The following is a 57671-nucleotide window of genomic DNA, read 5'->3' on the forward strand; positions in this document are numbered from 1 at the left end:
AACGTTAGGCCGATAAGGCATACGTCGCGCCAGTTTTTCTCCGCCAGGCTGCCGCTGAGCAATGCGGCCATCTGGTTTGCCTGTTCCAGCCGTACTTGCGAAATGGCGAAGTTGACGAATGCCATGCAAAGCGCACCGACGGCAATACCTGAAATAACAATTTTTCCCGAATGAGATAGGTTGTTAATGCTGCCTGCATAGACCAATGCGACGGCGCAACAGGCACCGAGGAAGGCACCTACGGGGACAGGAATGACGCCCGGCCAGAGCAACAGGGTGGCCACTACGCCCGCGGAGGCACCGGCGGTAATGCCAATAATATCCGGGCTGCCTAATGCGTTACGGGTAGTGGTCTGGAAAATGGCGCCAGAAATTGCCAATGCGGCTCCGGCTCCTAATGCGACTAAAGCGCGGGGAAGCCGCAATTGCAGCAAAATAAAATGTTCAAATTGACTGCCTTGCCCGGAAAGGACATTGAGCGTTTTTTCCCATTCAAACCCGTTAGGGCTCAATACCATGGCGATAAGCAGGCCTAACAATAGAGTCGGTAACATCAATAGTAGATAACGCTGTGTAGTGGGAACCGGAGCCAAAAACACCCAAGATCCCAGCGTTAGCGTTTTACAGGAATTAGTGGGAGGCATCGGCAAATCCTTTTTTACGATTGGCGACCGCATAAAGCAATGGGCCACCCACGGCGGCGGTAATCACGCCGACCATCACTTCGCCTGGAGCAATAATCACTCTGGCGATGATATCGGCAGTTAACAGTAGAATTGGCCCGACCAACAGGCTGTAGGGCAACAGCCAACGGAAATCGCTGCCAATCATGGCACGAACCAAATGAGGTGCGGCCAGACCGATAAAGGCGATTGGACCTGCCAGTGCCGTTGCCGCTGCGGCCAGCATGGTCGCGCCAATTAAGGCCAGTAGCCGGATTTGGACCGTATTGGCACCCAGCGCGGTGGCGATATTTTCACCGAAAACCATGATGTTAAGGGACGGCGCAATAGCGAGAACGAGGGCTAATCCGCCGATAAAATAGGGCACCACCGGCAACATCGCCATCATCGACATACCCGACAGCGAGCCAAGCACCCAGAAGCGATAGTTCTCTAACACGGCGGGATGGAGTAGTACCACACCTTGCACATAGGCGAACAGGCAGGCATTGATCGCCGCACCAATCAGTACCAGACGGGTTGGATTACTATTAGGTTTGCCGCCGCTTAACAGATAAAACAGCAGGGTTGCCAGCGCGGCACCGATCAATGCAGGCCAAAAGCGAGAAATAGCAGCCAGCGCAGGAAAAAAGGCAAAGCTGACGATGATAGCCGATGCACCCGCGTTGACGCCCAATAAACCGGGATCGCCGAGTGGATTACGTAGCAGTCCTTGCGTCACGGCTCCGGACAACGCCAGCGCCGCGCCGGCCATCAGACCTATTAAGGTTCGAGGCAATCGGGCCTCTATGACCAAATCGTGATAGTTACGGTCATCGGCGCTGAAATAGTGCCAGACCGCGCTGAGAGGTAAGGGTTTGGCTCCTAACGTCAGGCTGGCAACAATACAGAGTAGGGTGAGCAGCAAGAGTCCCACCCAGCCCCAAACGCGGCATGCTCGCTGCCGCCGATGAATCTGCTGAGTCATGGCGGAGTCTCCGAAACGGTAGCCAAATGGCGCGCTTTCTCTGCGACCAGCGGCATAAAGCGTTGCAATCCCCAATCGACGCTTAAAGGCGTGCCGTAGGACATTGCCATCACGATGGCCTGATCGGTCATTGGGATGTAGCCACCGTGGCGCACTGCCGCAATGGCATTAAATAATGGCTGCTGTTCTACTCGCTGGCGCTCCTGCTCGCTGTTGTACCAGGTCACTAGAATATCCACATCATTCAGTCGGTCAGCATTTTCCAGCCCAAGATTTGCGGCGAAACTGCCTCGGGACGCGGTCAGGTTTTTAATCGAGGGAGCCAATTGCAAGCCGGTTGCAGAGAGTGTATCTACGCGAGGATCGCCCGCGACATATATCGATAGATTGGCATTATTAGCCGCCGCTTTAATGTAAGCGAAGCGCAGTCTCGCTATGCCCGGTACCGTTTTGCCCGCGTCGGCCAGAGTGCTTTCTAATTGCAGTAGTAAATCTTGAGCCTGAGCTTCTTTACCCAAAGTATGGCCGATCAATTCAATCTGCTGGCGGGTAGACGTCAGCCAGGGCAAGCCGGGATAGGCGACCACCGGCGCGAAGCGCGACAGCTGATCGTACAGGCTTTGGCTAATACCCGACTGAGTGGCAATAATCACATCGGGCTTCAGGTTGATTAGCTGCTCGATATCCAGTTCGGGATACATGTGCAGAATTGTCGGTAGAGTTTGTCCTTGCTGTTCCAGCGCCTGACGAAACCAGGGCAGATAGCCTTGCTCGTCGCCGCCCCAGCGATGGGATTCAATGCCAATCGGAACCTGCCCCAGCGCCAGCACAATATCCTCCGATCCGGCTCCCAAAGTCACAATGCGTAGCGGCGGACGCTCAATGACCGCAGTACCGAGAGCAGTCACTACCTGCCGTGGGAAGCCTTTTTCACGAGCCGCTGTTACGCCGTCTGGCGCAGAAGCGTTATCGCAGCCGGAAAGCAAAAAAACCAGCGCCAACAGGCCGGTTAATACAGTCACTATTGTCCCCGTGCGATGACGGGCGAATCCATAGGGGCTTAGGGAATTATTTATCAATAACATTTGGGTCGAGAGTTTTTCCTTAGTGTTATCACAAGCAGCCACGGAGCCGAAAAACGCGCTCCGTGGTGTTGGCGGTATTAACAATAATCAGAAGGTGTAACGCACAGTGGCATCCACATTACGCGGCTTGCCCACTAGGTATTGGCTGTACTGACCAATTTGCGAGTAATAATGCTGATTGAATAGGTTATCCAGATTCACCGTAAGCGACAGCTGCGGAGTGAACTGATAGCGGCTCATCAGGCTGTAAACCGCAAAACTATCCTGACCCACGCGCTGCACGCCGGTCGGGCTGGTTACATCACTGTAGGTCTTGCCTTGCCAGTTGACACCGCCGCCGAGAGTCAGGTCTTTCATCGACCCTGGCAGGGTATAGGTGGTGAAAACTTTCAGGACTTTTTGCGGCGTGATCGGAGTGAAAGTTTGCCCGTTTGGCACTTGCACATGATATTGGGTATAACCGGCGAACAGGTTCCAGTTTTCAGTGACTTTCCCGCTGATTTCCGCTTCAAAACCACGGGTTTTAGTCCCGTCTACGGCATAGTAAGGGCGGCTGTTATCTGGCAGACGCGGCGCGGTGGTATCCGCCACTGGCATGTTGTCCTGACGAATTTCAAACACCGCTAACGAATAATCAATGCTGTTGTCGAAGGCGACGCCTTTCATTCCCACTTCGTAGTTTTGCCCACTGATCGGGTCCAACAGTTGGTTATCACGATTGCGGCGACTTTCCGGATTGAAGATTTCGGTGTAGCTGGTATAAACCGACAAATCGCTGTTGATGTCGTAAATCAGGCCGCTGTAGGGCACGAACTGATTTTTATATTTGGCATTTTGCGGCGTGCCGAAGTTATCGCCTCGGGTTTCCCATGTGGTTAAACGGCCACCGAGAATCAACGTTAGCGGATCGGCCAGAGAAAGCTGAGTCACCGCATATTGCGCGGTTTGATCGTTACGCCCTTTAGAACCGTAGGCGCGAGTAGTGCTCCAGATCGGTTTAGGATACTGCCAGCCCGGCTGAGTAAAATCCCCCAGTTCGGGGCAAGTACTGCGGGTGCTGCAATTGGCGGGATTGTAATAGTCGTTATCAAAATTCTGGCGTTGGTGGTTCCAGCCAAAGCCAAGCTGATGTTGACGCCCAAACAGACTGTAATGACCGTTAACCTGAATATCATAGTTTTGCTGACGGCGAGTTCCGTCAATAAGCGACATACTCCCTGGGCGCATGCCGATATTGGTCGTACGATCCGGATAACCATCTGCCCACATCACGTTTTGCAGCAGTTTGTCATTATCAAAAGTAAAGGTACCCTTGATGTTCCAGCCGTTGTCGAACTGGTGTTGCAGGCTGCTAAACAACGACTGGGTTCGGGTTTCGGAAGAAGTCCAGTCAGGCGCGGTGCTGGCCGAACGACCGTAATGAGTTCGGCCACTGTCGCTGTAAAACAGCGGCAACCCGCCAAACATGCCCCCTTGGGTCATATTGCGTTGAGTATCGGCGCCGATGGTCAGCAGGGTGTCTGGCGTCAGATCCACTTCCAGAATGCCGTAAAATGGATTGCTGCTTTGTTTGTATCGGTCAACGAAAGAATGGGTATCCTGATACGCCGTGACAAAACGCCCGCGGACGCTGCCATCGCTATTCAGCGGACCAGAAAGATCCAGCGTAGTACGCCATTTATCCCATGAGCCAACGCCGGCAGAAACGCTGCCGCGAAAATCCTGAGTCGGACGTTTACGTACCAGATTAATCACAGCCGATGGGTTTCCCGGCCCGGTCATTAAACCCGCCGCACCACGTACCACTTCAATCCGATCGAACATATCGGTATCCAGCGTGTTATCGCCGTAATTAAAGCGGGTATCGTAAAAAGTGGCTACGCCGTCGCGCATAATATTATTCACGCTCATGCCGCGTGAAGTAAAACCGAAGCGATCGCTATCGAACTGACGAACGTTCAGGCCGGTAATATTATTGACCGCGCTTTCTACGCTGGTCAGGTTTTGATCGCGCATACGCTGTTTCGTCAGAATACTGACCGACTGTGGCGTTTCGCGAGCAGAAATATTCAGACCGGTGGCCGTAGACATTGAAGAGGTATTATAACTGCCGCTGTCTTCCGTTACACCTGGGTGGTTTAGCGGCGAGGCAATCACGGTCATGGTGGTTTCTTCAGCGCTGTTTTTCGGTGATGACTTCGCGCTGTCATTATGATTATCGCTGGCGGCATAGGCGCTCCCCAATAGCGATAAATTAGCGGCAAGAGCCCATGCCACGGGTTTAACTCTGTGTGAAGGTTGCAGGCGAATCGGGTTCTTGCCGTCACTTCTTTTCATTATTCTTTTCACCAAATATCAGGTTGTGCCACTGGGGTGGGCAGCGACCCACGCCGCTGCCGTCATTAATTAACCTGCCGTTTTAAAGGCATGAATCGGGTTTGCTAAGGTGCCAGCAAATTTGAGATTCTTCTCCCGATCGTCGAGATCGATCATTTGCTGGTTATTGGCCATTTGCAGGCGATTCAGACAGGTGCGAACAAAATCGGCTTTAAACAGGTCGAATTGGTTATATTTATCGGCCAGTGCCGGATGCTGAGCCTGATAGGCATAAATGCAGTCCGCGACTAATTTCCAGAATTGGCGTTCGGGCAGTCCCAGATCTTTTTGTAGAATTGGCGTGAGATAACGGAAGAAACAGTCAAAAATATCCAGGAAAATATAATTGATCTTCATATCGTCTTCGATAGTGACATGCAGATCTTTAATCTCCTCGGGCAGTGTTATATCGCCGTTAAGAATGGCAATTTCTTCTCCGATATCTTTCATTAACACATGTACCGGAACGTTATTCTCCAGAACCAACATCAGGTTTTCCCCGTGAGGCATAAAGACCAGATCGTAGGTGAAGAAGGCGTGCAATAACGGAGAAAGATAGGCATCCAGATAATGTGCAATCCATTTATCTGCGTCTAAACCAGAAGAATGAACTAATGCGGCCACGACCGAATGACCGGTATTATCCCGGTGCAAGAGAGAGGCCATGGTCATTAAACGCTGATGGCTGGCGAGTAAGGGGATTGGGCTTTCTCGCCATAGCGCTGAAAGCATTTTCTTATGCGGATTGTCTTTAATCAGCGCGGTTTCGAAATAATCATTGAAATAGCCCATTGCTGCGCGTTCCCGCAGGAGGGTAAATTTTTTCTGTTGAAAGAATGGATCTTGGGAAACCAACGTTGCCAGCCATTCATTCACTAGCGGCGTGGTGGCCATACTGTGCGGGGAAAGCCCGCGCATAAAGCCCATATTCAGAATCGACAGCGCCGTTTTAACGTAATTCTTTTGCGGATTAGCGATATTAAAAAATGTGCGAATTGACTGTTGGGCTAGGTAGCTATCCTGCCCTTGGCCCAGATAAACAATGTCATTGCGTGCTATATCGGCGGCAAAGCTAGTGGCAATTCTTTCGTACCATTGCCACGGATGTAATGGCATAAAGAAATAGTCGTTAGCGTTCAGGCCACGGGAGGTTAACTGACGGAGGAAATCTTCTGTCTGGTCATTCCCCAGTTCTTCCTGCATTAACTGCTGATAACTGAGACCAGTTAAACTGGCAAAAACGGTTTTATTTTGGTGTACCGCAATCCAGATAAGTTTGATCGAATGAGCACTTTCCGGCGCAAAGTGAGCATAATCTGCAATATCAAACCCAATGCGACCATTATTAGCAATAAAAACCGGATGCCCTTCGCTCATCGCTGTTTCTACACTTTGGTAGTCTGCCTGAGTTAACTGTGTCGAACTCAGATTATTATGGTGATATTTAAATGCGTGACCATAAAGAGTGCTGGAGATCTCATCTAAATAGACTGGCAGCATTTTTTCGGAAATACAAAGCAGGCTATTTAATTCAATGATAAGTTGTAACGCATCCAGTGGCTGCGGTTTACCCTCCACGGTTTTGGTTAATGTATCGGTTTCAATATCCAGATGATCTAGTTGGTAAGGGTAGGCACTGAAGCGATATTCTATTTTGTTGTGATTGGAACTAACGCTGTCGGGACAAAAACTATAGCGACAAAGGCCATTCGCCTGCGTTTCCAGACGGGTTGGTGCGATTAATTTCTCATGGCTAAGTTCACGCAGTATTTTCCCAACTAAATGGGTATTCGCTCGAGACCAGTTCTCGCCATTAAGATGTTGGATATAGTTATCATTGAATTTCCGCGTTGAAGCCATCTCTATAGTGTCCCTATTGAAGAGTAGAATTTCAGGGAATAATAAGCCCAGACATACCTGAGGGATTGATATCCATGCTCAAGGTGTTCCTATTTGTCATTTGGCTAACGTTAAGAGAAAACGATTATTATTCCGTTCAAAGCGGGATATATATAGCATTATAAATTTTTTGATGCAAATAATTATCATTTCGATATTGATAATTGCATTTGTCGGTTTTTAACTGACTATATCATTGAATATTATGTGTTTTATTTTATCAGGTTGTTACGTATCAAACTGACTTAAGAACTGTTTTAGCATGTTTCCAGTAAAATCTGACCAGCCGTTTTCCAGATATATATCCAGTTAAAATGTCATGATATTAGTTTTGCTTTTCCCTCTAAAATAATAAGGTTAATCGACGGGGAAGGAACCTGAAAATCAGAATTTAATGAATTCAAGATGGATTTATTATTGGTTTAATTTTGGTTTTGTTATCCGCTTTTATTACGGCGTTCTTTATTCATATGCCTATTTTTCATTTATTATAACTTTATTGCATGATAAGTGGTTTTGAGGCGTAATTATAATTGGTTAATTTTAATCCTAGGTCGACAATGAAATGGATACATGTCACCAATATTAATTCACTATGCCAATGATTATCTATGAAATGATTATATATACATCTATTTTTATAAAAATAATTCAATAATTATTACAATATAACTCCATGTTTTAATTAAATTTTTAAATTTTTTCCATAAAGGGATAAAAATAAATTCCAATATTCTTGCGTTTTATAATAACCGTCTATAATTAATTTTGTATAACTACTTAGGCAGTTATCAATCATCTTTTTATATTTTTTTAGTCATACTGCTGCATGATCGCGGCAGCTGGAAGCCTGTGTCTTTAATTTATTATTAGATTAATTCATTGGCTATATTCGGTTAAATTGCACTTAAGCCAAATTACTTGGAACTTTATCTATGAAAGCAAGTAGTAATAAAACTGTCGATCAGTTTGATGCTGCTGTAGCGCGTAATGGCTATAATGCGGTAAATGAGTTATTACAGTATCACGCGCGTGGTGATGACCTGATAAGAAATGGCAAACCGTCTTACTCTACTGAAGACGCGGGGTTACAGATTACCCGTACCGGGCAAACCTGGAATGGTAAAAATGTTTTTGATCAGCCAGTAAAGCTGACCTATTCATTTTTAAACAGTGTTAGCAAAATTCCGAGTGGCGATAAGGGTTTTGTCAAATTCAATCCTGCGCAAATCGAAACGGCTAAGTTGTCATTACAGTCGTGGGCGGATGCCGCCAATATTACTTTCACAGAAATCGCGTCCAGCCAGAAAGCCAATATTACTTTTGGTAATTATACGCTTTCCCACGACGGTTCTCCGGCCGATTCCCAGGCTTATGCGTATTTACCGGGTAGCGGGAGTCCGTCCGGTTCGACCTGGTATAACTACAATGTCGATAATATTCGTAGCCCAAATACCATGGAATACGGCCGCCAGACTATAACTCATGAGATTGGACATGCACTGGGGCTTAGCCATCCGGGTAATTATAATGCGGGTCAAGGTTATCCGTCTTATAAGGATGTAACCTACGCGGAAGACACTCGTCAGTTCAGTATTATGAGTTACTGGGGTGAGAAAAATACCGGTGGCGATAACAAAGGCCATTACGCCGCCGCACCTCTTTTAGATGATATTTCCGCGGTCCAACATTTGTACGGTGCAAATATGACGACCCGCGCCGGCGATACTATTTACGGTTTCAATTCAAACACCGATCGTGATTATTACACCGCGACCGATAGCAGCAAGGCGTTGATATTCTCCGTATGGGATGCCGATGGCAACGATACTTTCGACTTCTCCGGCTATAGCAATAATCAGCGTATTAATCTGAACGAAAAATCTTTCTCTGACGTGGGCGGGCTGAAAGGCAACGTATCTATTGCCGCAGGCGTAACCATCGAAAATGCCATTGGCGGTTCCGGTAATGATGTCATCGTGGGTAATGATGCGCGCAATACCTTAATAGGTGGCGATGGCGACGATGTGTTATTCGGCGGCGGCGGGGCGGACGTGCTGTGGGGTGGCGCGGGTAAAGATATTTTTGTCTTTGCTCAAGTAAGCGACTCCACACCGAAAGCTACCGACTGGATCATGGATTTCGAAAGAGGTATCGATAAGATCGATCTTTCGGCCTTTAATCTGGGTAAAAGCGGTGGCCTGCATTTTGTCGATAACTTCAGCGGTAAAGCAGGTGAAGCCATGCTGACTTATGACGCAGGAAGCAACGTAAGCGATTTAGCATTAAATATCGCTGGCGACCGGTCATTCGCAGATTTCCTAGTGAAGATTGTTGGGCAACCGGCTCAGGCGACAGATTTTATTGTTTGATAGCTTAGATTCTTGAAATAAAAACAACGTCTAATGATTTTTATTAGACGTTGTTAATGACTTAAATCAGAAACTCCGGAATAAGCTAATAGGATTTTTCTGGGAAAATAACGCGTAAATTTAATGGTTGTAATTAGGATTTATCTTTTTTAAATTCATGCTGATTATTATTACTTGTTTTTAATAACGTAAAACATATAATCAAAACGCATTTTGATGATTAAACAAATTATCTTTATGTATTAATTAGTCTGAAAATAATTGTATATATGAAGTATGTTTTTATGTAATGCCACTACAAAGGAGATGACATGGATTTGCATTTTTTACACGGGTAAATCTTACCCGTTAATGAGTGTAGATAGTCGCCGTGGTGGTGAGTTTATTTAATTACAAGGAACTTAACGTTGAAAACAATCAAGAAGACATCTGACGCTCAACTCGCCTCAAATAATCATATGGAAGGTTATAGTGATGTAATCAATCTATTCTTAGATTCTGTTCGTGGCGATGGCGTTACCACTACTAGCGGTAAAGCGAGTTATGCTTTGGATAAAGCCGTATTGCAGTTAAATCGCGGTGGATTAAGTTGGAATGGTAAAATGAATTTAGGGCAGGATGCCGATCTTAAATATTCATTTTTAGACCACAATTCCAAAATTCCTACTGGGATTAACGGATTCATTAAATTTAATCCGGAGCAGGTAATTCAAACTAAACTTGCACTCCAATCCTGGTCTGATGTTGCTAATGTCCATTTCACTGAAGTCGGTCCAACGGAGAAAGCCAATATTACATTGGGCAACTATTCGTTAACCTCTACTGGCCAGTTAGCGGGCGGTCAGGCATTTACCAGCACCAGTTATTACAGTGATGGCAAAATTGCAAACGCGGGTACCTGGTATAATTACAACGTGGATAATATTCGCGAGCCAGGCTCAATGGAATATGGTCGCTTAACATTGGCACATGAATTAGGCCATGCTCTGGGGCTGAGCCATCCAGCGGATTATAACGCGGGTCAAGGCAATACCTTTAAAGCTGATGCGGTTTACGGCGAAGATACTCGTCAGTTCAGTATTATGAGTTATTGGGATGAAACTCAATCTGGAGCGGATCATCAAGGGCACTACGGATTAACGCCATTGGTGGACGATATTGCAGCAATTCAACGTTTGTACGGGGCTAATATGAGCACGCGTACTGAAGATAATACTTACGGTTTTAACTCCAATACTCATCGTGACTCTTTCACTTTGGCGGATAGCAGCGATCAGAAAGTGTTCTCCGTTTGGGATGCGGGTGGCAACGACACCTTTGATTTCTCAGGCTATAGCGTTGATCAACGCATTAATCTGGAAGCGACGTCATTCTCTGACGTAGGCGGCCTGAAAGCTAACGTTTCCATTGCGGCGGGTGTCACTATCGAGAATGCGATTGGCGGTTCCGGTAATGACGTCATCATTGGTAATGAAGCCAATAATGAGTTGCGCGGCGGAGCGGGTAATGACGTGCTGTTTGGCGGCGAAGGTGCAGATAAAATGTGGGGCGGCAGCGGCAGCGATATCTTTGTTTACGGTCGCGCCACGGATTCGACACTGGCCAACCCTGACTGGATTATGGATTTTGAAGGCGGTATCGATAAAATCGATCTGTCGGGATTCCATGTTGGGACAGGTGGAATTCATTTTGTCGATTACTTCTCCGGTTCTGCGGGTGAAGCATTATTAACTTACAATCCTGACACTAATATCAGCGATTTGGCTGTGAATATCGGTGGTGCAGAAGCCATTCCTGATTTCCTGGTGAAAATTGTGGGTCAGCCAATGCAGGCGACTGACTTTATCGTCTGATAGAAAAAGTGAAATATAGCCAATGTCTGATTGATTAAATCAGGCGTTGGCTATGAATAAAAAATTAATGGCAGGTTTTGTCTGTGTTTTTTATGAGAATAAGATAAATCTATAAGTTATTGACTAATAATTTTTAGGAATATTTTTATTTATTATAAAGAAAATATTTTCCTTAATAAGATTTATGATTAAAAGATTTATCACGTAGGGTGGTTTTACGGCAGCGGTATAGTGATTTTAATTATTCATTAGTGGATACCCAGATCGCTAAAGCATTTTGTGTTAAAGGTGCTTGCAGCCGTACAGTTCGAAAAATCTGTGAACGGTGATGCTTTTGAATTGAGGGTCATGACAAAAGCATTGGTTTTATCTAACCAAACTATCCGGAATATACGTGATGAAGCAAAGTAAAAATAAAATAACAGAGCAGGGACAACATAATGAATATCAGTTGGGAAGTTTATACGCGCAGGGGCTAATGGCGGGTGCAACTGATCGAATAGGCACATCGTTAAAGCAGAATAAAGTGTCGTTTACTTCGGAAGAAGCCGCCGATGCCATTACACGAACAGGTCACAGTTGGAATGGCATGAAACAAATTGATCAATCGGCAGAGGTCAATTATTTATTTTTGAACCCTAGGTATGGCGCTAAAACGCCTGCGGGTGACTCTGGGTTGACGAAATTTAACTCAGCGCAGGTCACCGCGGCAAAACAGGCAATGCAAAGTTGGGCTGACGTAGCCAATGTGACATTTAATGAAACCAGCGCGGTTCATGATGCGAATATTCGTTTTGGTAATTATGAAATTTACTCCGGGCAAGACTCTAACCCTAGCTTTAAAACCGGATATGCATATTTCCCTTGGGGGCCATCGAGTCAGGTAGGAGTATGGATTAATAACAATCATCAAGGGAATCAACGTCCAGATTTATATCAATCAGGTCATCAGACCTTAAGCCATGAAATAGGTCATGCGCTTGGGTTAAGCCATCCAGGGCGCTATGACTCTCTAAAAGGTACGCCAAATTATGGTAATGCGGGTTATGCGGAAGACAGTAGGCAGTACAGCATAATGAGCTACTGGAGTGAGTGGAATACTGGCGCTGATTTTAAAGGTTTCTATCCAGTTGGCCCTCAAATAGATGATATCGCGGCAGCTCAGCGTCTTTATGGCGCAAATATGAACACACGAACTGAAGATACTGTCTATGGTTTCAACTCAAATACGAATCGAGACTCTCTGAGCTTAAACCATAGCAGTGATAAGAAGGTGTTCGCAGTTTGGGACGCGGGTGGTAATGATGCGTTTGATTTCTCTGGCTATTCAAACAATCAACGGATTAACTTGAACGAACAGTCATTTTCCGATGTCGGCGGTTTGGAAAAAAATGTGTCCATTGCGGCGGGCGCGGTGATCGAAAACGCGATTGGTGGTTCAGGGAATGACATTTTGATGGGTAATCATGTCAGTAACATCTTAAAAGGCAACGCCGGCAACGATGTTATTTATGGTGCAGGTGGGGGAGATCATCTGTTCGGCGGCGAAGGTCGCGATACCTTCTTTTATGGCAATATCCAGGATTCAACATCAGAGAACCCGGATACTATTTATGATTTCGTCAGCGGCATAGATAAAATTGACCTGAGAGGTTTGAATATTGCTGAAAATAGTGCGCGGCTGGTGAATGAGTTCAGCGGTAAAGCAGGAGAAGCGATACTGAGTTTTGATGAGACAACCGGAATGAACGAATTTGCGTTGAATCATTCGGGCGGCGGACTTTCATCTGATTTTACCTTGAAAATTATTGGCCAACCGATGAAGGCTGCTGATTTTCTCGTTTGATAGTTGATAATAAAATATTGCCGGCGTCTGATTGACTTAATTAGACGTCGGCGATAAAAAAGAGAATAGAAAGGCTATTTTATGTTTTCTCATTAATTTCTCTGGTTATGGCGCTCGAGTTAACATAATGTTTTCTCAATTGAAAGGGATTTAATTATGAAAAACATAAAGAATGAAATGAGTGAAGTGTCTTACAGCGTTGTCCACAAAATTTGTATCATTAATAAAAGCAGTATCGATTGTCTAGATGATGGGAATGTCAATAATAACGCAAGTGGATTATATGGCGGCAAAATATTTAATTCTCCCATGCCGAGCAAAGATATTTATGCCTACAAGGATATAAAAGATCAATCCTGTTATCGAATTGATTTTATGTGGTATTTTTAATTTTTCGTCGATAGATTGGATGTTTCAGGTATGACATCGCTCCATGGGGCGAGGTTAAATGTTGTGGATGACTTTAATTGTTTATCAACGACTGGTGATGCAATGCTGGAGTATGATTCAGCTAGCGATATAACCCATTTTCACATGGCGAATGTTAATAATGGCGTTATGGAAGATCATTTTGAAGTTTCCATTATTGGTAAGCTTGGCTTGGATACGGATTTTATTTTCTAAGTCGATCAACATCTGGAATAGCACATGTACGGATATTCCTATGCGCTATTAATACAGGAGCAGTTATGGTGAAGCGGTTATTACTTCAACCTTATCGAACATTTTTGTGTGCCACTTTGGCGTTATTAACCTCAATAAGTTCTGGAGAGATTATGGCAAGCAGCCAGGTATTACCTAAAGCCAGCGATTTAAGCGGTCAATGGCAAGTACAGTTAAATAAATCAGCAGAAAAAGCCTGCAGTATTGAATTGAAGTCCACGGCAATAAAACCCAATCTCACTTGGCATGCCAGCGGCGATGTTGCCTGCTTAGAACAATTGCTGGGCAGCGCGCCACAGGGTTGGCGGCCAACGCCGGATGGTATCACCCTGACGGATCAAACCGGTGGGGCTGTGGCATTTTTTGAGCGAACCCAAGACGGTTATGAAATGACGCTACCGGATGATGCGGGAGTAATGATATTACGCCGCGTACAGGATTAATTTTCGTTACGGATAATCTGATGACTTCACTTTTACCTAAGAGTGAAGTCAGAAAATAATTATCGCCCGCCAGAAAGCCGTTAAGGAAAGGTTATGGTTTCTCATCCAATTCGCAATTATGACCGGTTACGAGAGGCGCTGGGCGCATGTCGACGGAGTTTTTACGGCGTCGGCATTTTCAGCGCCATTATTAATATACTGATGTTGGCGCCCTCCCTGTATATGTTGCAGGTTTATGACCGGGTTCTGGCCTCCGGCAATGAAATGACATTGCTGATGCTAACGATCCTGATGGTTGGCTTATGTTTTTTTATGGGCGCGCTAGAGTGGGTACGCAGTTTGGTGGTAATTCGCCTCGGTACCCGATTAGATTTGCGATTGAATAAACAGGTATTTAACGCCGCTTTTGAACGTAATTTGCGGGATGGAGATTCTAAAGCTGGGCAGGCGCTGACGGATCTTACCCAATTACGCCAGTTTGTTACCGGTAATGCCCTGTTTGCCTTTTTTGATGCGCCATGGTTCCCTCTGTTCCTGGCGGTCGTATTTTTGCTGCATCCGTGGCTCGGCATGTTGGCATTAGGCGGCGCTGTCTTTCTGATTTTCCTCACTTGGCTCAACCAATACGTAACTCGCCGCCCTCTGGCAGAAGCGAATAAACTATCGATGCAAGCGACTCATCAGGCAAATACCCATTTACGCAATGCGGAAGTGATCGAAGCCATGGGAATGTTGGGAAATATGCGCAATCGGTGGTTGTCCCAACACTATGGATTTATTCGCCAGCAGAATCTTGCCAGTGAACGTTCAGCTGGCGTTAATGCTTTGTCGAAAAGTTCCCGCATAATCTTGCAATCACTGATGCTGGGGCTGGGGGCTTTGTTGGCGGTGAAAGGAGATATTACTGCTGGAATGATGATCGCCGGTTCCATTTTGGTGGGGCGAGTGCTGAGCCCAATCGATCAACTGATTGGCGTGTGGAAACAATGGGTTGCGGCTCGTCAAGCATGGCATCGGCTGCATTTGTTGCTCGATAATCACCCGCATCGCGAAGACGCAATGGCGCTGCCCGCGCCGACCGGTCATTTAAGCGTCGAGCATATCAGTTTCCGCCCGAATCATAACCAAGCGCCGCGTTTGCATAATATCCATTTCGCTTTACAGGCTGGAGAGACTCTGGGGATTCTTGGCGCTTCTGGCTCAGGTAAATCTACGTTAGCACGCCTGTTGGTGGCCGTACAGCCGCCGACGCAAGGCACGATCAGGCTGGATTCGGCAGATATGAATCAGTTGGATAAAGAAATTTCCGGGGTTTATATCGGCTATCTTCCTCAGGATATTCAACTGTTCAGTGGCACCTTGGCGGAGAATATCGCCAGATTTGGCGAACCAGACGCAGAAAAAGTGGTCGCCGCCGCTAAGCTGGCTGGCGTTCACGAACTGATACTTTCTTTGCCACAGGGCTATGACACGGTGCTTGGGGAAGGCGGCGCGGGCCTGTCGGGTGGGCAGCGTCAGCGTATTGCGCTGGCTCGTGCGGTTTATGGCGATCCTTGTCTGTTGGTGCTGGATGAACCCAATGCCAGTCTGGATATGGAAGGGGATCGCGCTTTGTTAATGGCGTTGGATGCCCTACAAAAGCGCGGCTGTACGCTGATTTTGATCACTCACCGACCGGCGTTAACGGCGCGGGCTCACAAGCTGTTGATTCTGAATCAAGGACAGCAGCAGCGGTTCGGTCCCGCAGGGGAAGTGATGGCGGAGTTGCAGCAGTTGAACGCGGCAAATCAACCTGCATTGAAACGCGAGCCGCAAACGGCGGGAATTCCGGGTTGAGTGACAATAAAAGAGAAACCAGGCATATGTCCGAAGACAATAAAAAAACGGAACTGGCATTTTTACGGGAAGTACAACATAGCGAGAATCGGGCGTTGTACTGGGGATGGGGGCTGGTCTTGGCCGGATTTGGCGGCTTTATGCTATGGGCGCTGTTAGCACCGCTGGATAAAGGCGTTCCGGTTACGGGCACCGTGGTAGTTTCCGGCAATCGTAAGGCCATTCAACATCCTGAAGGCGGTATCGTCGATCGTATTATGGTTCACGATGGCGATCGGGTTGAGGCCGGAGAGGTCTTAATCACCTTAAATGCTGTGCGGGCGCGTTCTGCCAGCGATGGGCTGACGTCTCAATATCATCAATTATTAGCCAATGAAGCGCGTCTTTTAGCCGAGCAAAAAGGCGAGTCACAGTTAGTTATAACGCCCCGTTTGCAGCAGAGCCGTGAGCAAAAAGGTATGGTGGAAATTCTGGCTTTGCAGCAGCAATTGCTGAACAGTCGGCAGCAGGCGTTGCAAATGGAAACTGATGCGCTGAACGCCAATATTGCCGGATTACAGGCTGCGATGGGTGCACAAAAGCAGGTGAGGAGTAATAAAAACAGTCAGCGGCAGGCGTTATCCCAGCAGCTGGACGGTTTGAAATCTTTGGCAGATGAAAACTATGTCCCGCGAAATAAAATGCTGGAAACCAAACAGCTTTATTCACAACTTAATGGCGAAATTGCGCAGATCGGCGGCGAAATCACCCGTGGAGAGCGTGAAATTCAGGAACAGGGATTGAGAATTAAGCAGCGCCAGCAAGAGTATCAAAAAGAAGTCAATACTCAGTTGGCGGAGGTGCAATCTACATTAACGGAAGTGGCTAGCCAGTTGGAAAAGGCAGATTTCGATTTAGCTAATGTCCAGATGCGCTCGCCGGTGGCCGGGACCGTGGTGGAAATGAAAGTCTTTACCGAAGGTGGCGTGATTGCTGCCGGTCAATCGCTGATGGAGATCGTGCCTGATAACCAGCCGCTGTTTGTCGATGCGCGAGTACCGGTGGAAATGGTGGATAAAATTCACCCTGGGCTGCCGGTGGAACTGCAATTTACCGCATTTAATCAGAGCACTACGCCAAAAGTAGAAGGTTCGGTGAAGCTGATATCTGCCGACAGAGTGTTGGATGAACGCACTCAGGAACCTTATTACAGTCTGCGGGTTGAGGTCAGTGATGCAGGGCGGCAAAAACTGGATGGTTTACAGATTAAGCCCGGAATGCCGGTTCAGGGTTTTGTTCGCACCGGTGAACGTTCGTTGATCAACTATCTGTTTAAACCTCTGATGGATCGCCTACATATGGCATTAACGGAAGAGTAGGGAGCGCAGGATGCCATTAACGTTACGAATCATTTTTCTCACCTTATTAGTATTACCGGGGAGGGGAAACGCATTGGGTCTGTTGGATGCGTGGGAACTGGCGGTGCGCCACGATCCGCAATATCAGGCTGCGGGTTATGAAAGAGACGCCGGTCAGGAAGAAGAGGCGTTGGGGCTGTCAGGACTACTGCCCACGGTGCAATACAGTTATGGCGCTAACAATAACTCTTCCACGGTAAGCCAGACGGATAACCGAAGCAGCAGCAAAGTGAAGCGCGATTATGATAGCTATGTCTCGATGTTATCTTTACGTCAGCCGCTGATTGATTACGGGGCGTACGCACGCTATCGGCAGGGGATCGCACGTAAACTCTTTGCCGATCAACGTTTTCGCGATAAAAGTCAGGAATTGATCGTGCGTTTGTATCGCGCTTATAGCAGTGCGCTATTGGCGCAGGAAAAGAAATCTCTGCTGGAGGCGCAGCTACGCGCGTATCAGGAGCAAATTCAGTTGAATCGCCGGTTGCTGGCTGCCGGGGAAGGCACTCAAACCGATATTGATGAAACCGCCGCGCGTTTGACTCTGACTCAGGTACAGCTAATCGAGCAGCAGGATGCGCTGGATAGTCAGCTAACCGAGTTGGAAAATATGATTGGCCGCTCGGTGGATCTGGCGGAGTTACGGCCACTTACGCTGGAAACTTTGCCGCAAAATATCAGCGATGGACGGACATTGGCTCAATGGCGAGATTTAGCCATGCGGCATAATGCACGCTTGGCTGGGCAGCGGAATAACCTGGATGCCAAACACTATGAAATAGAAAGTAGCCGGAGTGGACATTTACCGACGTTGCAATTAGTTGCTTCATCCCGGAATTCCCGCTCTGAATCGGAATATAACTACAATCAGAAATACGATACGCAAAGCGTCGGGCTGCAGTTAAATGTGCCTATTTATGCTGGCGGCAGCGTATCTAGCGCTACCCGACAGGCAACCGCGCACTATCAACAATCTCAGGCTGAATTAGATCAGGAAACCCGACAGGTATTGGCGGAGTTAAAGCGTCAGTTCAATTTAAGTAATAGCGGAGCAGCAAAAATCCGAGCCTGGCAAATGACAGTGGATTCGGCGCAGAAAGTTTTGATAGCAACGCGTCGTAGCGTGTTGGGGGGGGAACGAATTAATCTAGACGTGTTGCTGGCGGAACAGCAGTTATTCAATTCCAAACGGGATCTGGCCGAGGCCAAATACGGTTGGTTGCAGTCGTGGCTAGAGCTACGTTATAACGCCGGTACTTTGCAAGAGAACGATATTTTGCAATTGGCGGCCTGGTTTGAACCGGAAAAGCGCTAGCTGAACCGACAGCCTGTACAATAGGGAAGCGCGGCTTCCCTTTTTTACGTCCCTATTTTCCTATACAGAAATATTTTCACAAAGGCGTTTAGCCAGCACGCAACTTGTTCACCATATTCTTGCCCTCGATTTCATCCCCGTGGTTTAACCGTAGGTTTGTTAGAAAGGCCGTAAGCTGGATCAATGGTGTTAGACCGTATTCTGGTGGATAAAACTGATTTTTTAACCTGAATCAACATAATCAGCGTCTATTGTGGTGTATTATTCTGCCATCCCGATAGGTAGGGTTCTCCATCGGGCTTAACGTAGTCAGTTAATATGTCGATTGTCAGAGGAGAGGCGAGATGCACTCAGCGGCCGATTATATAACCTTGGGTTTGATTGTGCTTATTTTTGGTTTTTGCCTGTACGGCTTGTTTGGCGCACCAAAGCAAAAGTAACGATTATTCCTATTTCTCGCCCCACCCGTTCTGCGTGGGGCTATTTTCTTTATCGGTGTACTTTTCTACCATTCGTTATTATCTCTATCTCGTAAGATTATATTTAAAAATCATAATACTTCTTCATTTTCGTGCATGTAAATGCCCAGCTTTACTTGATTATTGTTAGGTTGAGTGAACTATCGCTAGCGTACTTTTGCAAAAAAAGCCATAGATTAAATTCGTCTAAATAACGCATTTATACTGATAAAACGATTTATCCACTGAAGTAGTAATGAAAGGGAATGGGCTATAGTTAACTTATTCTAATCAAAATGGTCTTTTAGCCGATGGGCAATGTAACGGCGGAAACGACGGGAATAAATACAACTATTCACCCTTGGTGGCTGCGGCTAACGCATTGGGTGAATGCGCTGGCTATTATTATCATGGTCACTAGCGGTTGGCGGATTTATAACGCCTCTCCACTGTTTAATTTTTCTTACCCGGATTGGATGACGCTAGGAGGATGGCTAGGTGGCGCGTTGCAATGGCATTTCGCAGCAATGTGGCTTATTTTCTTTAACGGCTTGTTTTATTTATTTATGAATACGATAACCGGAAGATTTAAAGGAAAATTCTGGCCGTTAAGCCTGTCTGCACTTTGGCAAGATATGCGAGCAGCGTTAACCGGTAAACTCAGCCATGCCGATTTGCGCCACTATAATATGGTGCAGCGTTTCCTTTATTTGGTGACCGTGCTGGCTTTAATTACTCTGGTGCTATCTGGTTTAGTCTTATGGAAGTCCGTTCAGTTTCCGTTATTGCGGGAATTACTCGGAGGCTACCCTACCGCTCGTTATATTCATTTCTTTGCTATGACCTACATCGTTTTCTTCACGCTGATTCACCTGATCATGGTGATATTGGTTCCCCGAACATTATTAGCCATGATTCGTGGGCGCTAGAGGCGAAAAATATGAAACAGAAAATCAGGGTTAACCCTGCAGTGGATGGTGACGAAGTGGTAAAAGAAGTCACGCGAATTCTGGCCAAAGGGTTGGATTCAGCCAGCCGCAGGCGTTTTCTCAATCAAGGATTGACCTTGGGCGGTGCGATGCTACTGACCGGCTGTGATTTTGATAGCGACGCGCAGATCGATTCACAGTTAATGCGAATTTCTCGTTTCAACGATCGGGTACAAGGCTGGCTGTTTAATCCCAAAAATCTGGCTCCGGTCTATCCGGAATCTATGATTACTCGCCCGTTTCCTTTTAACGCCTATTACTCTCAGGATCAAATCCGTCAGGTTAATGGGGAAAGTTTCAGGCTCGAAATAAGCGGTCTGGTTGATAATAAACACCCGTGGTCATTACCTGAGTTATATGCAATGGCGCAGGTTACGCAGGTTACCCGGCATATTTGTGTTGAAGGTTGGAGTGCTATTGGCAAATGGGGCGGTATTCCTTTTTCCCATTTCTTGCGTCTGATCGGGGCTGATTTAAACGCTAAATACGTTGGTTTTAAGTGTGCAGATGATTATTACACCAGCATTGATATGCCTACAGCATTGCACCCGCAAACTCAACTGACATTAACTTATGATGGGAAAATCCTGCCTGCGGAATATGGATTTCCGATGAAGCTACGTATGCCCACTAAATTAGGCTACAAAAACCCGAAATATATTCAGTCCATTTTCGTTACGAATACTTACCCCGGAGGCTTTTGGGAAGATCAGGGTTATAACTGGTTTGGTGGCAGCTAGTCTGCTCTCACCCTCACCCTCAGCCTCTACTACTTGACCTAAACCAAAAAAGGAATATGCGATGAAAAAGCCTATTATTCTAATGCTCTGTAGCTGTATTGCACTGGGAATGGGAGTTGCCCATGCCGAGGACACTATGAGCAACACGGCAAGTAAAGAAATGAGTATGAAAAAGGATGATATGCATAAGCAGGAGATGATGAAAAAGGACGATATGCATAAACAGGAAATGATGAAAAAGGATGATATGCATAAGAAGGAAATGATGAAAAAGGACGATATGCATAAGAAGGAAATGATGAAAAAGGACGATATGCATAAGCAAGAAATGATGAAGAAAGATAGTATGAAAAAACCCATGCCTGAGGGTGAAATGAAGAAAGAAGGTAGCTCTTACTGATGATTAACCGGCCAGAGAAGGTGTGGCCGGCATCCTGTCTGTGATTTAACGCATTAATTTGATGGGCTTTTTACTTGGGTAATCAGCCCTAAAAACTCTCTTTTCAAGACCGCTTGAGACATAAGTTACTCGGCCAAAAACCGGGACGGGAGAACATCACCAGATTTCCGAGTAAAATCAGGATCAGACCAAGTACGGCATTGGCATGCCATTGATAACCTTCATAGAAGGTGGAGAGAGTGAGCGCTACAAGTGGAAATAGCAGAGTACTGTAAGCAGCAGCGCTGGCTCCAATACGCCCAACCAGACTGAAGTAAAGGGCAAAAGCGATAGCGGAGCCAAAAATAGCCAGATAAAACAAGGCGCCAAGATAGTGAGCGGAGAGTTCCAGAGTAAAACTACCGTGCTGTGCCCAGGCAATAACCCCCATCAGTATCGCCCCGTAGCTCATAGCATAGGTATTGGTCGACAGGACATCCAAACCGCGTCGTTGATGACGGCTGCTAATCATATTTCCCAAAGAGAAGCCGTAGGTACCCAGCAGGCTCAGGCCAATTCCTTTGAGTAATTCAGGCTGTAATTGTGTCGCCATAAGATCGTGCCAGAAAAGCGCTACAATCCCCGTCAGCCCTAATATGCTGGCTGGAATAAAGTTAGGGTTTAAACGTTGCCGGAAAAATATGAGTCCGTTCACTGCATTGAACAGCACCGCCATGGAGAAAATAACCGATTCCAGTCCGCTGCTAATATAAGCCGCCGCTTGATAAAAACAGTAAAAATTAAAACCGAAAACGCACATCCCCTGAATGACGCAAAATAGGTGATCCCGTAAGGCGATACGTCGTAATCGACGGCTAACCAATAGGATAATCAGCATGGTCAGAGTCGCGATGACAAAGCGATAAAAAATCGATTGGGTCACCGGCACGCTGCCCTGTTGCATAGTAATGGCAATCCAGGTCGTACCCCAAATCAGAACTACGGCGCTGTACAATAAAGCATTCATTGAATATCTCGTTCAGAAAATCATGAAAGAGATTATGATTCTTTCGCCCAATCTGTGCTTTCAGCCCTTTGCCAGCATTTGCATAATCTTGCGCATTTCTTAATAACTACGTAGTGAATCTCTGGTTTGCATCACGGCAACTCAGTAAACTGTGAATTCTGTCATATAAGGAGTTGTTGCGGTGAAATCCGAGAATTATCAGGCTTTCGATACCCTGAGAGGCCATAAGGCGCAGCTGCAAAATTCTGTGCGGCTCGGGTCTGGCATTCAGTTGGCAGCCTGGACCAACAGTCAGGATTGCGTCACCCTGGATAATCCGGATCACCATACTCTGAGTTTGTACGTGGCCGATGGCTATGAGTGTTATCACAAAACCGCCGGTGGCTGGAAAAACGGCGGTGGTCCGGATCGGTTTTGTATTATGCCGAAAGACAGTTATTCCAGCTGGGATGTGCGCACTAATCTGTCTTTCGTCCATTTATATTGCACAGACGATCATTTGCGTTCTTTGGCCGAGCAGATTTGGGACCGAAGTCCGGCGCAGCTACAGGTTGACGAGCGCGTATTTGCGGATGATATGCAAATTACTTTGTTATATCGGCAATTTTTACTCAGCTGTGATTGGCAAGATCGAGCCAATCAGTTGACCTTGAGCAGCGCCAGTACTTTATTGCTGACCCATATGTTGCGTCATTACACCCAATTGCAGTGGGCATTACCGCAGGTGAAAGGCGGTTTGGCTCCCAGCGTTTTAAAACGGGTTCAGGAATATATTGAAAGCCAATTGTCTCAGCCATTACTGCTGGCGGACCTGGCCAAATTGGCGGAGCTTAGTGAATTTCATTTTGCCCGAATGTTTAAGCAAAGCACCGGATTAGCTCCTCATCAATATGTCATGAAAGTGAGATTGGAGAGGGCGGCTTCATTACTGCGCCACGGCGATTTGCCGCTGACAGAAATAGCATTAGCCTGCGGTTTCAGCTCGGCCAGTCATTTTAGCCACCGTTTTAAAAGTGCCTTTGGCTATACCGCCTCTGCGCTTCGGCAAGAATCGCGCTGATAGTATTTAGCTGATAGTATTTAAATGCAGTTAAGCTTAAGCCGCGATAAGTTTTCTTGGCGAAAGAGTTTCGGCCGTCAAAATATGCAGAGTACGAATTTTGCCCACGATGGGCGATAGCGTTAAAAATAAGCCTATCTGACGTCAATTGATATACCTCAAAGTGTTCCTCTCTTTTCTTCAGCTTATTCATTGCAACTTTTTTGTGGCTATGCCGGAAACCGCATTTTTGCATGACCTTTCCCGAGGCCGGATTACGGCTGAGGTGACGGCCGTAAATAACAAATAATCCTAAGCGTTCAAAGGCAAATTGACACAGCGCCTTAGATGCTTCGCTACATATTCCTTGTCCCCACTATTCCGTACCGATCCAGTGCCCTATTTCGCCTTGATTCTGATGGATATCCATTAGGGAGATAGCACCTAACAGGCGGCCATTTTCAATGTCGCTAATAGCAAAAACGACCGTTTTCATTTGTTCCCAGGTTAGCGAATGGTCGGTAATCCATTCTTCGGCCAGTTCGACAGGATAGTGATGCGGAATAGTGGCGGTCATTTCGACGATGGCGGATTTCGAAGAACAAGATAGCGGGTAATGCAGATTTTCTGTCTAAAGAGCGGATACACTGAGTGCCACAATGATGATCAATAGGTGGGAAGGAAAAGTCAGTGGACAACGAAAAAATCAAACATTTGCAGGGCGTTAGTGAGAAAGCCAGAGCGGTGATGGAGCGTGAGAAGATCGATGCTCTGGTCGTCACCCTGTGCGATAACTTTTATTACCTCACCGGTTTTGCCAGTTTCTTTATGTATACCTTCCGCCATACCGGTGCGGCGGTGGCGGTATTATTTCGCGATCCCCACTTACCGTCACTGATCATCATGAATGAATTTGAAGCCGCTGGCGTAACTTTTGATATGCCTAATGTGGAGCTGAAAACCTTCCCGGTATGGGTAGACGTCGACGATCCCTTTAATCCAGAGCAATCGAATAAACGGCGAGAGCGCCCGATTGGCCCGCCGGTAACGGCCGTCTTCAATTTGTTAAAAGCGGCATTGTGTGATGCTGGCGTATTGGATAAAAAAATTGCCATCGAATTAAATGCGATGTCTCACGGTGGCAAAACTGTATTGGATCGCGTTGCGCCTGGGGTGCAGTGGGTAGATTCTACGCCGATTTTCAATGAAATCCGGGTGATTAAAAGTCCGTGGGAAATAGCCTATCTACGTAAAAGCGCAGAGATCACCGAATATGGCATTACGGAAGCCAGTAAACTAATTCGGCACGGCTGCACATCATCTGAGTTAACCGCAGCCTATAAAGCTGCCATTATGCAGCACCCAGAAACCAACCTTTCACGCTTTCATCTGATCAGCATCGGCGAGAATTTTGCACCTAAGCTAATAGCAGAAACCGCCGGGGCGCAGCATAGCGATCTGATTAAATTTGATTGTGGCGTGGACGTCGCCGGATATGGCGCTGATATTGCCCGAACCATGGTGCTTGGGCAAGCTACGCCGTTGGTTCAGCGAATTTACGACAGCATTCGTCTTGGACATGAACACATGCTGAGTATGGTCGCGCCCGGCGTCGCGTTAAAAGATGTATTTGATTCTACGATGGATGTTATCCGGAAATCAGGCTTGAAGCAGTACAACCGTGGTCATTTGGGGCATGGCGACGGAGTCTTCCTCGGTTTGGAAGAGGCGCCATTTGTCAGCACGCAGGCGACGGAAGTGTTCCAGCCCGGTATGGTTATGAGCCTGGAAACGCCTTACTACGGCCACGGAGTGGGCGCTATCATGATCGAGGATATGATATTGGTCACTGAGACAGGCATTGAGTTCTTGAGCAAATTGCCGCGAGAACTGGTTTCCCTTCCGCTCTGATGGTCCTGGAAATCTGAGTAAGATTTCAGCATGAAAATAAGTGATACGAAGCTGGTAGGCGATGATGGCTGCCAGCATTTACGGCATCAGTCGGGTACAGGCAGGAGAAGAAAATGCGGTATATGAATATTATTCTTAAAAGAGTCTACGATGTTCATCCTCCTTATGATCCCGATACTTTTCTAATAGATCGTCTGTGGCCACGTGGAATAACTAAAGTTCGGCTGAACGGTGTTATCTGGCTTAAAGAGATCGCCCCAACGAATGAACTGCGGAAACAGTTTCATCAACAAGGTGATTGGCCGGCTTTTGTAAAAGATTACACGATGCAATTAAATAGCAATGCTGTTGTATGGCGTCCGTTGCTTGAAATAGCAAAGGAGAGACCACTGACTTTGCTCTACGGTAGCAAAGACGCGCAGCATAATCACGCTATCGTATTGAGAAACTATTTGCATGCTTATTGCGAATGATTTAATGAAAAGAGGGAGGAGATATAAACAGATAATTCGGGTTTGGAATGAGGAGGAATAAGGTTTGAATGATTGCTACCGTTGCCTACACATAATCCACTCTGCCTTTAATTAAAAGTTGAGAAAATTCTTATTCTAGCGTGATGGAGATAATTAGGTTTTTTCCTAGCTATTGTCATTAACTCAACAAAATTTAATGCTATGCGGCTATTGCTTGACCCTTCATTGAACATCCCCCCCATTAGACTCAATCAAAAAAATGACATCATTGATTAATATGAAAAATAGAACGCTAACCAATTCAATAGATTAGCCCTGAATAGGGCGGGCTATGGATGATAAAAGCACGTGTCTATAAAAAATCAATAAGCTTATTGGAATAAATGAATTTCCCTATCTTTTAATATAAATATTCTTTTCCGTAATTATATCTAGGTCAATAAACTACTTATTTCTAGGCGCGTTCTGCTTTATTTTGACATCTTGTTATGCAACTTGTTGAATTTTAAGTTTTTTTTGTTGTTTTTTCAAATCTTCATTTTGTCTGCTTGGCGCGATATTTTGCGCTAAGGAATTGCGTAGATTTGGACTATTCAGTTGTTTATTGTGCTTTATGTGGCAAGAATGCAGGTGGATGGCCTTTAAATATCGGTTAAGTCAGGCTATTGACCTTACTTTTTGAATAAATTATCTTTGTAAGAAATCGACAGGCGTATTTTCTTTAAGATACTATAATTAACATCTTGCAATCTTTTCATCTCAGCTGAATCTCACCTTGTTTTTATTGGGATACGGATGTTGCTCGATAGTGCTGTTTTATCATTAAACAAAACGTTCGCTAAAGGGTTATAAAATGAGTAAAGCGATATTAACGCTGCTGCGTCCATTTCAAAGACCCAGAATGACTTTATTGGCATTATTTGTTTCAGGGCTAGCAGTTAATCCAGTTGTCGCAGATACACACTATGATTCATTAATTATTCAAGCAAGGGATGGCAATACCACGCCAATTCTAGATTTTCTACAAAAAGCGTCTTCTGCAGGAATGCTTAATAGCGGGCAGGTTGCCGACTGGCTACAAATTGCCGGTTGGGCAGGGCACGATAATGACGTTATTGCCATTTATCAACGTTATCAATCCAGTATGCAAATACCGGCCAGAGGATTGGCTGCGGTCGCGCGCGCCTATCGTAATCAAAAACGTTGGGATCAGGCGTTAGCACTTTGGCAGGCCAGCCTGAAAGCTGATCCTAATAACACCGAATTGATCAGTGCGATGATCATGACTCAGGCTGACGCCGGTCGTGATAAAGAGGCATTGCAAAAAGCCACCGAATTGGTGAAGAGAACGCCTTCTGCCCAGAGCTATCTGGCGCTGTCCTATTTGCACAGCGCGGCCAATCGTCACTACGCTGCACTGGAAGCGGCGACCAAGGCGATGGATTTTACACCGGTCTCCCCCGAAGTGATAAAGAATCATGTTGCCATGCTGCAAAAGAACCGTGTGGCGGCTCCCGCATTAAAAGTTGCGCAGGAAAATAGCAAACTATTCACTCCGGCGCAGATGCGGCAGCTTGAAAGAGACGCGCTGGCGGAAAAAGTACGCCAGGCTAGCCTGCCGACACGCAGCGAACAACAGCGTTTTGATCTGGCCGATCAAGCGTTGGAACACTATCTTGCGCTGCTGATCGCGTGGCAGAACAACCCCGAAACCCAGACGGACTATCAACAGGCGCGTATTGACCGACTGGGGGCAATGTTGGCTCGCGCGCAAATGACCCGTCTGATTAACGATTATGAAGCGATGCAGCGTGAAGGTTATACCCTGCCAGGCTACGCGCAGCGCTGGGCGGCTAGCGCCTATATCGACCGTCGTCAGCCGGAAAAAGCGGCGGCCATTCTCAGCGACATGTACTTCAAAGACGGCAAAACCGTTGCGAAGAATATGGGACTGGAAGATATTGATGCCACTTATTACGCGTTGCTGGAGAGCGAGCAACTGGATAAAGCTCAGGCCTTTGCCAATGCGGTGAGCAATCAGGCACCTTATCAGCTGTTTATGTATAACCTGCCGGTCAGAACACCAAATGATGAATGGTTGGAGGGGCAGTTTTTGTTGGCCCAATCGGAAGTTAATTCTGATGAATTACCGGCGGCTGAACGTCGTTTAACCAAGCTGACCGGTACCGCGCCGGTCAATATGGATCTGAGAATTGCATTAGCCAAAGTGTATGCCACGCGCGGCTGGCCGCGTCGGGCAGAAAGAGAACTGAAGCAAGTTGAAAGCCTGGAGCCGAGCAGTATTACTCTTGAGGCGGCGCAGGCTGAAACCGCGCTGGAGTTGCAAGAATGGCGGCAGTTTGAATTACTGATTGACGATCTGGTTGCCCGCGTGCCGGAAAACGTCACAACTCAGGAGCTGGCTCGTCAACGTCAGATTCGCCATATGTCGGAGCTGCGCATTTCCGGCGGACGCACTTTGGCATCGGATAGTCCACTCAGCGGTAAAAACGATCAGGGCATTGAGGCGCTATTGTATAGCCCGCCCATTGATGAAAACTGGCGCGTATTTACCGGCGGTTCCTTTGATAATAGCCATTTCGAAGAAGGCCGTGGCATCAACCGGGTGCTACGTTTAGGGGCCGAATTTACTGCTCGCAATAACTGGGTAGAAGCTGAGGTCGCCAACCATAATTATGGTTATGGCAATAAGGTCGGCGGGCGCTTATCCGCTTGGCATGACTTCAATGACCATTGGCGCATCGGAGGTTCTGCGGAGAAACTGGCAAAAAACACGCCGCTTCGTGCCTTGAAAAATAACGTTAATTCGGACAGCGCAAACCTGTTTGTCCGTTGGAATGGCAGCGATCGTCAGGATGCACAGCTAAGCGTGACACCGTCACACTTCTCTGACGGTAACCATCGTTGGGAATACGCGTTCAACGGTCGCCAGCGGGTGTATACCGCGCCGTACTTGTCCGTCGATCTGAATCTGGATTTGTCCAGTAGCCAAAATACCAAAGAAGACACCTTGTATTACAACCCGAAAAGGGACTTCTCTGCCGTGCCGTCGCTAACTTTCGACCACATTATGTACCGTCGTTATAAAACCGTCTGGAGCCAACAGCTTCAGCTCGGAGCCGGGACGTATTGGGAAAAAAATTACGGAACCGGAGCCGTAACCTCCGTGGGTTATGGACAGCGCATTCAGTGGAATGACGTAGTGGATACCGGTGTTTCCGTAACCTGGGATAAGCGCCCGTACGATGGGAAACGGGAACGTGACGTCCAGCTATCTTTTGACATGAACTATCGCTTTTAAGGAATCCTCGCCATGCCGACATTCTCATTCTTAATCCGGCTGCTCGTGGTTGGGATAGTAACGCTGGTGCCTGCCTCTTACGCGGAGTCAGATATTCCAGAGTTTACCCCACCGGCGATGCGGACGTTGCCGCAAAGTGAAAAACCTTGGAAAACCAATGACTTTGTGGTTATCGCCTACCACGACGTGGAAGACGTAGCTGCCGATCAGCGCTACCTCAGCGTGCGTAGCAGCGCATTGAACGATCAATTTGCCTGGCTGCGGAACAATAACTATGTTCCGGTCTCCATTGAGCAGATTTTAACCGCGCGTAATGGCGGTAAACCTTTGCCGAAAAAGGCCGTTTTACTGACGTTTGATGACGGTTACAGCAGCTTTTACGAAAGAGTTTATCCGCTGTTGATCGCCTATAACTGGCCGGCCTTATTGGCACCGGTTGGCACTTGGTTGGATACGCCGATGGATAAAAAGGTGAACTTTGGCGGATTAATGACTGACCGCAAGCGCTTTGCTACCTGGGATCAGATCCGCGAAATGTCGCGCTCTGGTTTAGTCGAAATTGGTGCGCATACCTATGCTTCTCACTATGGTGCCAACGGCAACCCGCAAGGGAATACCGAACCGGCGGCGGTGAGCCGTATTTACGATCGTAAAACTCAAACCTACGAATCGGAAGCCGCTTATCGTCAACGCATGGAAAAAGACGTGGCGCTGATTACTGAGCGGATCAAACAGGCTACGGGAAAATCGCCGCGGGCTTGGGTCTGGCCGTATGGTGCGGCAGGGGGCACGGCGCTGGAAATTGTCGCCAACCACGGTTATCAACTGGCCTTCACGTTGGAGCCGGGTATTGGCAACGTGAATAATTTAATGAGTATTCCACGCATTTTGATCAGCAATAATCCTCCCATCAAAGATTTTGCGCAGTCCGTCAATAGCGTGCAGGAAAAAGAGATCATGCGCGTGGCGCACGTTGATCTGGATTATCTCTACGATCCCGATCCTGTCCAGCAAGGGAAAAATCTGGATAAACTGATTCAGCGCATTTATGACCTTCGGATAAATACCGTGTTCCTACAGGCATTCTCTGATCCAAAAGGCGACGGGAATATTCGTCAGGTGTATTTCCCTAACCGTTGGATACCGATGCGTGCTGATTTGTTTAACCGGGTTTCATGGCAGCTGGCCTCTCGCGCTGAGGTGCGGGTTTATGCCTGGATGCCGGTTCTGGCCTTCGAAATGGATCCTAAACTGCCGCGCATTCAACGGATAAATATTGAAACCGAAAAGGTTGATGTCGATCCCAAGGCGTATCATCGCCTGACGCCGTTTAATGCGGTCAACCGTCAGCGCATTATTGAAGTGTATGAAGATTTGGCGCGTTATGCGCCGTTCTCAGGCATTCTATTCCACGATGACGCTCTGATGAGCGATTTTGAGGATGCTTCTCCGGATGCGATGGCGGCTTACAAAAAGGCCGGTTTCCCTGATTCCATTCAGGCTATTCGTCAGAACCCGGAAACCTTCAACCGCTGGACTCGGTTTAAGAGCCAGTATTTAACTGATTTCACCAATCAGTTAATGGAGCACACCAAAGCGATTCGTGGGCCGCAGATTAAATCTGCCCGCAATATCTACGCTATGCCGATTATCGATCCAAAAAGTGAAGCCTGGTTTGCCCAAAACTTCGATGAGTTCCTGGCGAATTATGACTGGGTAGCACCGATGGCGATGCCGTTGATGGAAGGCGTGCCAATGTCTAAATCTGACGAATGGCTGGCGAATATGGTGAAAACCGTGGCTAAACGGCCGGGGGCTTTGGATAAAACCGTCTTTGAATTGCAAGCCTTGAACTGGAGAAAAGCCGAGGGGCAGGATGAAATCAGCGGCGAAGTGTTGGCTGATTGGATGCGCCAATTGCAGCTTAATGGCGCGCAAAACTTTGGTTACTACCCGGATAACTTCATTACCAGCGAACCACAGCTGGAGACTATCCGTCCTGCGCTCTCATCAGCCTGGTACCCACTCAAATGACAGATAGAATAATTGCTTTTATTATCTTATGTTTAGTGTTGAGTATCCCAGCGGGAATGGTATTGATGTTCACCGGGGATGTTCTGCTCAACTTCGTGTTTTTCTACCCGTTATTTATGTCAGGAATCTGGATAACCGGAGGGGTCTACTTCTGGCTACGTCGTGAGCGGCATTGGCCGTGGGGGGGCGATGTTGAACCACCGGAACTGAAAGGTAATCCGCTGGTTTCCATTCTTATCCCATGCTTTAACGAGGGATTGAACGCGCGGGAGACCATTCACGCGGCGCTGGCGCAGACCTATCAGAATATCGAAGTGATCGCCATTAATGATGGCTCCAGCGACAACACCGGCGAAGTGTTGGATGAACTGCAAAAGGAAGATAGCCGCCTGAGGGTGCTGCATCTGGCTCAAAACCAGGGTAAAGCGGTTGCTCTGCAAATGGGCACAGCCGCCGCGCGCAGTGAATATCTGGTGTGCATCGATGGGGATGCGCTGCTGGATAAACATGCGGTGCCGTATTTGGTTGCTCCGATGATTGAAAATCCACGGGTGGGGGCAGTGACGGGAAACCCGCGTATTCGTACCCGTTCCACATTAATTGGGCGTATTCAGGTCGGGGAGTTTTCTTCCATTATCGGTCTGATTAAGCGCACTCAGCGGGTGTATGGGCAGGTATTCACCGTTTCCGGCGTTGTTGCGGCTTTCCGCCGTAGGGCGCTGGCCGACGTGGGATATTGGAGTCCAGACATGATTACCGAAGATATCGATATCAGCTGGAAGTTACAGGTGCGGCATTGGGCAGTGTTCTTTGAACCGCGCGGCCTGTGCTGGATTCTGATGCCAGAAACCTTGCGGGGATTGTGGAAACAACGTTTGCGTTGGGCGCAGGGCGGTGCAGAAGTGTTCCTGAAGAATATGTTCAAGCTGTGGCGCTGGCGTAATCGTCGGATGTGGATACTGTTCCTCGAATATTCGCTTTCTATTACCTGGGCCTTTACCTACGCCATCAGTATTCTGTTGTTCTTCGTTGGCTTTGTGGTGCCATTGCCGCCGGGTATTCATGTGGAGAATATATTCCCGCCGGCGTTTACCGGCATGGTGCTAGCATTGACCTGTTTGCTCCAGTTCGCCATTAGTTTGGTAATTGAACGCCGTTATGAGCCGAAACTGGGCATGTCGCTGTTCTGGATCATTTGGTATCCGATGGTGTACTGGATGCTGAGTTTATTTACTACGCTGGTCGCTTTCCCAAAAGTGATGCTGAAAGTGAAACGTAAGCGTGCCCGGTGGGTCAGTCCGGATCGCGGTATTGGGAGAATCAAAGAATGAGTGCGCCTCTGATTCAAACCGAGCAGCGTTTGCTGCCGAAATTGATAGATATCATCATTACCGCGTTTGCCTGGTGCGGTTTTATCTATCTGTTTGTCAATGGGTTGCTTGCCACTGTCCATCATGCCCCGCACGCGGGGACGATTCCGCTGCATATCTATCTGCTGGAAGGGTTAAGTACCATCGTGATTTATTTACTGATTGCGCTATTTAACGCCTTGGTACTGATTGCGTGGGCGAAATATAACCAGGTTCGTTGGCGGGTTGAGCGTCGTCAGCATCGTCCTCATTTAGAGGATCATGAATTAGCCAGCACCTTATCGGTTCAGGCTGAATTAATTGCTGAATTAAAAGGCGGTAATAATTTCGTTCTGTATAACGATGAGGATGGACGTTTGGTGGATGTGAAACTCGGCAACCGTCATTAAGTTAAATATTCTGAGATAAGCATCCCTCGGCCAGGCTGGGGGATGCTGACTTTATCCTGATGCTTTATCATCGGTGAGTGGTTAGGATTCTTCGTTATCATCGCCGTAATATAAGGTGCCGATGCGGATGATATCTCGCCCCTGCGTTTTGCGGTGTAGATTGGAATCGCGTAGGGAATAAATGCAGCCACAATATTCCTGCTGATAGAATTTTTCCCGCTTACTGATTTCAATCATGCGCGATGAACCGCCCATTTTTCGCCAGTTATAATCCCAATAACGTATCCCCGGATATTTATCCGCCGCACCTTTGCCACAGTCATTTATTTGCTGCATATTTTTCCAGCGGGAAATGCCCAATGAGCTGGAAATGACGTTAAAACCGTGTTCATAGGCGTATAGCGCAGTGCGTTCAAAACGCATATCGAAACACATGGTGCAGCGAATGCCTCGCTCAGGTTCCTTCTCCATCCCTTTGGCGCGTTCGAACCAGTTATCGCTATCGTAATCGGCGTCAATAAAAGGAATATTATGCTTCTCCGCGAAGCGGATATTCTCGTCTTTACGGATCAAATATTCACGTTTGGGATGAATATTCGGATTATAAAAGAAGATGGTGTACTCGATGCCTGACGCATTTAGTGCTTCCATAACTTCGCCGGAGCAAGGCGCGCAGCAGGAATGGAGCAGAAGTTTACTCTGGTTATCAGGCAGCGTGAGCTTGGGACGAATAAAGTCAGGCATATTTTTAACCGTAAATTTAAGTAGTTAGCCTTAAGTGTGTCGTATTCTTTTCTTTGGGTAAATCATTTTACGTTTATTACACCCCATTTAGGAATAAATGCAACAGCGAGAGCGGAATCGTTTACCGTTGATTTCATGATCAATAGTTGACGAATAATACTGTCACGTTCCTCCTTTTTTCTTTCGCTTATGCTAGCTTGGAACCGGGAAAAAGATGGCGAGCGTTTTCAATGTATAAAGAGGGATAGCCGTGAGATTAAATGAGTTTGGACAAGCAATTGGCGACGAATTGGCAGATTGGCAAGGCGCATTGTTACCGCAAAAAGAAGTGCTGAACGGTCGTTTCTGTTATCTGGAACCCGTCAATATGGCCAAGCATGAAAAACAGCTGTATCAGGCTTATCACAGTATAGAAGATGACCGCGATTGGACTTATCTCTTCAAAGCGCGTCCGGAAACAGAGGCTGAGTTTCATGACTATATGCTAAGCATGATTAACGCTACCGATGCCGTGCATTATGCCGTGATGGATACGCATGGAGGCCATGTAATAGGCACAGTGGCTTTGATGCGTATTGATAATAACAATGGCGTAATTGAGATAGGCTCGGTTAATTGGTCTCCATTACTGAAAAGAAACTCTGCCGGAACCGAAGCCATATATCTTTTACTCAGCTACGTGTTCGATACCTTAGGTTATCGCCGTTGTGAATGGAAATGTGATTCCTGCAATGAGCCTTCTCGGAATGCGGCTAAACGCTATGGTTTTAAATACGAAGGCCAATTCAGACAGGCCATAGTGGTAAAAGGGCGTAATAGAGATACCGATTGGTTCTCGATTATCGATGGTGAATGGCCGGAGGTTAAACGAGCGATAACACAATGGTTATCCACAGAAAATTTCACTGCTGACGGAAAACAAAAGAGACGCTTACAGGATTTTCAAACGGCGATTTAAGCTATTCGCTGCCTTGAGTTATTCAGGCGATTGCGTGTTCTATGAGCAGGGAGGCTTATAGGGTTAATGTGTACATTGGCACTATTGTCGATTGCTATTATGTTGGAGACAGGCAAAGGGTAAATAACGGAAACCGACCATGTTTTAATAAGAACAAAAAACGTACAGCATAAATAAATTATATTTTTTTACACTTGCAGCACGCGAAATGTGAGAGTGTCATTATACTGTAATCATCTGGCGGTAATTTTCACACGGTGTACAGCTTAGGCTGTTGTTTATCACTGCGAGGATCGCTAATGGTAAAGTCCTTGTTTGGGCTGTTGAGACAAAACCAAGTATTTACTACAGAAACTCGTTGTAACGAGGGCCGGCTCACCGACCCTGAATTGTCAACCAAGATCCAAAACCCTCCCTCTGATTTTTTATGTTCATCCCTGATAAGTTCCTCCTGCATTAATCTGAACCAGACAAAACCCAGTACGGTTTATCGTTCAGGTTATTTGCATTTTTTATTGGCTCTTATTGGCTGCAAAGGAAGCCAAAACCTAATCCGTATGTGAAACATAATCGCGCAGGCAATGACTGCTGCGGTAGGTGAAACAAACTGTAAGGTGCCACTATGGGAAGACAAAAAGCAGTGATCAAAGCTCGTCGTGAAGCGAAACGCGTGATTAGACGTGATTCACGTAGTCATCGTCAACGTGAGGAAGAGAATGTGACATCGTTAGTTCAAATGGGCGGTGTTGAATCTATCGGTATGGCGCGAGACAGCCGCGATACCTCCGCTATTTTGGCACGAACCGAAGCTCAGGGTCATTACTTGGAAGCCATAGCCAGTAAACAGCTCATCTTTGCCACCGGCGAAGCGGGATGTGGTAAGACTTTTATTAGTGCTGCCAAAGCGGCGGAAGCGCTAATTCATAAAGAGATAGATAGGATTATTGTTACCAGACCTGTATTGCAGGCTGATGAAGATCTGGGTTTCCTGCCCGGTGATATTTCCGAGAAGTTTGCGCCTTATTTCCGTCCGGTTTATGACATTCTACTACGCCGTTTAGGATCGTCATTTATGCAATATTGCCTGCGCCCGGAAATCGGTAAAGTTGAGATTGCTCCCTTTGCCTATATGCGCGGACGGACGTTTGAAAATGCGGTAGTGATTCTGGATGAAGCTCAGAACGTAACCGCCAGTCAGATGAAAATGTTTCTGACCCGATTGGGTGAAAATGTGACGGTAATCGTTAACGGTGATGTTACCCAATGCGATTTACCGCGCGGCGTGAAATCTGGCCTCAGTGATGCGCTGGAACGTTTCTCCGAGGATGAAATGATCGGCATTATTCGTTTCGACAAACAAGACTGCGTGCGTTCCGCATTGTGCCAACGCACATTAAATGCCTATACCTGATAATACTGTCGCGAGATGCTAAAACAGATTGATGGACGCGGAGCTATTTTAGAATCGACGGTGGGATAGGTTGGAATAAACGCTAGCGTAATTGGCAGTACAACCGCTAGCCGTTCAACAGGTAGGTTGTACGACAGACTATTTTAATGTTCTACAGGCCTCCGATATTACTATCGGGGGCCTGATTTTTTCACCGCTGTCAGGTATTTTTGCTAAAAAAATGACTCTTGTGCCGAAATATTATCGTCAAACATGAGATTTGTCGCTTTGAAGCGCAAGGATTCCAAACGATAAAATATTGGCCTTATTTGCATCATTCAATTTCGCTGGCGTGAATCCTCAGGCCTTATTAGCACTGGCTACGAGAGTGAATCAGCAAAATCTGGGCGACTCTTTGGTTATTTAACCCAAATGGTGTTCATGATAAAACGCCTGGGCTTAATGCTGCCTTAATAAAGAGTGGGAAGAGGTGAGATATGGAAATAACCACTCGTCTCATTGGTGTGTCGTCATTAAAAATAGGGAAACCACGGGCAGGTCTGCTATTGGGTCTGATATTGTTGGTGGGATGCACCTCGCAGCAGCAACCACCGATGGAACAGCAGAGCGAAAAATATCAATATCGGGTTGGGCACGAAGTACGTTCTTTGGTTTCTTTCGATGGAGAACAGAATTATGACTGATGTGTGTCCAATGGGATATTGGATGCCATAGAACAGCGTTTATTTGGCACAGTGCATTTATTCAGTTAACAGCTAGTCAGGCATCGTCGGATATAAATAAAAAGGGCAAGCCATAAGCTTGCCCTAGATTATTTGTGTCGATTCGGAATTACAGCATTATGGTCATCATATAAGCGGCGAACAGTGCCAAATGCGCCGTGCCGTTTAACACGTTGGTTCTCCCGCTGGAGAACGACACCTGACAAAGCACTAATACGCTGACCATCACCACCATATGGGGGGCTTCCAGACCAAAGGTTAATTCCTGTCCGGTTAATACCGCAATCAGGGTAACGGCTGGAACCGTCAGGGAAATAGTGGCTAATACGGAACCGAAGAATAGGTTCATTGCCCGCTGAACCTGATTAGCCAATACGGCTTTCAATGCGCCCAAACCTTCTGGTGACAGGATTAATAAGGCGATCAGGAAGCCGGTAAATTTGGCCGGCGCATTCAGTTCAGTCAATAAACTTTCCAGCGGGTTGGCGTCAAACTTGGTGACCGCAATAACGGCGATCAGGTGTACCAGCAGCCAGCAGGTATGCCACAGGCTACTGTGTGATGAAGGTTTTCCGTGGTGCGGATCGCTCGGATCATCGCTTTCATCTTCGTGTTCATAGACAAACAGACTTTGGTGAGTCTTGGTTTGAATAACCAGGAAGACGCCGTACATGGCCGCAGAAATCATTGCTACGACTAGCGCTTGCGCGACGCTGAAATTTCCGTCGGGTAGGGTAGAAGGCAAAACCAGAACAATAATGGCTAATGGGAATATTGCCATTAAATATTGTTTGATGCCGACTAAATTAACGTGCTGAGTGGCAAATTTTCGGCCGCCCAAAAGCAGAGACACACCGACCAGCCCACCAATCACAATCATAATAATGGAATATAACGTATCCCGCATTAGCGCTGGGGCAGCGTCACCCGTGGCCATCATAGCGGAAATTAAGCTCACCTCCAGTACCACGACGGAGAGGCTAAGAATCAGCGATCCGTAGGGTTCACCGAGGCGATGAGCCAGCACGTCGGCATGGCGAACCACGCTGAAAGCGCTGCTAAGAATGGCGACCAGAGCAATCAGGTTAATGACAATGATAGCGGTGAAGTTGTTGGTATCGCCCCAGACGTTGAGAATAGCCAATGCGATAACAGGTAAAATCAGGGAATACTCATGATGGCGAGATTTAGATCGGCCAGGATCGTTTTGCGACTTCATTTGAGGTGCGCTCCTTATTATTTTATAGCTCTAAAGTGGCGTTAACTCCGTTTGACGCACATAAAGCGACTATTTACAAAAAAAAGAGACTAAGATTAGCAAATAACAAGGGTTTGGCAGAGTTTCTTTACACGTTTTTTAAAAAACAATGATATTTGGTTAATTAGCTTATTAAGAATGGACATATCAGGGCGATATGTCCAAGTGGATATAGGATTTATTTCGAAATTTAACCGTCGAGATTATCCATCACATCATGGCGCTTCTGATGGTAAGCCTCTTCATTCATCCCTTCGCGCCAGTAAGGGACGGCGTAAAGCTGTTCGCGTTCACAGCCTTTTTCGCGGCGCAAATAGCGGCGTAGTAGCACCACTAACTTGTCTTCACCGGCCAGCCAAAACATCACATTTTCCGTAGGCAAGGCGAAAGAACAGAATTGAGTGACGATTTCATGAGTTTTCTCGGTTCCTCCGATAACCCAATTTAGCTCAACGCCAGCTGGTTTATCTAAATCCAGCACATCATGCGCGCTATCTACGCGCACGATGACCTGACCTTGCGCGTGAGCAGGCAAGGTTTCCAACAGAGCGGCGATAGCTGGCAGGGAGGAAGGGTCGCCAACCAGATAATAATGCAGTGCTGGAGGTAACATCGGCTGTGGGCCACCGGGATTGCTGATGCCGATCCAGTCATTTTTCTGAGCATGGCGGGCAAAATCTACCGCCGGACCTGGATGATCGTGCATGGCGAATTCAATATCAATTTCACCGGAAGCAGGGCGCACCGCGCGTACCGTATACGTGCGTACAATCGGCCGCATTTCCCCCTCCGGCCAGATAGGGCCTTTATCGGTCAACACCGGCAATGCGGGTTGGGTTTGTCCCGGCTGAGGCAAAAATACTTTCAGATGCGAAGCGGCGCAGTCTGCTGGATAGTCAGCTAATGAATCACTGTGGAAAGTAATACGTCGCAGGTGTGGTGAAATATCCAGCACTTCTTTAACTTGTATCAAACGAGGTGGCGTCGGGCGTTTCGCGGGCTGATTGGCGGTGGTGTCTGTAGTCACTCTCTCATCCTTTTCATTCTATTGGATATTCAGCTAATTGGGGCGCAGCGGAATAGATGAAACAATTGTATCACTGAGTTGTGTGAATGATAATTATTTGCATGAACCGAAAGTGCTATAGAACGTGCCGTGACGGGATTATTGCGAATGACTATTAGGTTTGTAATTTATCTGGCTATGTATTCTGCTGCGTCATCCGACTCTGGCAGCGCAGAATATTAAATATCAGGTACTGGCAGAAGAAAGGGATCAAGGCGCTATCGATTATCAGATTTAAAAGTAGGCGGCGGGGAAATTCCTCCGCCCGTATTTATTTAGGATTTCAATCAAACTAGATCGTCATTATCCGGAGTAAATTGAATTCGTACTTCGGTGCCGCCTTCTGGCCGCTGGCGTATTTCACAGTGTCCGCCCAGATTGTTCGCGCGATCTTGCATAATCATCAGCCCGTAGTGGTTGGGCCGTGCGCTACTGTCGCCAATACCCAACCCATTATCCTGAACCACCATCACCACCTCATCGTTATCGCGATAAACCCGTATGGAAACCTCGGTAGCCTGAGCGTGTTTATAGATATTGCTCAAAGCTTCGCGAGCGACCTGCACCAAATGAATAGACTGATGAACAGGAACCCCATCATTAGGTAACTGATAATCTAGATTAACCGGAATACCGATACGTTCGCTGAACTCGGCGGCGGTTGCCTCTAACGCGGCGCTTAGCGTAGCTTCGCTCAGTTTAAGCCGGAAGGTGGTTAACAATTCTCTTAGCTGGCGATAGGCGATATTTAACTCTTCGCGCATTTGCTGCATCAATATCTGACTGGCTTCTGGCAGATCCCTGGTTTGCTGCTGCAGGCAACTTATCTGAATTTTCAGGCAGGAAAGGGATTGAGCAATAGAATCGTGGAGCTCGCGGGCAATGGCCGAGCGTTCGTTCATGAGTAGTAATTGCTGTTGATGTTTAGCCTGACTCTCAAGCGCCAGCGTACTGGTCAACTGTTCTACCAACATGTGGATCAGCTGCAACTGTTCATCACTCAAAGGGTGATTCACCGGCTGTTTAGCCAATAATAAGCCGTATTGTTCCAGCTTATCGCTCAGGCTCCAACTCAGGGATTCCCACTGTTGATCTGGCGTCAAGGCGTTCTCCAGCTCGTGACTGCTGATAATGGTTCCCTGGGCAGTATGCAGCGGGTTGGCCTGACCTTCGCCCCCATTTTTATACAGGCAAATCTGAATGTTTTTCAGCGGCGTTAATAACTTCAGCTGATTGATTATGGGTTCTAAACGATCCGCCAGCGGCTGGTGGGTATGTAATTCCTGGCTGCTTTGGTAAAGAAAGGCCAGCACCTGATTTTTCTGCTGTAAATCAGCGGTTTTTTCAGCCACTCGCTGTTCCAAGTCGGCATAAATCAATGAGAGTTCCTGCGACATGCGATTTAATGCCAGACCGAGTGTGCCCATTTCGTCACGGTGACGAGTCAGGGAATAACGATGGCTAAAATCCCCTCGGGCAATGGCATTAGCCATGGTGATCAGTTGCAGCCATGGGCGAAGCAAACGGCGACGTAGATAAAAGGTTGTGGCGAGAAGCAGGATCAGGGTCAGCGCGATGAAAATCCATTGGATGACGGATACCAGAACAATACGCTGTTCCGTTTTGTGATCGATGGCGAGTACCAGTGCATCCAACTGGTGGACGAAATTGGCAACCTGCTCAGCCGCGTCTTCGGGGCGTTGAGCCTGCTGTAAACGAGGTTTAAGAGTTTGGATCCAGTACTGATTTAGTCGCTGGTACTGTTCGGTTAATCCTTCCCGCTGTAGGGATTGTTGCAGGTCAGCGCTGGTTTTATCCTGCTCCAGCGCATCGAGATAGGGTAAATCATGGCTATCCAGCGGCACCATCGACAGCAAACGGTAGCTTTGCATGCGTAGTGACCCGGCCTTATTGATAGCGTGGGCGTTACCCTGAATACTTTGAGCCATCCACGAAGAGATACTCATGCCGGCCAGTCCCAGCAGGCCTAAAAACAGCATTAGCAGGGCAACCTGATTAACAATCGGGATCAGGTAGCGTTTCATTCAGCGGAATTCCTTTGAGCAATAAACGCCGCTACCTTACCGTTTTTGTGGATAAAGTGTTAGTGCTAATGGCTCTTCATTCCCGCAGCGGTCATCAGCATACGGAACAGCATGGAGACGGCCAGTAGGGCTAATACGCTGCCGCACCAAATCAACACCAGCCAGCCCAATTTTTTCCACCAAGGTGCCGGTGTTGACAGCCTTGTCGAAGCGGGAGCCGTTTTTTTAAACATAGGATTTCCTGTTGTTCAAATGAATCCGAACGGGCTGGGATCGCCAGCCCGGAGAAATCAGTGATAGCCCTGATCGTGATTGATTTTTCCCCGGAACACGTAGTAGCTCCAGAAGGTATAAACCAGAATGATCGGGATAATAAACAGCGCGCCGACCAGCATAAAGCCGAGGCTTTGCATGGGCGCAGCGGCGGCCCAGAAAGTAATGGATGGCGGAATCAGATAAGGCCAGACGCTGATGCCCAAACCGCTGTAGCCGAGGAATACCAGTAGCAGCGTCAGCAGGAAGGGCGCATAGTGGCCGCGATTTTTGACGCTGCGCAACAGCGCCCAGGTGGCGACCAACACCAGAATAGGCACCGGCAGGAACCAGTACAGATTAGGCAAACTAAACCAACGTTCGGCAATTTGCGGGTGCGCCAACGGCGTCCACAGGCTAATCGCGCCGATAACCAGCAGTAGGAGTAAGGTCAGCGGCGTAGCCAAGCGCAGCATGGTATCTTGTAAATGGCCTTCGGTTTTCATCACCAACCAGGTACAGCCCAACAGCGAGTAAGCCACGACCAGCCCCAAGCCGGAGAACAGAGCGAAAGGCGTCAACCAGTCGAAAGAACCGCCGGTATAGGCGCGGCCCGTGACTTCAAACCCGTTGATAAAGGCGCCCAGAACCACGCCTTGGGTAAAGGTAGCCAGCAATGATCCGCCAATAAACGCTTTATCCCAGATATGCTGTTTTTCCGGCGTAGCCTTAAAGCGAAATTCGAAGGCGACACCACGGAAAATCAGCCCTAATAGCATCAAGGTGAGAGGGATGGTTAGCGCGTCCAAAATCACCGCATAGGCCAAGGGGAATGCGCCAAACAGCGCCGCCCCGCCAAGAACCAGCCAGGTTTCGTTACCATCCCAAACTGGGGCTACGCTGTTCATCATCAAATCTCTATCACGGCTGTCTTTCACCAACGGGAAAAGCATGCCGATGCCTAGATCGAAACCATCCATCACCACATACATCATGGTGCTGAAAACAATAATAACGAACCAGATTAGTGGAAGATCCATACCCATAATTAGCTCCTGCGGCTTTCAGAATGGTTATTGTCTAGGCTGTCACTGACGGCGGACAGCGGTCGTGCCGGAGTACGCTGTTGGCCTGGGCCGCCTTGTTCCGGTGAATCACCTTCGTGTTTGACCGGGCCTTTGCGAATCAGGCGCATCATGTAGGCGTAACCCACGCCAAACACCGAGCAATACACCAGCAGGAAGGCGAGTAGCGTGATGCTCATATGGATTTCGCCGTGGCCGGAAACCGCATCTTTAGTTCGCATCAACCCATAGACTACCCAAGGCTGGCGTCCCATTTCAGTGGTAAACCATCCGGCCAGCAAAGCGATCAAACCGGACGGTCCCATCCACAGGATAAAATTTAGGAAAGCTCGGTTTTGGTATAAACCGCCGCGCCAGCGTAACCACAGACTCCACACGCCAGCCACAATCATCAACATCCCCAATGCCACCATAATACGGAAGGCCCAGAACACCGCGGGTACGTTAGGGCGATCTTCTGGCGGGAAGGATTTCAGCGCGGGCACCTGTTTATCCAGGCTGTGAGTCAGAATCAGGCTACCCAAATAGGGGATTTCCAGAGCGAAATGGTTTTTTTCCTGCTCCATATCCGGCAGACCGAAAAGCACCAACGGCGTTGCCTCGCCGGGATGATTCTCCCAATGTCCTTCGATAGCGGCAATTTTAGCTGGCTGATATTTCAGCGTATTCAAGCCGTGTGCATCGCCAATCAGCGCCTGAATCGGCGCGACGATCAGCGCCATCCACATCGCCATTGACAGCATTTTACGCATGGCGGAAGTATCGCGACCACGGAGTAAATGCCAGGCGGCAGACGCCCCGACAAAGAAGGCGGAGGACAGGAAGGCGGCGGTAGACATGTGTGCCAATCGATAAGGGAATGACGGGTTAAAGATCACTTCAATCCAGTCCAGCGGTACCACCTGCCCGTTCACCACTTCAAAGCCTTGCGGCGTTTGCATCCAGCTATTGGAGGCTAAAATCCAGAAGGTGGACATCAGCGTGCCCAGCGCCACCATGCAGGTAGCAAAAAAGTGCAGGCCGGGGCCAACGCGATTCCAACCGAACAGCATCACACCAAGAAAACCGGCTTCGAGGAAGAAGGCGGTTAACACTTCATAAGTCAGCAAGGGGCCGGTGATACTGCCGGCAAATTCGGAGAAAAAGCTCCAATTGGTGCCGAACTGGTAGGCCATAACCAAACCGGACACCACGCCCATGCCGAAGTTAACCGCAAAGATTTTCGACCAGAAATGGTAAAGATCGCGGTAATCCTGATTTTTGGTTTTTAGCCACAGTCCTTCCAGCACCGCCAGAAAGCTGGCTAAACCGATAGTGATTGCCGGAAAAATAATGTGAAACGAAACGGTGAAAGCGAACTGAATGCGGGCCAGTTCTAGTGCAGTTAACCCAAACATAGGGACCCCTTATCAAACATGGTACTTCCTTTTATTTTTCATAGCGGTATATCGCAATAACGCGGCAGGTGATGGTTATCGCCGTGAAACAGATAGCGCCGAACCGGAAAACCCTGTCCCTGTGGGAGAATTATTCGAGGCAATTGCTGAGATCCTAAACCGGTCATGCGGCGGGTTCATCAATGCCCGAGGCGGTTTTTCGGGCTGGCGGGCTTGGCAGCAAGTTAACCACAGGTTAAAGTAGGTATAATAGTGACAGTTAACGCAATATTACCTATAACAGATGAATTATGACCCGATATGAGCAATTAGCCAGCCAGATTCGTACCCAAATTCAGTCAAAAGTATGGCAGGCCGGGGATAAACTGCCATCGCTACGAGAAAGTTGTAAGCAATCTGGGCTGAGTCTGATGACGGTGGTGCAGTCATACCAACTGCTGGAAAGTCAGGGCTGGATCGTGGCGCGGCCGCAGTCTGGTTACTATGTGGCATCTCGACCTACCCAACTACCGCAGCCGCAACGCGGTACCAAGCTGCATTTGTCCGAGCAGGTAGATATCAACGCCTTTATCTTTGATGTGCTACAGGCGGGGAAAGATTCGGCGATTATCCCATTTGGTTCTGCTTTCCCCGATCCCAGTTTGTTACTGCAACCGCGGTTATCCAAAGCGCTGGCCAGCGTAGCGCGGAAAATATCGCCACAAAGCTCGGTCACTAACCTGCCGCCGGGTAACGAGAGCCTGCGAAGGAATATTGCCCAACGCTACGCCGCCAGCGGTATGAATGTTTCGCCGGAAGAAATTGTGATTACCGCGGGCGCAATGGAGTCTCTGAGCCTGAGTTTGCAGGCGGTGACGGAGCCGGGAGACTGGGTCGTGATTGAATCGCCGGCATTTTATGGCGCATTACAGGCCATCGAGCGTTTGCGATTAAAAGCCATTGCCATTACCACTCATCCGCAGTTGGGTATCGATCTGGATTCTTTGGAGCAGGTTATCGGCCAATATCCGATTAAAGCTTGCTGGCTGATGACTCATTTCCAGAATCCGCTGGGTTCCACCATGCCGTGGAGCCATAAACAGCGGTTGGTCAACCTGTTACAGCAGAATAATATCTCGCTAATAGAAGATGACGTGTATGGCGAGCTGTATTTTGGTGCGGAACGACCACTGCCCGCCAAGGCGTTGGATCAGCATCGTCAAATTTTGCACTGTTCCTCCTTTTCCAAATGTCTGGCACCCGGTTTTCGCGTCGGGTGGGTGGCTGCGGGGGCTCACGCTCAGCGTATTCAGCATTTACAACTGATGAGCACCGTATCTGCCAGTGTGCCCACTCAACTGGCTATTGCCGATTATCTCACTCAAGGTGGGTACGATACGCATCTGCGCCGCCTGCGGCGGGTGATGGAACAGCGATTGAACACCATGCATCAGGCGGTTGCAGAAGCTTTCCCGCAAAACGTGAAAATCAGTCATCCCGGCGGTGGTTTCTTTTTATGGGTAGAAATGGAACCGCCGTTTAATACCAATGAACTTTATCTACGCGCGTTAGAGCAGGGGATCAGCATTGCGCCAGGGAGGATGTTCACTACCGGGAAGCAGTTTGATCACTGTTTCCGCCTCAATGCCTCCTTCCCATGGAGCAGCCACAGCGAGCAGGCTATTAAAACCCTCGGCCAACTGGTTTATCAGCTCAGTGCGCGTCGTTAGAGAGGGATATTCACAGCGCGAACACGCTTAACTCTTTTCCAACCAAATCGCGGGTGAGAATAATGCTCACCCATCGACCTGCTACCAGACACAAATTCGACAGAACAAACGCACTAAATTGACGCATTCACCGCCCATATATAGGGCGTTAGCATACACGCCTGTTATTATTGTGTTGCATAAATGTGATCGTGCAGAGCAAAAATAGAACTTCACATTATTTGAATAATGTTTCGCCTAGCCCCCGGTAATTACGCCATTCCTTGATAAATTAATGCACGATAAATTGCATCTTTTGCATAATTATGCATTTTAAACTCTTGTTTTTACGAAAAAAATACATTTTATTCACATATTGGGCTTGCTAGCATAAAAGCTGCTCTACACTTTATATCAAGTGAATCTGTTTCATTCTGAATAGTTAACAGGATATACGAAAGGCGACTCAATCGACTTCGGTAGTCGCCATTTCGCGACATAACATGTTACCTCCGCCGTACTCACTCCATCAATGTGAGGCGACGGCGGCAAAAGAGAGTGCCATTGGCTCGCCAGTAAGCATTCACACCCCAAACTCATGCTGAGAAAGAGGTTTATATGGAACAGCCAATCCCGGTCACCCGCCAATCATTTGATGAATGGCTAGTGCCAACCTATGCGCCGGCTGACTTTATTCCGGTTCGTGGCGAAGGCGCAACCCTGTGGGATCAAGAAGGAAAATCTTACATCGATTTTGCCGGTGGTATTGCGGTCAATGCCTTGGGACACGGACATCCGGCGCTTAAAGCTGCCTTGCATGAACAGGCGGAAAAACTGTGGCATTTGGGCAATGGTTATACCAATGAACCGGTGCTGCGGTTAGCCAAGCAACTGATTGACGCGACTTTTGCTGAAAAGGTTTTTTTCTGTAACTCCGGTGCGGAGGCCAACGAAGCGGCGCTGAAGCTGGCGCGTAAGTATGCGTTAGATACCTACGCCAACCTGCCGGGGCAAGTGGGCGAGAAAAATCAGATCGTGGCTTTCCGCAACGCGTTTCATGGCCGCACGCTATTCACCGTTTCTGCTGGTGGACAGCCAAAATATTCGCAGGATTTTGCTCCGCTGCCAGGCGGTATCAGTCATGGCATTTTTAACGATCTGGCCTCGGCGGAAGCGTTGATCAATCAGCAAACCTGCGCGGTGATTGTCGAGCCGATTCAGGGGGAAGGTGGCGTGGTTCCGGCGGACGCCGAATTCCTGCGCGGACTGCGTGCTTTATGCGATCGCCATAACGCTTTGCTGATTTTTGATGAAGTTCAAACCGGCGTCGGCCGTACCGGCGAACTCTATGCCTATATGCATTACGGCGTAACGCCGGACGTATTAACCAGTGCCAAAGCCTTGGGGGGCGGCTTCCCAATTGCTGCCATGCTGACCACCAACCGTTTTGCCGGTGCGCTCAACGTTGGTAGCCACGGAACCACTTACGGCGGCAACCCGCTGGCCTGCGCCGTGGCGGGAACCGTACTGCGGTTGATCAACACACCCGAAGTGCTATCCGGCGTGAAGCAGCGTCATCAGTGGTTCCAGCAGGGATTGGCAAACATTAACGCCCGTTATCCCGTGTTCTCCGAGATCCGCGGTAGCGGTTTACTGATTGGCTGCGTGTTAAAACGCGAATATGCCGGTCAATCCAAAGCCATTATTCAGGCCGCGGCCAAACACGGGCTGATTTCGCTGATTGCCGGGCCGGACGTGGTGCGGTTTGCTCCTTCTCTCATCATTTCTCAATCAGACGTCGAAGAGGGACTGGCACGTCTTGCCCGTGGGATTGCGCAGGTTTGCCAGTAGGATTAACGCCGTAAAAAAGGACCTTGATTATGATGATTATTCGCCCGGTAGAACGTCGGGATCTGGCCGATATCCTGGAACTGGCTGGAAAAACTGGCGTCGGCATGACTTCTCTGCCACAAAATGAGCAACATCTCGCAGCACGCATTGAACGGGCGTTAAACACCTGGCAAGGAACTTTGGCTCCGGGCGAACAGGGGTACCTGTTCGTTTTGGAAGACACTGAGCGTCAAAAGGTGGTGGGCGTCAGCGCGATTGAGGTTGCCGTTGGCATGAACGATCCTTGGTACAACTTTCGCGTGGGGACGCTGGTACATGCGTCGAAAACCCTCAATGTCTACAAGTCGGTGCCGACGCTCTTTTTGAGCAACGACCACACGGGCTACAGCGAACTGTGTACTTTATTTCTCGATCCTGAATATCGCCAGGGAAAAAATGGTCCTTTCCTTTCTAAAGTGCGCTTTCTGTTTATTGCCGCTTTCCGCCAGTTATTCTCGCGCAAGCTGATCGCGGAAATGCGTGGTTTTACCGATGAACAGGGGCGCTCCCCGTTTTGGGAAAACGTCGGACGCCATTTCTTTTCTATTGAATTTGCCAAAGCGGATTATCTGAGCGGCACTGGTCAGAAAGCCTTTATTGCGGAATTGATGCCGAAACATCCGCTTTACGTAGATTTTCTGGCGGCCGAAGCACAGGCGGTTATTGGCCAGGTACATCCTCATACTGCGCCAGCGCGAGCGGTGTTGGAAACCGAAGGCCTGCAATACCAAGGGTATGTGGACATTTTTGACGGTGGTCCAACGCTGGAAGCCAATACGGATGAAATCCGTGCAGTGCGCCAAAGTACCAAACGGCAGGTTTCTATTGATGATGTCATTCTAGACGGCAGCGGCACCGCTTATCTGGTAGCGAATGATGATTATCATCACTTTCGTGCGCTGTTGATTCACACCGATTTGACTGACGAGGTTCTGCACCTCAACGCTGAAAGTGCGGCCGCGCTTGGCGTGGAACAGGGCGGAACGGTTCGTCTGGTCAGCTTATTTTCCCCGGAGACACGAAAATGACCCATGCTGCACTTTTTATTCAAGGGGAATGGCACACCGGCAAGGGTGAGCCTTTCGCAAAACACGATCCGATGGATCAGCAATTATTGTGGCAAGCCCGTGCAGCCGATGAGCAGGATGTTGCCAAAGCTTGTCAGGCGGCGCGAGCGGCTTTCCCGATTTGGGCGAAAACGTCGTTAGCGCAGCGAGTGGAAATTATTCAGCGTTTTGCCGTACTGCTGGAACAGCATAAACAGCAACTGGCACGCACCATCAGTCTGGAAACCAGCAAACCTCATTGGGAAACGCTGACAGAAATTCAGGCCATGATTGGCAAGGTGAATATTTCACTGCAAGCTCATCAAGTTCGTACCGGCACCAGCGAATCGCCAATGGCCGACGCGCGCTCCGTGGTGCGCCATCGACCTCACGGTGTACTGGCAGTGTTTGGCCCGTACAATTTTCCCGGCCACTTACCCAATGGGCATATAGTCCCGGCATTGTTGGCAGGTAATACGCTGGTGTTTAAACCTAGCGAACTGACACCGAAAACTGCGGAAGAAACTGTCAAACTTTGGCAACAGGCTGGAATTCCGCCGGGCGTACTGAATCTGGTTCAGGGCGGACGGGATACCGGCATCGCGCTAGCCGGACAGAATGATATCGATGGCGTGCTGTTTACCGGCAGCGCCGCTACCGGCTATCAGTTGCATCGTCAACTGGCTGGACAGCCGGAGAAAATGCTGGCGTTGGAGATGGGCGGTAACAATGCGCTGATTGTCGAACAAATTGATGACCGAGATGCGGCGGTGAATTTGGCGATCCAGTCTGGGTTTATTTCTGCCGGTCAGCGCTGTACCTGCTCGCGGCGGATTTTGGTAAAACGCGGTGCAGAAGGCGATGCTTTCTTGCAACGTTTTATCGCCGTGGCGCAGTCGCTGCGGATTGGCCGTTGGGATCAGCAGCCGCAGCCGTTTATGGGCGCGGTGATCTCCCCTCAGGCGGCGGAGCGTATGATGGATGCGCAGGAAACTCTGATCAAACTGGGCGGGAAAGCCTTGCTGACTATGACCAGACCAGACGCGCAGGGCGCGGTGCTGACACCGGGAATTATTGATATCACCGGCGTGAATGACGTGCCGGATGAGGAATATTTTGGCCCTTTGGTCTGCATTATTCGTTATGACAATTTCGATCGAGCGTTAGAGATTGCCAATCAGACCCGTTTCGGTCTGGCCGTTGGGCTGGTTTCTCCAAATCGTCGCCAGTTTGAGCAACTGCTGCAGGAAGCACGGGCCGGTATCGTCAACTGGAATAAACCGTTGACCGGCGCCTCCAGCGCTGCGCCGTTCGGTGGTGTGGGCGCATCGGGTAATCATCGCCCCAGTGCGTTTTACGCTGCGGATTACTGCGCCTGGCCGATGGCATCGCTGGAAAGCGAGAGCCTGACGTTGCCAGCGACTTTATCACCGGGCATCTCGTTTGATGTGACCGATCCTCTATAAGCCGCGGCGGAGAAGCCCTATGGCAGGATATGAATTAAATCTCGATGGATTGGTCGGGCTAACTCATCACTATGCTGGATTATCTTTCGGCAATGAAGCCTCGACTCAGCATAAAAATAGCCTGTCCAATCCGAAGCTGGCGGCTAAACAAGGCTTGTTGAAAATGAAAACGCTGGCGGATCTGGGTTACCCGCAGGGCGTGATGCCGCCGCAGGAACGGCCATTCTTACCCGCTTTACGGCAGCTAGGGTTCAGCGGTTCTGATGGGCAGGTTTTGAGTCAGGTAGTGCGGGAAGCGCCCAGACTCTTGTCTGCGGTAAGTTCGGCTTCTTCTATGTGGACTGCCAATGCTGCAACTGTCTCCCCATCGGCGGATAGCGCCGACGGTCGGGTGCATTTTACCGCCGCCAATTTGAACAATAAATTCCATCGGGCAATCGAGGCGGAAACAACGAGCGCGCTATTGCAGCGTATTTTCAATCATCATCGTCACTTTGTTCATCATCAGGCGCTGCCGGGAGGGGAACTGTTTGGTGATGAAGGCGCTGCCAACCATAACCGCCTCGGCGGTGATTACGATCGGCCAGGGGTGCAAGTGTTCGTCTACGGTAGGCGGGGTATGACGACCGGTTCTGCCCCGAGTCGTTATCCGGCGCGACAAACGCTTGAAGCCAGTCAGGCCGTGGCGCGATTGCATCAGCTGGATCCCGGTCGCACATTTTTCCTTCAGCAAAATCCAGAGGTTATCGATCGCGGTGTCTTTCATAACGATGTCATCGCGGTCAGCAATCAACAGGTTCTTTTTTACCATCAACAGGCTTTTATGGCGGGGGACAGTGCTCTGGAACCATTGCGCCGCCAAATGGGCGAAATGGAGTATCAGCTAGACGCCATACAAGTGCCGACGGAGCGAGTTTCGGTGGCTGATGCGGTCTCTACCTACCTGTTTAACAGTCAGTTACTGCGTAAGAACAACGGAAAAATGCTTCTGGTGATTCCGCAGGAGTCGCGGGATCACGCGGGTGTCTGGCGCTATTTATCCGAGTTAGTGGCGAGCGGCGGGGCGATTGACGAAATCAAGGTTTTCGATCTGCGGGAAAGTATGCGCAACGGCGGCGGCCCGGCCTGTCTGCGGCTGCGGGTCGCGCTGAACGAAACTGAACTTAAGGCGGTGAATCCTCGCGTAATGATGACCCCCGCTCTTTTTGCCACGCTCAATGATTGGGTCGATCGTCATTATCGCGATCGATTGCAGCTCAGTGATTTGGCCGATCCGCAATTACTACAGGAAGGGCATCAGGCGCTGGACGAATTGACGCGGATTCTGGATTTGGGATCGGTGTACCACTTTCAGCAAAACTCATTTCATGGATGATAAGGAGTCTTCATGTTGGATTTGTTAACTCTGACTTTATCTGCGCGTCAACCGGTGAACGATCAGGGGAGAACGGCACAGTTTCGCTGGCATTGGCTGGGAGAAGGCATGCTGGAACTGTGCCCGTTAGGCGAATATCAACAGGCGGTAGTGCTGTCTGCCGGTATTCACGGTAATGAAACTGCGCCGATCGAGCTGCTAAATCAATTGGTTGGCGATTTGTTTCTTGGACGCCTCCAGTTAAATGTTCGCTTGCTGATTTTATTGGGAAATCCTGCGGCGATTCGCGTCGCAAAGCGTTATCTCGAACATGATATCAATCGGATGTTTGGCGGCCGCCATCAGGACTTTCCTGAATCTATCGAAAGAGAGCGAGCTCAGATAGTGGAACAGGCCGTTTCCCAATTTTTTAGCACTGAAAAGGTGCATCAGCGGCTGCATTATGATTTACACACGGCAATTCGTGGTTCCTATCATACTCGTTTCGGCTTACTGCCTTATCAGGGGCGTCCGTATTCATCAGAGTTATATCGCTGGCTACAGCATATCGAACTGGATGCCTTAGTCATGCATACCTCTGCAGGGGGAACCTTTTCCAATTACACCAGTGAATACTGGGAGGCAGACAGTTGTACGCTAGAGCTGGGGAAAGCGTTACCGTTTGGACAGAACGACTTGGCTCAATTCGCTGGAATCAATCGAGGATTGCAGGGGCTAGTTAGCGGCGCACCTTTGCCGGAAAGGGCGCCGGATGCGCCGATGTTGTTGTATCGCGTGGTGAAATCTTTGATCAAAACCGATGCAAACTTCTGTTTGCACGTGGCCGACGAAACCCTCAATTTTGCGCGTTTTGCCTACGGGCGATTGTTAATGGAGCAGTCCAGTGGAAATTACCGGGTCGAACATCCTTACGAATGGCTATTGTTTCCCAATCCGCACGTTGCCCAAGGACTGCGCGCGGGCCTGATGCTGGTGCGCATGGACGAAACGGAGCTACCGCAACGCTAACAGCATATGAATTTAAGGAATATAAGAAATATAAGAAATATAAGGAAAGGAGAGCTGTGTGTCAGGTGGCAATGAATACCGATTGCCACCTGACATACAGAGTGTATTAATGAAATTAGTTAATGCATTAAATGTTAAAATTAATCACGCAGGTTAATATCACTTTCGGACAGGCAGGTTCAGCACTCTGTAATAGTAATGTCATAATAATACCTGCTAGATTAAAACCAGTGTTTAATACTGCTTAAATTCTCATTATTAGCATAATCATCACATCAAATAATGCATGAGTGGCACGTTGTTATTGATGATTTTATTAACTGCTTAATTAACCATGCGATTTATAAAGTTATTATTTCTCTCAATTAACGCTTTCCTATTGGGATTGGCTTTAGGTGAATCATTCATTTATTTTTGCATTGCTTCAAAGAACAGAAATAATTTTGCTGATCTGAATGTTTACAATAGCAGGGCGCAATAGCCTCAAATTTTTCATCATGTTGACCATGCCGCATAAAAAAGAAACAAAAAGAAACACTTGTGCACTATTTTGGTGCGGTCGCACTCTTTTGGATATCCGTGTTTGCATTAAATTCATTAATAATCAGTGTATTATAAAAGTTCCTCAAAACACATTTTGTTACAATTAATAAACTGTTTATGACGATATTTCTGCAATTTTTCCATTTTATCTTTTTTCGCTTAATGCTAATGTCTCTTGGCTTTACATTTATTTGTCACTATAAAAAATTAAAACTTAACCACTAGGCCGCTCAAATATATTTGATGGCGATGAGTTAAATTTATATAAAATTCAAGGAAAATAATGATGAAACGCAGTGTTCTGGCCCTGGCCGTCTCCTTAAGCTTGATCCCATCGCTGTCTAACGCAGCTGAAATCTATAATAAAGATGGTAATAAACTTGACCTGTATGGTCGTGTGGCTGCGAAACATCTGTTCAGCAAAGATAAAGGAAGCGACGGTGACTTCACTTACGTCCGTTTAGGTTTTAAAGGCGAAACTCAAATTAATAGCCAACTGACCGGTTACGGTCAGTGGGAATATAACATTCAGGCTAACAACGCTGAATCTCAAGGTGATAAAGGCAATAAAACCCGTCTGGGCTTTGCCGGTCTGAAATTTGCTGAATTCGGTTCATTCGATTACGGTCGTAACTACGGCGTAGTGTATGACACGCTGGCGTATACCGATATGCTCCCTGAGTTCGGCGGTGATTCCATGTCCTTCACCGACAACAACATGACAGGCCGTTCTACCGGTTTAGCCACTTACCGTAACAGCAATTTCTTCGGTCTGGTTGAAGGCTTGAACGTTGCCGTTCAGTACCAAGGTAAAAATGACGAAACGCTGGTTGGCGCGAACAATGGCCGTGCAATTCAGAAAGCTAACGGCGACGGTTTTGGTCTGTCCGTTGACTATCAGGATATCGGTGGTTCAGGTATCGGCGCTGCGGCATCTTACTCTTCTTCCAACCGTACTTTAGGTCAAAAAACTCTGGCTAACAGCGCAACCGGTGATAAAGCTCAGGCATGGGCAACCGCGTTGAAATACGATGCTAACAAGGTTTACATCGCTGCGATGTACGGTGAAACTCGTAATATGACGCCATACGGCAGCGTGATCGCAACCAAAACCCAAAACGTGGAATTGGTAGCACAGTATCAGTTCGAAAACGGCATCCGTCCTTCTTTGGGTTACGTACAGTCTAAAGGCAAGGATCTGGTTGGCGTTGCTGGCGGCGATGCGGATCTGTTGAAATATGTTGATATCGGTGTGACTTACTACATCAACAAAAACCTGTACACCTACGTTGACTACCAAATCAACCAGCTGAACGATGACAACAAACTGGGTCTGGGCACCGACGACGTAGTCGCGGCAGCGTTGGTTTACCGTTTCTAAGTTGTCAAAGCAGTCATTATTACCCTTTTCTGTGTCGGAAATTGGTGAAAGTTAAGAAGCGGGGGCAACTCCGCTTTTTTATTGAAAGATAAAAAAGCCACCTTTGATGGGGTGGCTTTTTTTTTGTTTAGCGCTCGAAGAAATGTTTAGTGACTACCGCTTTCCTGCTGGCGCCCCCACAGAATCATGCTGCCTACCAGTTGTTTCAGTAATCCCTGTAATGCCTCGGCTTTACCTACGTTGAATTCATAAGGCTCGGTTTCGGACATGTAATTGAGTTGAGCCAGTTCCAACTGCACTGCGTGTTGTTGCAACTGCGGTTGACCATAGGCTCGGGTGATATATCCACCTTTAAATCTACCATTCAATATATGCGTGAAAGTCGTTTGCTGCTGACAGCAGGCAATCAAACGTTCGCTTAAACTGCTGGCGCAGCTCTGACCGTCGTTGGTTCCCCAGTTCAGATCAGGTAGCTGGCCTTCAAACAGGCGAGGAATAACCGAAGCAATAGAATGTGCGTCTAACAGCAGAGCATAGCCAAACCGAGCTTTTAGTCGATCCAGCTCTTGCTGTAACTGCTGGTGATAAGGCTGCCAAATAGCTTCAAGATAGCCTTGGCGTTCGCTGTCTGAGGGTATTTGTTCCGGTTCAAAACAAGGGCGGCCATCGAACAAGGTCTCGGGAAACAGACCGGTAGTTGCCGTGGTATACAGTGGTTGATCGTCGGATGGACGGTTGAGATCTATCACCAGCCGTGAATAATTGCCAGCCAACAGACTGGCACCCATATCTTTAGCAAATGAATAAAGACGTGGAATATGCCAGTCAGTATCAGATAGCGGGCGAGCCGCATCGCTAAGCCCGGCCTCAACCGCTGGCGTCAGGCGAGTTCCCGCATGGGGAATACTGATTAATAAAGGTAATTCACCGGCGTGAAAGCTGATGGGATCGGCGATGATCATGGGCGAACCTCTCCTCGATAGACCACGGTGGCAGGGAGCTGTCCGCCCAGCCAGTAAGATAATTCGGCTGGACGAGATAACGGCCAGTGTACCCAGTTGGCGAGTTTGCCGACTTCCAGAGTTCCCTGTGTTTCCTGAACGCCCAGCGCCTGCGCGCCGTGGCAGGTCACGCCAGCTAGCGCTTCTTCCGGCGTCATGCGAAATAACGTACAGGCCATGTTTAACATCAGGCGTAATGACAGCGCCGGAGAGGTGCCGGGGTTAGCGTCGCTGGCTAACGCCATAGGCACGCGATAGTGACGGAAAAGCGCTACCGGAGGACACTGGGTTTCTCGCAGCATGTAATAGGCTCCGGGCAGCAACACCGCGACAGTGCCCGATGCGGCCATTGCCTGTGCGTCTTGCTCGGTGGCGTATTCCAGATGATCGGCAGACAGAGCGTGATGCCGCGCTGCCAGCGTGCTGCCACCTAATGAGGAAAGCTGCTCCGCATGGAGTTTGATCGGTAAACCCGCCGTTTTTGCCGCATGGAAAACTCGCTCTACCTGAGTGGGTGAAAACGCTAAATGTTCGCAAAAAGCATCAACCGCGTCGGCCAGCCCGGCTTCGGCAACCTGCGGAATAATGGTATTACACACCAGATCGATATAATCGTCGGCTCGATTAGCATATTCCGACGGCAGAGCGTGGGCAGCCAGACAGGTGGTTTTTACCTCGACCGGCAGCATTTCGCCAAGCCGGCGAGCGACCCGCAGCATTTTCAGCTCGCTTTGCAAACTCAGACCGTAGCCGGATTTGATTTCCAGACAGGTAACGCCTTCGGCCAGCAGCGGTTTAATGCGAAACAACGCCTGTTCCAGCAGTTCATCTTCGCTGGTTTGTCGGGTTGCATTTACCGTGGAAATAATCCCACCGCCTTGAGCGGCGATCTCGGCATAACTCACGCCGTTTAAGCGTTGTTCGAATTCGCTGCTGCGGTCGCCGCCAAAAACCAGATGTGTATGGCAATCAATTAAGCCGGGAGTAATGATTCCGCCGGGAAAAGTCATTTCCCGCGAGGCTCTCACGGCAGGCAAAGCGGCGCGCGTGCCAATCCAGATAATTTTCCCATCATGAACGGCAATCACACCGTCGCTAATAGTGTGATAGTGGCCGCCGCGCATAGTGACGATATCGGCTCCAGACCACAAGCTGTCGCAGTAAATTACAGACGCCATCTTTATCCTCCGCCCCGCGGGGCGATACAGTTGTATATACAATCAAAGACAACCTAGCCTATAAATCCAAGGTCAGCAACCGGCAACATGCAGCAATTTGCGCTATCACACCTTTAATTTGTTATCAGGATGTTAGGGTTCCCTGTGGTGTAAAACGACCAAATAGTTGATAGCGGGAACCGGGGTACAGCAGTTGAGCGGAAGTGACTACGGCTTTGCCGAACCAGGTACGACGGCGAATCAATAAACATGGCTCATTTTCATTTAACGCCAGTAACTTACGTTCTACCGGCCCCGGCATGACGGCCTCGACAATATGCTCGCCTTCGGTCAATGGCGCGGCCTGCGTCAGATAGCTGTAGGGTGTGATGCGGCTAAAATCTTGCTGCATATAATCGGGAGCGGTCAGCGGGTTGACGCAGCGATTTTCTACCTGCACCGGAATATCGTTCTCAAAGTGAACAATCTGGGAGTAGAACAGCTGCTGTCCGGCCAGAATGCCCAAGGCGATTGCTTCTTCCTCCGTAGCGGGACGAGCTTCCAGCAGTAGAATTTTGCTGCTGTGGCGATGCCCGCGCGCGGCAATTTCATCAGCAATATTGTGTACGGCCAGCAATGCACTGTGTGCCTTGGCTTCGGCCACGAAGGTGCCCACGCCTTGCATTCGAACCAGAAAACCCTCACTGGTGAGTTCCCGTAACGCGCGGTTGATGGTCATGCGGCTAACGCCTAATTCCGCCACTAATTCACTTTCTGAGGGAACGCGCTGATGGGGTTGCCAAGCGCCAGAACGGATTTGCCGAATGATGGCCTGTTTAACCCTCAGATAAATAGGGGCAGGAGCGTCATCCATAACGCTGGTGAGTTGTAATAGGCACTGTTGTTCAGCCACGGCGTTAACCTCGTCAAAGAAATAATAATAAGATAAGTCTACGGTTGAATTTAGCGTATGTATATGTATATACAAGTAGGCGAATTAATTTATTGACGCGACTGTGTCTCGGCGCGTTTGAGTGTCATCACAACCTTGGGATTCACTATGCCTGCATATTTTGCCAAACGCGCTTTTTTACCCGACGGATGGGCCACGGATGTTCGTTTGGAGGTCGACGCACAGGGGCATATTTCGCAAATTATCACCGGTGGACGCGACGCTGGCTGCCTGCTGCTAGGCGGGCCAATCCTGCCCGGTATGCCTAATCTTCATTCCCACGCTTTTCAGCGCATGATGTCGGGGCTGGCTGAAATTGCCGGAGATCCGCAGGATAGCTTCTGGACATGGCGCGATTTA

The 57671-nt window shown here is 48.2% G+C and carries 46 protein-coding genes and 1 pseudogene (2 of these 47 running past the window's edge); 30 read left to right on the forward strand and 17 right to left on the reverse strand.

From position 1 onward, the window contains the following. From PL78_RS03960 to PL78_RS03980, 5 genes are all read right to left on the reverse strand, one after another. On the reverse strand, positions 1-644 hold the 5' portion of the coding sequence (locus tag PL78_RS03960; RefSeq protein ID WP_064513293.1) for a FecCD family ABC transporter permease. The gene continues 397 nt to the left of window position 1, outside the view; the window shows 644 of its 1041 coding nt (coding positions 1-644); it begins with the start codon at positions 642-644; the stop codon falls past the left edge of the window. Beyond that, entirely contained in the window at positions 631-1650 is a 1020-nt protein-coding gene (locus PL78_RS03965) for a FecCD family ABC transporter permease (RefSeq protein WP_064513295.1), read from the reverse strand. Before PL78_RS03965 ends, PL78_RS03960 begins: the two co-directional genes overlap by 14 nt. Further along, on the reverse strand, positions 1647-2735 hold the full coding sequence (locus PL78_RS03970; protein WP_084414280.1) for an iron-siderophore ABC transporter substrate-binding protein: 1089 nt from the start codon (positions 2733-2735) through the stop codon (positions 1647-1649). The genes PL78_RS03965 and PL78_RS03970 overlap by 4 nt, the downstream gene beginning before the upstream one ends. Positions 2736-2822: 87 nt before the next feature. Then, positions 2823-5072: a TonB-dependent siderophore receptor gene (locus tag PL78_RS03975; RefSeq protein ID WP_064513299.1), complete on the reverse strand. Its 2250-nt coding sequence runs from the start codon at positions 5070-5072 to the stop codon at positions 2823-2825. A 69-nt stretch (positions 5073-5141) separates the two neighbouring features. Continuing rightward, the gene (locus tag PL78_RS03980; protein ID WP_064513301.1) at positions 5142-6971 is read right to left on the reverse strand and encodes an IucA/IucC family protein; all 1830 of its coding nucleotides are present in this window, start codon (positions 6969-6971) and stop codon (positions 5142-5144) included. A gap of 974 nt (positions 6972-7945) precedes the next feature. Between PL78_RS03980 and PL78_RS03985 the strand changes: the two genes are divergently transcribed. From PL78_RS03985 to PL78_RS04035, 12 genes are all read left to right on the forward strand, one after another. Further along, positions 7946-9382: a serralysin family metalloprotease gene (locus PL78_RS03985; RefSeq protein ID WP_064513303.1), complete on the forward strand. Its 1437-nt coding sequence runs from the start codon at positions 7946-7948 to the stop codon at positions 9380-9382. Positions 9383-9840: 458 nt separating this feature from the next. Beyond that, the gene (locus PL78_RS03990) at positions 9841-11235 is read left to right on the forward strand and encodes a serralysin family metalloprotease (protein ID WP_084414281.1); all 1395 of its coding nucleotides are present in this window, start codon (positions 9841-9843) and stop codon (positions 11233-11235) included. 397 nt (positions 11236-11632) lie between these two features. Then, entirely contained in the window at positions 11633-13081 is a 1449-nt protein-coding gene (locus tag PL78_RS03995) for a serralysin family metalloprotease (protein ID WP_064513307.1), read from the forward strand. A gap of 156 nt (positions 13082-13237) precedes the next feature. Beyond that, entirely contained in the window at positions 13238-13471 is a 234-nt protein-coding gene (locus PL78_RS04000; RefSeq protein ID WP_064513310.1) for a hypothetical protein, read from the forward strand. 63 nt (positions 13472-13534) lie between these two features. After that, positions 13535-13705, forward strand: coding sequence for a hypothetical protein (locus PL78_RS19460; protein ID WP_235601004.1), 171 nt, complete (start codon positions 13535-13537; stop codon positions 13703-13705). 152 nt (positions 13706-13857) lie between these two features. Then, positions 13858-14187: a protease inhibitor Inh/omp19 family protein gene (locus PL78_RS04005; protein WP_064513311.1), complete on the forward strand. Its 330-nt coding sequence runs from the start codon at positions 13858-13860 to the stop codon at positions 14185-14187. A 93-nt stretch (positions 14188-14280) separates the two neighbouring features. Next, positions 14281-16023 (forward strand): type I secretion system permease/ATPase, encoded by a 1743-nt coding sequence (locus tag PL78_RS04010; RefSeq protein WP_064513313.1) that lies wholly within the window; start codon positions 14281-14283, stop codon positions 16021-16023. 26 nt (positions 16024-16049) lie between these two features. Further along, positions 16050-17381, forward strand: coding sequence for an HlyD family type I secretion periplasmic adaptor subunit (locus PL78_RS04015; protein WP_064513315.1), 1332 nt, complete (start codon positions 16050-16052; stop codon positions 17379-17381). A 10-nt stretch (positions 17382-17391) separates the two neighbouring features. Beyond that, positions 17392-18735 (forward strand): TolC family outer membrane protein, encoded by a 1344-nt coding sequence (locus tag PL78_RS04020; protein ID WP_064513317.1) that lies wholly within the window; start codon positions 17392-17394, stop codon positions 18733-18735. 769 nt (positions 18736-19504) lie between these two features. Then, the gene (locus PL78_RS04025) at positions 19505-20122 is read left to right on the forward strand and encodes a cytochrome b/b6 domain-containing protein (protein ID WP_064513319.1); all 618 of its coding nucleotides are present in this window, start codon (positions 19505-19507) and stop codon (positions 20120-20122) included. A gap of 11 nt (positions 20123-20133) precedes the next feature. Further along, complete coding sequence (locus tag PL78_RS04030) at positions 20134-20922, forward strand: molybdopterin-dependent oxidoreductase (RefSeq protein WP_064513321.1); 789 nt, start codon at positions 20134-20136, stop codon at positions 20920-20922. A gap of 61 nt (positions 20923-20983) precedes the next feature. Then, the gene (locus tag PL78_RS04035) at positions 20984-21322 is read left to right on the forward strand and encodes a hypothetical protein (RefSeq protein ID WP_064513323.1); all 339 of its coding nucleotides are present in this window, start codon (positions 20984-20986) and stop codon (positions 21320-21322) included. A 103-nt stretch (positions 21323-21425) separates the two neighbouring features. Here the strand turns inward: PL78_RS04035 and PL78_RS04040 are convergent, their stop codons facing one another. Next, positions 21426-22328, reverse strand: coding sequence for a DMT family transporter (locus PL78_RS04040; protein ID WP_064513325.1), 903 nt, complete (start codon positions 22326-22328; stop codon positions 21426-21428). A 181-nt stretch (positions 22329-22509) separates the two neighbouring features. Here PL78_RS04040 and PL78_RS04045 point away from each other — a divergent pair, with 181 nt between their 5' ends. After that, the gene (locus PL78_RS04045; RefSeq protein WP_064513327.1) at positions 22510-23388 is read left to right on the forward strand and encodes a helix-turn-helix domain-containing protein; all 879 of its coding nucleotides are present in this window, start codon (positions 22510-22512) and stop codon (positions 23386-23388) included. Here the strand turns inward: PL78_RS04045 and PL78_RS19465 are convergent. Further along, positions 23336-23944: pseudogene (locus PL78_RS19465) on the reverse strand (GNAT family N-acetyltransferase). The gene PL78_RS04045 and the pseudogene PL78_RS19465 overlap by 53 nt on opposite strands. 113 nt (positions 23945-24057) lie before the next feature. Between PL78_RS19465 and PL78_RS04055 the strand changes: the two are divergent. The 6 genes from PL78_RS04055 to pgaD all read left to right on the forward strand — a co-directional run bounded on the left by PL78_RS04055 (position 24058) and on the right by pgaD (position 32866). Beyond that, a complete protein-coding gene (locus PL78_RS04055; RefSeq protein ID WP_064513331.1) occupies positions 24058-25278 on the forward strand; it encodes a M24 family metallopeptidase in 1221 nt (406 codons plus the stop codon). A gap of 122 nt (positions 25279-25400) precedes the next feature. Then, positions 25401-25751: a DUF488 domain-containing protein gene (locus tag PL78_RS04060; RefSeq protein ID WP_120806253.1), complete on the forward strand. Its 351-nt coding sequence runs from the start codon at positions 25401-25403 to the stop codon at positions 25749-25751. Between the two features lie 853 nt (positions 25752-26604). After that, complete coding sequence (pgaA, locus tag PL78_RS04065; protein ID WP_064513336.1) at positions 26605-29073, forward strand: poly-beta-1,6 N-acetyl-D-glucosamine export porin PgaA; 2469 nt, start codon at positions 26605-26607, stop codon at positions 29071-29073. A gap of 12 nt (positions 29074-29085) precedes the next feature. Next, complete coding sequence (gene pgaB, locus PL78_RS04070; protein WP_064513338.1) at positions 29086-31107, forward strand: poly-beta-1,6-N-acetyl-D-glucosamine N-deacetylase PgaB; 2022 nt, start codon at positions 29086-29088, stop codon at positions 31105-31107. Further along, on the forward strand, positions 31104-32438 hold the full coding sequence (gene pgaC, locus PL78_RS04075; protein ID WP_064513340.1) for a poly-beta-1,6-N-acetyl-D-glucosamine synthase: 1335 nt from the start codon (positions 31104-31106) through the stop codon (positions 32436-32438). Before pgaB ends, pgaC begins: the two co-directional genes overlap by 4 nt. After that, a complete protein-coding gene (gene pgaD, locus PL78_RS04080; protein WP_064513342.1) occupies positions 32435-32866 on the forward strand; it encodes a poly-beta-1,6-N-acetyl-D-glucosamine biosynthesis protein PgaD in 432 nt (143 codons plus the stop codon). Before pgaC ends, pgaD begins: the two co-directional genes overlap by 4 nt. Positions 32867-32947: 81 nt before the next feature. Here the strand turns inward: pgaD and PL78_RS04085 are convergent, their stop codons facing one another. Next, positions 32948-33610: an epoxyqueuosine reductase QueH gene (locus PL78_RS04085; protein WP_064513345.1), complete on the reverse strand. Its 663-nt coding sequence runs from the start codon at positions 33608-33610 to the stop codon at positions 32948-32950. 250 nt (positions 33611-33860) lie between these two features. Between PL78_RS04085 and PL78_RS04090 the strand changes: the two genes are divergently transcribed. From PL78_RS04090 to PL78_RS04100, 3 genes are all read left to right on the forward strand, one after another. Further along, entirely contained in the window at positions 33861-34568 is a 708-nt protein-coding gene (locus tag PL78_RS04090; protein WP_064513347.1) for a GNAT family N-acetyltransferase, read from the forward strand. 622 nt (positions 34569-35190) lie between these two features. Continuing rightward, positions 35191-35979 carry a phosphate starvation-inducible protein PhoH gene (gene phoH / locus PL78_RS04095; RefSeq protein ID WP_064513349.1) on the forward strand — a complete coding sequence of 263 codons (789 nt, stop codon included), beginning with the start codon at positions 35191-35193 and terminating at the stop codon, positions 35977-35979. A gap of 476 nt (positions 35980-36455) precedes the next feature. Next, positions 36456-36662, forward strand: coding sequence for a hypothetical protein (locus PL78_RS04100; protein ID WP_064513352.1), 207 nt, complete (start codon positions 36456-36458; stop codon positions 36660-36662). Between the two features lie 148 nt (positions 36663-36810). Here the strand turns inward: PL78_RS04100 and chaA are convergent, their stop codons facing one another. From chaA to PL78_RS04130, 6 genes are all read right to left on the reverse strand, one after another. Continuing rightward, positions 36811-37920, reverse strand: a complete 1110-nt coding sequence (gene chaA / locus PL78_RS04105) for a sodium-potassium/proton antiporter ChaA (RefSeq protein ID WP_064513354.1) — start codon at positions 37918-37920, stop codon at positions 36811-36813. Positions 37921-38149: 229 nt separating this feature from the next. After that, positions 38150-38986 carry a siderophore-interacting protein gene (locus PL78_RS04110; protein WP_064513356.1) on the reverse strand — a complete coding sequence of 279 codons (837 nt, stop codon included), beginning with the start codon at positions 38984-38986 and terminating at the stop codon, positions 38150-38152. 326 nt (positions 38987-39312) lie between these two features. Continuing rightward, positions 39313-41070: a nitrate/nitrite two-component system sensor histidine kinase NarX gene (narX, locus tag PL78_RS04115; protein ID WP_064513358.1), complete on the reverse strand. Its 1758-nt coding sequence runs from the start codon at positions 41068-41070 to the stop codon at positions 39313-39315. Positions 41071-41135: 65 nt separating this feature from the next. Then, positions 41136-41303 (reverse strand): DUF2474 domain-containing protein, encoded by a 168-nt coding sequence (locus tag PL78_RS04120; protein WP_064513359.1) that lies wholly within the window; start codon positions 41301-41303, stop codon positions 41136-41138. 57 nt (positions 41304-41360) lie between these two features. After that, positions 41361-42368 carry a cytochrome d ubiquinol oxidase subunit II gene (gene cydB / locus PL78_RS04125; RefSeq protein ID WP_064513361.1) on the reverse strand — a complete coding sequence of 336 codons (1008 nt, stop codon included), beginning with the start codon at positions 42366-42368 and terminating at the stop codon, positions 41361-41363. Between the two features lie 2 nt (positions 42369-42370). Further along, positions 42371-43804, reverse strand: coding sequence for a cytochrome ubiquinol oxidase subunit I (locus tag PL78_RS04130; protein ID WP_064513363.1), 1434 nt, complete (start codon positions 43802-43804; stop codon positions 42371-42373). 290 nt (positions 43805-44094) lie between these two features. Between PL78_RS04130 and PL78_RS04135 the strand changes: the two genes are divergently transcribed. The 7 genes from PL78_RS04135 (at position 44095) to PL78_RS04165 (ending at position 54201) form a co-directional block, all read left to right on the forward strand. Then, positions 44095-45513, forward strand: coding sequence for an aminotransferase-like domain-containing protein (locus PL78_RS04135; RefSeq protein WP_064513365.1), 1419 nt, complete (start codon positions 44095-44097; stop codon positions 45511-45513). Positions 45514-46110: 597 nt separating this feature from the next. Next, entirely contained in the window at positions 46111-47343 is a 1233-nt protein-coding gene (locus tag PL78_RS04140; RefSeq protein WP_064513367.1) for an aspartate aminotransferase family protein, read from the forward strand. A 29-nt stretch (positions 47344-47372) separates the two neighbouring features. Continuing rightward, positions 47373-48410 (forward strand): arginine N-succinyltransferase, encoded by a 1038-nt coding sequence (gene astA, locus PL78_RS04145; RefSeq protein ID WP_064513369.1) that lies wholly within the window; start codon positions 47373-47375, stop codon positions 48408-48410. Beyond that, entirely contained in the window at positions 48407-49894 is a 1488-nt protein-coding gene (gene astD, locus PL78_RS04150; RefSeq protein ID WP_064513372.1) for a succinylglutamate-semialdehyde dehydrogenase, read from the forward strand. Before astA ends, astD begins: the two co-directional genes overlap by 4 nt. A gap of 19 nt (positions 49895-49913) precedes the next feature. After that, complete coding sequence (astB, locus tag PL78_RS04155; RefSeq protein ID WP_064513373.1) at positions 49914-51269, forward strand: N-succinylarginine dihydrolase; 1356 nt, start codon at positions 49914-49916, stop codon at positions 51267-51269. Positions 51270-51281: 12 nt separating this feature from the next. After that, entirely contained in the window at positions 51282-52277 is a 996-nt protein-coding gene (astE, locus tag PL78_RS04160; RefSeq protein WP_064513375.1) for a succinylglutamate desuccinylase, read from the forward strand. Between the two features lie 826 nt (positions 52278-53103). Continuing rightward, positions 53104-54201: a porin gene (locus tag PL78_RS04165; RefSeq protein WP_064513377.1), complete on the forward strand. Its 1098-nt coding sequence runs from the start codon at positions 53104-53106 to the stop codon at positions 54199-54201. Positions 54202-54347: 146 nt separating this feature from the next. Here the strand turns inward: PL78_RS04165 and hutG are convergent, their stop codons facing one another. The 3 genes from hutG to hutC all read right to left on the reverse strand — a co-directional run bounded on the left by hutG (position 54348) and on the right by hutC (position 57272). Then, positions 54348-55163 (reverse strand): N-formylglutamate deformylase, encoded by an 816-nt coding sequence (gene hutG, locus PL78_RS04170; RefSeq protein ID WP_064513379.1) that lies wholly within the window; start codon positions 55161-55163, stop codon positions 54348-54350. Further along, the gene (gene hutI, locus PL78_RS04175; RefSeq protein ID WP_064513381.1) at positions 55160-56380 is read right to left on the reverse strand and encodes an imidazolonepropionase; all 1221 of its coding nucleotides are present in this window, start codon (positions 56378-56380) and stop codon (positions 55160-55162) included. The genes hutG and hutI overlap by 4 nt, the downstream gene beginning before the upstream one ends. A 124-nt stretch (positions 56381-56504) precedes the next feature. After that, positions 56505-57272, reverse strand: a complete 768-nt coding sequence (hutC, locus tag PL78_RS04180) for a histidine utilization repressor (RefSeq protein ID WP_064513382.1) — start codon at positions 57270-57272, stop codon at positions 56505-56507. Between the two features lie 147 nt (positions 57273-57419). On the opposite strand from hutC, the gene PL78_RS04185 reads away from it, so the two are divergent. After that, positions 57420-57671, forward strand: the start of a protein-coding gene (locus tag PL78_RS04185) for a formimidoylglutamate deiminase (RefSeq protein ID WP_064513384.1). 1122 nt of this gene lie beyond the right edge of the window; only the first 252 of its 1374 coding nucleotides appear in the window; its start codon is at positions 57420-57422; its stop codon lies beyond the right edge, outside the window.

The sequence above is a fragment of the Yersinia entomophaga genome (genome assembly GCF_001656035.1).
Taxonomy (GTDB): Bacteria; Pseudomonadota; Gammaproteobacteria; order Enterobacterales; family Enterobacteriaceae; genus Yersinia; species Yersinia entomophaga.

Excerpts from the sequence above, each read along its gene's own strand:
- PL78_RS03965 (WP_064513295.1), bottom strand. The coding sequence starts at position 1,650 with ATGACTCAGCAGATTCATCGGCGGCAGCGAGCATGCCGCGTTTGGGGC.
- PL78_RS03970 (WP_084414280.1), bottom strand. The coding sequence starts at position 2,735 with ATGTTATTGATAAATAATTCCCTAAGCCCCTATGGATTCGCCCGTCAT.
- PL78_RS03975 (WP_064513299.1), bottom strand. The coding sequence starts at position 5,072 with ATGAAAAGAAGTGACGGCAAGAACCCGATTCGCCTGCAACCTTCACAC.
- PL78_RS03980 (WP_064513301.1), bottom strand. The coding sequence starts at position 6,971 with ATGGCTTCAACGCGGAAATTCAATGATAACTATATCCAACATCTTAAT.
- PL78_RS03985 (WP_064513303.1), top strand. The coding sequence starts at position 7,946 with ATGAAAGCAAGTAGTAATAAAACTGTCGATCAGTTTGATGCTGCTGTA.
- PL78_RS03990 (WP_084414281.1), top strand. The coding sequence starts at position 9,841 with ATGGAAGGTTATAGTGATGTAATCAATCTATTCTTAGATTCTGTTCGT.
- PL78_RS03995 (WP_064513307.1), top strand. The coding sequence starts at position 11,633 with ATGAAGCAAAGTAAAAATAAAATAACAGAGCAGGGACAACATAATGAA.
- PL78_RS04000 (WP_064513310.1), top strand. The coding sequence starts at position 13,238 with ATGAAAAACATAAAGAATGAAATGAGTGAAGTGTCTTACAGCGTTGTC.
- PL78_RS04005 (WP_064513311.1), top strand. The coding sequence starts at position 13,858 with ATGGCAAGCAGCCAGGTATTACCTAAAGCCAGCGATTTAAGCGGTCAA.
- PL78_RS04010 (WP_064513313.1), top strand. The coding sequence starts at position 14,281 with ATGGTTTCTCATCCAATTCGCAATTATGACCGGTTACGAGAGGCGCTG.
- PL78_RS04015 (WP_064513315.1), top strand. The coding sequence starts at position 16,050 with ATGTCCGAAGACAATAAAAAAACGGAACTGGCATTTTTACGGGAAGTA.
- PL78_RS04020 (WP_064513317.1), top strand. The coding sequence starts at position 17,392 with ATGCCATTAACGTTACGAATCATTTTTCTCACCTTATTAGTATTACCG.
- PL78_RS04025 (WP_064513319.1), top strand. The coding sequence starts at position 19,505 with ATGGGCAATGTAACGGCGGAAACGACGGGAATAAATACAACTATTCAC.
- PL78_RS04030 (WP_064513321.1), top strand. The coding sequence starts at position 20,134 with ATGAAACAGAAAATCAGGGTTAACCCTGCAGTGGATGGTGACGAAGTG.
- PL78_RS04035 (WP_064513323.1), top strand. The coding sequence starts at position 20,984 with ATGAAAAAGCCTATTATTCTAATGCTCTGTAGCTGTATTGCACTGGGA.
- PL78_RS04040 (WP_064513325.1), bottom strand. The coding sequence starts at position 22,328 with ATGAATGCTTTATTGTACAGCGCCGTAGTTCTGATTTGGGGTACGACC.
- PL78_RS04060 (WP_120806253.1), top strand. The coding sequence starts at position 25,401 with ATGAATATTATTCTTAAAAGAGTCTACGATGTTCATCCTCCTTATGAT.
- pgaA (WP_064513336.1), top strand. The coding sequence starts at position 26,605 with ATGAGTAAAGCGATATTAACGCTGCTGCGTCCATTTCAAAGACCCAGA.
- pgaB (WP_064513338.1), top strand. The coding sequence starts at position 29,086 with ATGCCGACATTCTCATTCTTAATCCGGCTGCTCGTGGTTGGGATAGTA.
- pgaC (WP_064513340.1), top strand. The coding sequence starts at position 31,104 with ATGACAGATAGAATAATTGCTTTTATTATCTTATGTTTAGTGTTGAGT.
- pgaD (WP_064513342.1), top strand. The coding sequence starts at position 32,435 with ATGAGTGCGCCTCTGATTCAAACCGAGCAGCGTTTGCTGCCGAAATTG.
- PL78_RS04085 (WP_064513345.1), bottom strand. The coding sequence starts at position 33,610 with ATGCCTGACTTTATTCGTCCCAAGCTCACGCTGCCTGATAACCAGAGT.
- phoH (WP_064513349.1), top strand. The coding sequence starts at position 35,191 with ATGGGAAGACAAAAAGCAGTGATCAAAGCTCGTCGTGAAGCGAAACGC.
- PL78_RS04100 (WP_064513352.1), top strand. The coding sequence starts at position 36,456 with ATGGAAATAACCACTCGTCTCATTGGTGTGTCGTCATTAAAAATAGGG.
- chaA (WP_064513354.1), bottom strand. The coding sequence starts at position 37,920 with ATGAAGTCGCAAAACGATCCTGGCCGATCTAAATCTCGCCATCATGAG.
- narX (WP_064513358.1), bottom strand. The coding sequence starts at position 41,070 with ATGAAACGCTACCTGATCCCGATTGTTAATCAGGTTGCCCTGCTAATG.
- PL78_RS04120 (WP_064513359.1), bottom strand. The coding sequence starts at position 41,303 with ATGTTTAAAAAAACGGCTCCCGCTTCGACAAGGCTGTCAACACCGGCA.
- cydB (WP_064513361.1), bottom strand. The coding sequence starts at position 42,368 with ATGGGTATGGATCTTCCACTAATCTGGTTCGTTATTATTGTTTTCAGC.
- PL78_RS04130 (WP_064513363.1), bottom strand. The coding sequence starts at position 43,804 with ATGTTTGGGTTAACTGCACTAGAACTGGCCCGCATTCAGTTCGCTTTC.
- PL78_RS04135 (WP_064513365.1), top strand. The coding sequence starts at position 44,095 with ATGACCCGATATGAGCAATTAGCCAGCCAGATTCGTACCCAAATTCAG.
- PL78_RS04140 (WP_064513367.1), top strand. The coding sequence starts at position 46,111 with ATGGAACAGCCAATCCCGGTCACCCGCCAATCATTTGATGAATGGCTA.
- astA (WP_064513369.1), top strand. The coding sequence starts at position 47,373 with ATGATGATTATTCGCCCGGTAGAACGTCGGGATCTGGCCGATATCCTG.
- astD (WP_064513372.1), top strand. The coding sequence starts at position 48,407 with ATGACCCATGCTGCACTTTTTATTCAAGGGGAATGGCACACCGGCAAG.
- astB (WP_064513373.1), top strand. The coding sequence starts at position 49,914 with ATGGCAGGATATGAATTAAATCTCGATGGATTGGTCGGGCTAACTCAT.
- astE (WP_064513375.1), top strand. The coding sequence starts at position 51,282 with ATGTTGGATTTGTTAACTCTGACTTTATCTGCGCGTCAACCGGTGAAC.
- PL78_RS04165 (WP_064513377.1), top strand. The coding sequence starts at position 53,104 with ATGATGAAACGCAGTGTTCTGGCCCTGGCCGTCTCCTTAAGCTTGATC.
- hutG (WP_064513379.1), bottom strand. The coding sequence starts at position 55,163 with ATGATCATCGCCGATCCCATCAGCTTTCACGCCGGTGAATTACCTTTA.
- hutI (WP_064513381.1), bottom strand. The coding sequence starts at position 56,380 with ATGGCGTCTGTAATTTACTGCGACAGCTTGTGGTCTGGAGCCGATATC.